Source organism: Mesorhizobium sp. B2-6-1 (assembly GCF_006440475.1).
Classification (GTDB): domain Bacteria; phylum Pseudomonadota; class Alphaproteobacteria; order Rhizobiales; family Rhizobiaceae; genus Mesorhizobium.
The window spans coordinates 114338-172008 of record NZ_VFUH01000010.1 but is presented as its reverse complement, the minus strand read 5'-3'; the positions used below and the strand labels follow the sequence as shown (position 1 = coordinate 172008).

48 protein-coding genes and 1 pseudogene (2 of these 49 running past the window's edge) are annotated in these 57671 nt (G+C 60.7%); 29 read left to right on the top strand and 20 right to left on the bottom strand.

Features of this window, described 5'->3' with window-relative positions:
* The 17 genes from tssA to FJ443_RS20800 form a co-directional block, all read left to right on the top strand.
* Positions 1-1097, top strand: the 3' portion of a protein-coding gene (gene tssA / locus FJ443_RS20880) for a type VI secretion system protein TssA (protein ID WP_140557377.1). Its footprint begins 76 nt before the window's first position; 1097 of the gene's 1173 nt are visible here — the last part of the coding sequence; its start codon lies off the left edge, out of view; the stop codon is at positions 1095-1097.
* 5 nt (positions 1098-1102) lie between these two features.
* Positions 1103-1642, top strand: a complete 540-nt coding sequence (gene tssB, locus FJ443_RS20875) for a type VI secretion system contractile sheath small subunit (protein ID WP_140498287.1) — start codon at positions 1103-1105, stop codon at positions 1640-1642.
* A 3-nt stretch (positions 1643-1645) separates the two neighbouring features.
* Complete coding sequence (gene tssC, locus FJ443_RS20870) at positions 1646-3151, top strand: type VI secretion system contractile sheath large subunit (RefSeq protein ID WP_140498288.1); 1506 nt, start codon at positions 1646-1648, stop codon at positions 3149-3151.
* 45 nt (positions 3152-3196) lie between these two features.
* A complete protein-coding gene (locus FJ443_RS20865; RefSeq protein ID WP_115143971.1) occupies positions 3197-3652 on the top strand; it encodes an Hcp family type VI secretion system effector in 456 nt (151 codons plus the stop codon).
* Positions 3639-4394 (top strand): type VI secretion system baseplate subunit TssE, encoded by a 756-nt coding sequence (gene tssE / locus FJ443_RS20860; protein ID WP_140498535.1) that lies wholly within the window; start codon positions 3639-3641, stop codon positions 4392-4394. Before FJ443_RS20865 ends, tssE begins: the two co-directional genes overlap by 14 nt.
* Before the next feature lies 1 nt (position 4395).
* Positions 4396-6270: a type VI secretion system baseplate subunit TssF gene (gene tssF, locus FJ443_RS20855; protein WP_140665666.1), complete on the top strand. Its 1875-nt coding sequence runs from the start codon at positions 4396-4398 to the stop codon at positions 6268-6270.
* Entirely contained in the window at positions 6234-7301 is a 1068-nt protein-coding gene (tssG, locus tag FJ443_RS20850) for a type VI secretion system baseplate subunit TssG (RefSeq protein WP_140665663.1), read from the top strand. The genes tssF and tssG overlap by 37 nt, the downstream gene beginning before the upstream one ends.
* On the top strand, positions 7298-8770 hold the full coding sequence (gene tagH / locus FJ443_RS20845) for a type VI secretion system-associated FHA domain protein TagH (RefSeq protein WP_140665744.1): 1473 nt from the start codon (positions 7298-7300) through the stop codon (positions 8768-8770). Before tssG ends, tagH (FJ443_RS20845) begins: the two co-directional genes overlap by 4 nt.
* 3 nt (positions 8771-8773) lie before the next feature.
* Positions 8774-9226: a type VI secretion system lipoprotein TssJ gene (tssJ, locus tag FJ443_RS20840; RefSeq protein ID WP_140498291.1), complete on the top strand. Its 453-nt coding sequence runs from the start codon at positions 8774-8776 to the stop codon at positions 9224-9226.
* 38 nt (positions 9227-9264) lie between these two features.
* Positions 9265-10599 (top strand): type VI secretion system baseplate subunit TssK, encoded by a 1335-nt coding sequence (gene tssK, locus FJ443_RS20835; RefSeq protein WP_140665660.1) that lies wholly within the window; start codon positions 9265-9267, stop codon positions 10597-10599.
* Between the two features lie 4 nt (positions 10600-10603).
* Complete coding sequence (gene icmH, locus FJ443_RS20830) at positions 10604-11926, top strand: type IVB secretion system protein IcmH/DotU (protein ID WP_140665657.1); 1323 nt, start codon at positions 10604-10606, stop codon at positions 11924-11926.
* Between the two features lies 1 nt (position 11927).
* Positions 11928-15464, top strand: a complete 3537-nt coding sequence (gene tssM / locus FJ443_RS20825) for a type VI secretion system membrane subunit TssM (RefSeq protein WP_140665655.1) — start codon at positions 11928-11930, stop codon at positions 15462-15464.
* Positions 15446-15988 carry a type VI secretion system-associated protein TagF gene (gene tagF, locus FJ443_RS20820; RefSeq protein ID WP_246681232.1) on the top strand — a complete coding sequence of 181 codons (543 nt, stop codon included), beginning with the start codon at positions 15446-15448 and terminating at the stop codon, positions 15986-15988. The genes tssM (FJ443_RS20825) and tagF overlap by 19 nt, the downstream gene beginning before the upstream one ends.
* A 66-nt stretch (positions 15989-16054) precedes the next feature.
* The gene (locus FJ443_RS20815) at positions 16055-17113 is read left to right on the top strand and encodes a DUF2169 domain-containing protein (RefSeq protein WP_140665653.1); all 1059 of its coding nucleotides are present in this window, start codon (positions 16055-16057) and stop codon (positions 17111-17113) included.
* Positions 17110-18168 carry a beta-ketoacyl synthase N-terminal-like domain-containing protein gene (locus FJ443_RS20810; RefSeq protein ID WP_246681231.1) on the top strand — a complete coding sequence of 353 codons (1059 nt, stop codon included), beginning with the start codon at positions 17110-17112 and terminating at the stop codon, positions 18166-18168. Before FJ443_RS20815 ends, FJ443_RS20810 begins: the two co-directional genes overlap by 4 nt.
* Positions 18168-19094, top strand: a complete 927-nt coding sequence (locus tag FJ443_RS31700; RefSeq protein ID WP_224684531.1) for a DUF4150 domain-containing protein — start codon at positions 18168-18170, stop codon at positions 19092-19094. Before FJ443_RS20810 ends, FJ443_RS31700 begins: the two co-directional genes overlap by 1 nt.
* Positions 19091-19990: a type VI immunity family protein gene (locus FJ443_RS20800; protein ID WP_181175120.1), complete on the top strand. Its 900-nt coding sequence runs from the start codon at positions 19091-19093 to the stop codon at positions 19988-19990. Before FJ443_RS31700 ends, FJ443_RS20800 begins: the two co-directional genes overlap by 4 nt.
* Here FJ443_RS20800 and FJ443_RS20795 read toward each other — a convergent pair whose 3' ends face one another.
* Genes FJ443_RS20795 through tssI form a run of 3 tightly spaced genes read right to left on the bottom strand, consistent with a single transcriptional unit; the run spans position 19991 to position 23851 of the window.
* Complete coding sequence (locus FJ443_RS20795; RefSeq protein WP_224684541.1) at positions 19991-21085, bottom strand: HEAT repeat domain-containing protein; 1095 nt, start codon at positions 21083-21085, stop codon at positions 19991-19993.
* The gene (locus tag FJ443_RS20790; protein ID WP_140581114.1) at positions 21085-21513 is read right to left on the bottom strand and encodes a DUF6484 domain-containing protein; all 429 of its coding nucleotides are present in this window, start codon (positions 21511-21513) and stop codon (positions 21085-21087) included. The genes FJ443_RS20795 and FJ443_RS20790 overlap by 1 nt, the downstream gene beginning before the upstream one ends.
* Before the next feature lie 10 nt (positions 21514-21523).
* Positions 21524-23851, bottom strand: a complete 2328-nt coding sequence (tssI, locus tag FJ443_RS20785) for a type VI secretion system tip protein TssI/VgrG (protein WP_140665649.1) — start codon at positions 23849-23851, stop codon at positions 21524-21526.
* Between the two features lie 275 nt (positions 23852-24126).
* Here tssI and tagH (FJ443_RS20780) point away from each other — a divergent pair, with 275 nt between their 5' ends.
* From tagH (FJ443_RS20780) to FJ443_RS20750, 7 genes are all read left to right on the top strand, one after another.
* A complete protein-coding gene (tagH, locus tag FJ443_RS20780; protein WP_140498302.1) occupies positions 24127-25176 on the top strand; it encodes a type VI secretion system-associated FHA domain protein TagH in 1050 nt (349 codons plus the stop codon).
* Between the two features lie 317 nt (positions 25177-25493).
* On the top strand, positions 25494-26999 hold the full coding sequence (gene tssL, locus FJ443_RS20775) for a type VI secretion system protein TssL, long form (RefSeq protein ID WP_140665646.1): 1506 nt from the start codon (positions 25494-25496) through the stop codon (positions 26997-26999).
* A gap of 22 nt (positions 27000-27021) precedes the next feature.
* On the top strand, positions 27022-30576 hold the full coding sequence (gene tssM / locus FJ443_RS20770) for a type VI secretion system membrane subunit TssM (protein ID WP_140665643.1): 3555 nt from the start codon (positions 27022-27024) through the stop codon (positions 30574-30576).
* A gap of 158 nt (positions 30577-30734) precedes the next feature.
* Complete coding sequence (locus FJ443_RS20765; RefSeq protein ID WP_140498305.1) at positions 30735-31514, top strand: protein phosphatase 2C domain-containing protein; 780 nt, start codon at positions 30735-30737, stop codon at positions 31512-31514.
* Positions 31514-33940 carry a serine/threonine-protein kinase gene (locus FJ443_RS20760; protein ID WP_140665640.1) on the top strand — a complete coding sequence of 809 codons (2427 nt, stop codon included), beginning with the start codon at positions 31514-31516 and terminating at the stop codon, positions 33938-33940. The genes FJ443_RS20765 and FJ443_RS20760 overlap by 1 nt, the downstream gene beginning before the upstream one ends.
* A gap of 104 nt (positions 33941-34044) precedes the next feature.
* Positions 34045-34452 carry a DUF1036 domain-containing protein gene (locus tag FJ443_RS20755; protein ID WP_181165311.1) on the top strand — a complete coding sequence of 136 codons (408 nt, stop codon included), beginning with the start codon at positions 34045-34047 and terminating at the stop codon, positions 34450-34452.
* Positions 34449-36779, top strand: a complete 2331-nt coding sequence (locus FJ443_RS20750) for a M23 family metallopeptidase (RefSeq protein ID WP_140557343.1) — start codon at positions 34449-34451, stop codon at positions 36777-36779. The genes FJ443_RS20755 and FJ443_RS20750 overlap by 4 nt, the downstream gene beginning before the upstream one ends.
* A 68-nt stretch (positions 36780-36847) precedes the next feature.
* Here FJ443_RS20750 and FJ443_RS20745 read toward each other — a convergent pair whose 3' ends face one another.
* Positions 36848-37381, bottom strand: a complete 534-nt coding sequence (locus tag FJ443_RS20745; protein ID WP_140498307.1) for an OmpA family protein — start codon at positions 37379-37381, stop codon at positions 36848-36850.
* Between the two features lie 259 nt (positions 37382-37640).
* Here FJ443_RS20745 and FJ443_RS20740 point away from each other — a divergent pair, with 259 nt between their 5' ends.
* Positions 37641-38150, top strand: coding sequence for a hypothetical protein (locus FJ443_RS20740; protein WP_224519101.1), 510 nt, complete (start codon positions 37641-37643; stop codon positions 38148-38150).
* Between the two features lie 56 nt (positions 38151-38206).
* On the opposite strand, the gene FJ443_RS20735 is transcribed toward FJ443_RS20740, so the two are convergent.
* The 4 genes from FJ443_RS20735 to FJ443_RS20720 all read right to left on the bottom strand — a co-directional run bounded on the left by FJ443_RS20735 (position 38207) and on the right by FJ443_RS20720 (position 44460).
* Positions 38207-39451, bottom strand: a complete 1245-nt coding sequence (locus FJ443_RS20735; RefSeq protein WP_140515089.1) for a caspase domain-containing protein — start codon at positions 39449-39451, stop codon at positions 38207-38209.
* A gap of 19 nt (positions 39452-39470) precedes the next feature.
* On the bottom strand, positions 39471-40577 hold the full coding sequence (locus FJ443_RS20730) for an OmpA family protein (RefSeq protein WP_140665637.1): 1107 nt from the start codon (positions 40575-40577) through the stop codon (positions 39471-39473).
* 246 nt (positions 40578-40823) lie between these two features.
* Entirely contained in the window at positions 40824-43499 is a 2676-nt protein-coding gene (locus FJ443_RS20725; RefSeq protein WP_140524761.1) for an autotransporter, read from the bottom strand.
* A 235-nt stretch (positions 43500-43734) separates the two neighbouring features.
* Positions 43735-44460, bottom strand: coding sequence for a hypothetical protein (locus FJ443_RS20720; RefSeq protein ID WP_140581131.1), 726 nt, complete (start codon positions 44458-44460; stop codon positions 43735-43737).
* A 190-nt stretch (positions 44461-44650) separates the two neighbouring features.
* Here FJ443_RS20720 and FJ443_RS20715 point away from each other — a divergent pair, with 190 nt between their 5' ends.
* The gene (locus FJ443_RS20715; protein WP_140581134.1) at positions 44651-46105 is read left to right on the top strand and encodes a caspase family protein; all 1455 of its coding nucleotides are present in this window, start codon (positions 44651-44653) and stop codon (positions 46103-46105) included.
* Positions 46106-46305: 200 nt separating this feature from the next.
* Here FJ443_RS20715 and FJ443_RS31430 read toward each other — a convergent pair whose 3' ends face one another.
* On the bottom strand, positions 46306-46533 hold the full coding sequence (locus FJ443_RS31430; protein ID WP_140581137.1) for a hypothetical protein: 228 nt from the start codon (positions 46531-46533) through the stop codon (positions 46306-46308).
* Between the two features lie 414 nt (positions 46534-46947).
* On the opposite strand from FJ443_RS31430, the gene FJ443_RS20705 reads away from it, so the two are divergent.
* Positions 46948-47247 (top strand): DUF1236 domain-containing protein, encoded by a 300-nt coding sequence (locus FJ443_RS20705; RefSeq protein ID WP_140498315.1) that lies wholly within the window; start codon positions 46948-46950, stop codon positions 47245-47247.
* Positions 47248-47414: 167 nt separating this feature from the next.
* Here FJ443_RS20705 and FJ443_RS20700 read toward each other — a convergent pair whose 3' ends face one another.
* The 8 genes from FJ443_RS20700 to FJ443_RS20665 all read right to left on the bottom strand — a co-directional run bounded on the left by FJ443_RS20700 (position 47415) and on the right by FJ443_RS20665 (position 53902).
* A complete protein-coding gene (locus tag FJ443_RS20700) occupies positions 47415-47780 on the bottom strand; it encodes a hypothetical protein (protein WP_140665634.1) in 366 nt (121 codons plus the stop codon).
* 416 nt (positions 47781-48196) lie between these two features.
* The gene (locus FJ443_RS20695; RefSeq protein ID WP_224681797.1) at positions 48197-48640 is read right to left on the bottom strand and encodes a transposase; all 444 of its coding nucleotides are present in this window, start codon (positions 48638-48640) and stop codon (positions 48197-48199) included.
* A gap of 88 nt (positions 48641-48728) precedes the next feature.
* Positions 48729-49673, bottom strand: coding sequence for an agmatinase (speB, locus tag FJ443_RS20690; protein ID WP_140524765.1), 945 nt, complete (start codon positions 49671-49673; stop codon positions 48729-48731).
* A 61-nt stretch (positions 49674-49734) separates the two neighbouring features.
* Entirely contained in the window at positions 49735-50745 is a 1011-nt protein-coding gene (locus FJ443_RS20685; protein WP_140498318.1) for an agmatinase family protein, read from the bottom strand.
* Positions 50746-50786: 41 nt separating this feature from the next.
* The gene (locus tag FJ443_RS20680) at positions 50787-51605 is read right to left on the bottom strand and encodes an amino acid ABC transporter ATP-binding protein (protein WP_140498319.1); all 819 of its coding nucleotides are present in this window, start codon (positions 51603-51605) and stop codon (positions 50787-50789) included.
* A 30-nt stretch (positions 51606-51635) separates the two neighbouring features.
* Complete coding sequence (locus FJ443_RS20675; protein WP_140498320.1) at positions 51636-52286, bottom strand: amino acid ABC transporter permease; 651 nt, start codon at positions 52284-52286, stop codon at positions 51636-51638.
* Positions 52287-52289: 3 nt separating this feature from the next.
* Positions 52290-52937, bottom strand: a complete 648-nt coding sequence (locus tag FJ443_RS20670; protein WP_140498321.1) for an amino acid ABC transporter permease — start codon at positions 52935-52937, stop codon at positions 52290-52292.
* Between the two features lie 110 nt (positions 52938-53047).
* Complete coding sequence (locus FJ443_RS20665) at positions 53048-53902, bottom strand: transporter substrate-binding domain-containing protein (protein ID WP_140665632.1); 855 nt, start codon at positions 53900-53902, stop codon at positions 53048-53050.
* A gap of 298 nt (positions 53903-54200) precedes the next feature.
* On the opposite strand from FJ443_RS20665, the gene FJ443_RS20660 reads away from it, so the two are divergent.
* Positions 54201-55160 carry a LysR family transcriptional regulator gene (locus FJ443_RS20660; RefSeq protein WP_140498323.1) on the top strand — a complete coding sequence of 320 codons (960 nt, stop codon included), beginning with the start codon at positions 54201-54203 and terminating at the stop codon, positions 55158-55160.
* 75 nt (positions 55161-55235) lie between these two features.
* Here the strand turns inward: FJ443_RS20660 and FJ443_RS20655 are convergent, their stop codons facing one another.
* The 3 genes and pseudogenes from FJ443_RS20655 to FJ443_RS20645 form a co-directional block, all read right to left on the bottom strand.
* Positions 55236-55868 (bottom strand): urea carboxylase-associated family protein, encoded by a 633-nt coding sequence (locus FJ443_RS20655; RefSeq protein ID WP_140515081.1) that lies wholly within the window; start codon positions 55866-55868, stop codon positions 55236-55238.
* A 17-nt stretch (positions 55869-55885) separates the two neighbouring features.
* Entirely contained in the window at positions 55886-56854 is a 969-nt protein-coding gene (speB, locus tag FJ443_RS20650) for an agmatinase (RefSeq protein ID WP_140515080.1), read from the bottom strand.
* Positions 56855-57113: 259 nt separating this feature from the next.
* Positions 57114-57215, bottom strand: a pseudogene (locus tag FJ443_RS20645) (tyrosine-type recombinase/integrase); the annotation flags it as partial.
* Between the two features lie 136 nt (positions 57216-57351).
* Between FJ443_RS20645 and FJ443_RS20640 the strand changes: the two are divergent.
* Positions 57352-57671 carry the 5' end (the start) of an FCD domain-containing protein gene (locus FJ443_RS20640; RefSeq protein WP_140498326.1) on the top strand. 427 nt of this gene lie beyond the right edge of the window, so the window shows 320 of its 747 coding nt (coding positions 1-320); its start codon is at positions 57352-57354; the stop codon falls past the right edge of the window.

Below are 57671 nucleotides of genomic sequence, written 5' to 3'. Positions count from 1 at the left end.
CCTTTCATGAGCTGGAGCGACTGACGGAACAGCAGAAGAAAGTCGAGTTCCAAGGCAGCAAAAACACTGAAGTCGACGTTCCGATAGACTGGCCTACCGTGCTTACCAGGGCTGAAGAGCTGCGGTCTCACGGCCGTGACCTGCGCCTTCTCGTCATTGTTACGCGTGGACTGGCCAACGAGCATCGGTTGGCCGGCCTGGCTGCCGGCCTGACCCTCATCGCGCAAACTGTCGATCAGCATTGGACGACCATGCATCCGGCCCTGCGGTCCGGTGCCACGCCGCGCGAAGCAGCCTTGCGCCGCATCAATGCGCTTACCGACCTTCAGAACGGCCAGGACGGTCTACTCAAAGATTTGCGGAAAATGACATTCTTTGCGCCGCGCGCCATTGGGCCGATCCTGGGCGCGGATCTGGAGAAGGGTTCGCTTGACGAGCGGGTCATGCTGCAGGAGGCTGCTTCGGGACTGAATGCGGCCGAGAAGGCGAAGCTGGCAAGCGAGCACAGCCAACTGGTGAACCGGGTGCGCAGCGCATGCGCGGCGCTGATTGATCAGGCCGGGCCAGAAATGACGTTGCTCATAGCCGACGCCCGCGCCGCGATCGCCGCTCTCGAGAGCGTCGAAGCCGCCTTTAACTCCCGCCTCGAAGGCGCTGGCGCCACGCTTCCCGAGTTAAAGCGGTTTCTGCAGCGTCTGCTGACGACCCTCGAACGAAACGCGACCGGTGCCACTGCCGCGAACGGCCTCGCAAAGCCGGTCGCGACGCCAGCAGAACCGGCAGCACGTGTTCGCAACGGCGATGGAGCCGATACGATGGCAAGCGTGGCAAGCTACGCAGAATCCGGCGACAGCGGCCTGCCCGACCGGATCTCCTCGCGCGACGATGTCGTCAAATGCCTCGATCTCGTCGTCGCCTTCTATGACAGCACCGAACCGTCCAGCCCGATCCCGCACCTGGCGCGGCGCGTGCGCCGAATGGTGCATATGGATTTCGTTGAACTGATGGAAGATCTCGCCCCGTCGGGACTGAAGGAATTTCGGCTTCTTGCCGGCGTTCCCGATGTCAAGAAGACGGCACAGAAAGATGAAAGGTAAGACACATGCCAGCCGAAAGCAAAGCCAAGGTCATCGAACGAAATCGCGCGCCACGGGTGCAGATCGCCTATGACGTGGAAACCTACGGCAGCCCGACGACGATCGAACTGCCGTTTGTCATGGGCGTGATGGCCGACCTTTCCGGTGCTTCGCAAACCAAGGAAGCGTCAAAGTCGGTTCTGGACCGCTCCTTCGTCGAGACCGACGCGAACCGCTTCCCCAAGTTCATGGAGGCGCTCGGACCCCGCGTCAAAGCGCGGGTGAAGAACACGCTGCCGCAGGCCGAAGGCCAAGAGCGCGACGAGGAACTGGCGCTCGATCTCACCTTCACCAAAATGGGCGATTTCGCCCCCGACAAGATCGCCGAGCAGGTTCCGCAACTGGCCGAGATCCTCAAGATGCGTCGTCAGCTCGAGGAATTGCTGGGCTTCATGGATGGCCGCGTAGACGCCGAAAAGCGTATCGCGCAGTTGCTGAACAACGAGCCACTTCTTGGCAAGATCGCCAGCCAGGCGCTGACTGACGACGACAAGGCGGGAGAATAAACCATGGCCGAACAGCAAAAGACCGCCACCCTCGCCGCCGAGGCCGAAGCCATAGACCTTGGAGAATTCAGTGGACTCCTCGAAAAGGATTTCAAGGTCAAGAAAGACGACAGCGAGAAGCTGCAGCAACTCGTGCGCAATCTCGCGCTCGCAGCGCAGTCCCGTTCCGACACCACAACCATCTCGTCCAATGCCATCAAGTCGATCAAGTCGCTGATCGCCGGTATCGACAAGATGCTGACGGCTCAGGTCAACGAGATCCTGCACGCGCCGGAAGTGCGCGAAATGGAAGGCACATGGCGCGGCCTGTGGTACCTCGTCAACAACACCGAGACCGACCAGAAGCTTAAAATCCGGGTGATGAACATCTCCAAGGAGCAGCTGGCCGACACGCTCGAAGACTACGAAGGCCAGATGTGGGATCAGAGTCCGATCTTCAAGAAAGTCTACACAGACGAATATTCGATGCTTGGCGGCGAGCCGATCGGCTGCGTGATCGGCGCCTACGAATTTTCCAACCACCCGCGCGACGTCGGTCTGCTACGCAACATCTCCGGCATCTGCGCTTCTGCGCATACGCCTTTTATCGCGGCCGCCTCGCCTCGACTGTTTCGTATGGATAGCTGGCAGGAATTGCCGAACCCTCAGGATCTACAGCAGATCGTTTCCAACCCGGCCTATGCCTCCTGGCAGTCGCTGCGCGAAAGCGAGGATGCTCGCTACATTGGGCTGACCATGCCTCGCGTCCTGGCCCGGCTGCCATATGGCACGGACACCGTTCCGGTGAAGGGCTTCACCTTCGAGGAAGAGGTGCAGGGCGATCACAACAAGTATGTCTGGATGAACGCCGCCTTCCCGATGGGCGTCAACATCAACCGCAGCCACAAGCTGTTTGGCTGGGGTACCCAGATCCGCGGCGTCGAGAACGGCGGAACGGTGCTTAATTTGCCGGTGCACAGCTTCCCGACCGATGATGGGTCGATAGCGATGAAATGCCCCACGGAAGTCGCCATTGATGACCGGCGTGAGGCGGAACTCGCCAAGCTTGGCCTGATGCCGATCCTGCACCGGAAGAACACGGATCTTGCGGCTTTCATCGGTGCCCATTCGTTACAGGACGACGAAACGCGCGCCGGCCGGCTGGTGGACCCCGATGCGCAGTCTAATGAGCGGCTGAGCGCCAACTTGCCCTACTTGTTCCCGGTTTCGCGCTTTGCGCACTATCTCAAAGCCATAGCGCGAGACAAGGTCGGGTCGTTTAAGGAACGCTCCGACATGCAGATCTGGTTGACCGAGTGGATCAACCGCTACGTGCTGGCCAACCCGGCCTTTGCCGACGACAAGGCGCGCGCCAAGCGCCCGCTCGCCGCCGCCGAGGTCCAAGTGGACAGCGTGGAGGGGCGGCCGGGCTACTACAACGCCCGCTTCTATCTGCGCCCGCATTACCAGTTGGAGGGCATCAATGCCTCGCTTCGACTGGTGTCGGAACTGCCGTCCGTTAAGACTTGATTGCAGCAACAACAATCTTTTTTTTGACAATGGTGGAGAGAGACAATGCCAGTAAAGATTGATGGTTTTCTGAAGGTTCCCGATATCAAGGGCCCCAGCACCCGCGACGGCCACGATGATGAGATCGAAATCCATGGCGTCGACTACAAGATGGTCGCACCCTATGACCCGAATTCGCTCTCACGTCGGGGGCGCGTGTCCATGGGCATGATCAAGTTCATCAAACACTACGACAAATCTTCGCCTTATCTCAAGAAAGCCTTGTTCGAGAACAAGGCCCTCGATGAAGTGGTGTTCTCGGCACGTCGGACGATCGATGGCGAGACTAAGGATTATCTGGTCGTCACCCTCACCGACGCCTCGATCATGGAATACGACATGTCGCAGGCCGAGGATGAGGAAGACCTGATCCAGGAAGAGGTCAGCTTCGCCTACAAGAAGATCAAGTTCGTCTATGACGGCAATGATGAAGCCGAAATGGATGTCTATGTCGGCAAGTGAGGGTCGGCGACCCGACGCTGGCAAGCAGCACAGTACCGGCAGCTTGCGGGCAAAAAGCGAGGCCGTCCAGCCGTCGCTTTGGGATCGCCTCGTCAATGACCTGCCTGGTCTGACCTCGGAGATAGACGGGCTGCGCCATGTCTTGCTCGACGAGCTTGGCGCCGACCGTGTCGACGCCCTCGTTGGCGCCAGCGCGCGGGCCATCGACGCTGATGCCGAACTCACAGCCGAGCAAAAACGGCGTCTGCATCGATTGGCCTTTCAGACCCAGCATCGGGTCGAGATCGAAAGTCGCGGCGTTGTGGTGTCAGCCCGCGTGCTCAGAGAAGCAGTGCGGCGTGACGTCGAGGCGCTCTTCAACACCGAGCGCTTCGAGGCCACGCCGCTCCTGTCCGATCTGGAAAATGAACAGGTATCGGACAACCCACCGTCGCTCGCAGATTTCCCGGAGGTGCGCCGGAGCGTGGTCAATTACGGCGTCCCCTCCTTCTCGGGCAGGTCTTCGCGCGACTTTGATCGCGATGTGCTGGCGCGTGAGATCCGTGCGGTGCTCGCCACCTTCGAGCCCCGCCTCAAGGAAAGCGCAACAAAGGTCACAGTGACGCTTGGCGACAAGACGGCCGGCCTCAAGATCGAGATTGACGGTGTGCTGATCATAACCCCGACACCGGAACGCATGCGCCTGCGCACTACGATCAATCTCGATAACGGCGCGGCGCGGACCGAAATCAGGGACGCCTGAGATGGATCGGGTCTTCGTCGAATATTACGAGGAGGAGTTGACCCACATCCGCGGCCTTGCGGCCGAATTTGCCGATATGCATCCAGCGGTCGCGCGCAACCTTTCCCTCGACACGGTCCCCTGTCCGGACCCCTATGTTGAGCGGCTGCTGGATGGCGTGGCTTTCCTCGCGGCGCGCACCCGGCTAAAGGTCGACGCCGAGCGTTCGCGATTTTCGCGCAGTGTGCTCGACGTTCTTTATCCCGATCTGGTCACCCCGGCGCCGGCAACGGCGATGGTGGTGCTCAAACCAGGCCAGCAGGTCCAGACCATGCTCGACGGCCACGTCGTCAGGCGCAACACCCGGCTGGTTTCCAGCCTGCGGCCCGGCCTTTCGACGCGCTGCACTTTCTCGACCGCGCAAGAGACGACCCTGTGGCCGATAGCAATCACTTCGGTCAGCTATTTTCAGGACCGCAGCGCGTTGGCGGCGGCCGGGATGGCCACGGTCGGCGGTGTGCGCGGCGAGGCGGCGCTCCGCATCACGCTGGCCCCGACCGGAAAAGGCAAGCTCCACGAATTGACGCTCGACCGGCTCGATATTTATTTTGCCGGGCGAACCAAGGCGCCGCTGCTATTCGACGCGATCTTCGGCACTTGCTCAACCGTTGGCGCACGCGCTGAGGGCAGGAGCAACCCGTTGTCGCCCTTGCCAGCGCCCGAAATGGTTGGCATCAGCGACGACGAAGCCTTGATGCCGCGTACCCGCCCGACATTCGAAGGATATCGCCTCCTGCGAGAATACTTCATAATGCCCGAGCGCTTCCACTATGTGCGGGTTTCGGGGCTACAGCCTGTCGTGCGTCGATGCGACGGAGGGCTTGAGATCGTCTTCCAATTCAGGCGTCCGGTGCCAGAGTTGGCCGATCTGACATCGGCCGACTTCGAACTTTTCGCAACGCCGATCATCAATCTTTTCGAACGTGAGTGCAACGTCGTCGAGATCGATGCGCGTAAGACACGCCAGGTTTTGCATGCAGACCGCACGAGGGCGCGCGACTTTGAAATCTATCGGATCATTCGTGTTGAGGACGCCGACACCGAAGGCAACGACGCCGAAATTCCGGAACTGTTCAGCCTGGGGCAGAACAGCGGCAGTGGGTGGGTCTACTCAACCGAGCGGCGCCCTCGGCGCGCGACCGAAGACGAACGGCGCGACGGTCTAACGCGCACGTCATACACCGGCGACGACGTTTTCCTGGCCGTATCGCGACCGCTCGCAAGCCCGGCGTACCGACCTCTGAAGCGTCTCGACGTCGTAGCACTGTGCACCAATCGTGACCTGCCGATCCTCGATGACAATCCCACATTGACGCTTGAGGCCGGCGACCCGGTCGAAATCGTCAGGCTCCTTGGAGCCCTGCGTCCACCGCAGCCGGCGATCCCCGCAGCACTGCCCACAGGGGCCGAGGGTGAATCGCGCGCCGACGATCTCGCCTGGCGGCTGGTGGCACAGCTCATGCTCAACTTCCTCAGCCTTGCCAAGGAGGGCCGCGGCGTCGACCCGTTGCATGCGCTTCTCGATATCTATGCCGACCGAGGCGATCCCAGCCTGGCTCGCAATGTACATTCGATCGCCCGCATCGACTCGCGGCCCGTCGTGGAGCGGCTTCAGATCGAGGGGCCGATGTGCTTCGGACGCGGCACCGAGGTGACGTTGCATGTCGATGAATCCATCCTGGCTGGCCAAAGCACTTTGCTGCTTTCGGCTTTGCTGGCGCGGCTGTTCGCCCGATATGCCGGAATAAACGGTTTCGTGCGGACCCGCACGCGGCTGCTGCAGAAGCAGGAGGATGTGCCATGGCCGATGACGCCCGGCAATCGCTCCCTGATCTAGACAAGCCCAGCCCAAACCCCGCTGAAGGTCTGTCCGAAGGGTTCGACTTTTTCGAATTGCTGCGCCGTCTCGAACAGCAAAATGCCGTGTTCGGCCATTCCGGCCGTCCCGACCGTGAGCCGGCAAGGCTTGGCCAGCATGTGCGCCTCGCCTTCTCGGCCAGGGACCTGGTCCATTTCCGCGAAGCCGACAACGGCAAGCCGGCCCGGGTCACGATTGCAAATCTGGGTCTCTTGGGCCCCGAGGGTCCAATGCCGCTGCATCTGACGCGCTGGGTGCTCGACCGGCTGTCGCAGCGGTGGTTCGCCGGGGCCAACGCACAGCTGACCAGCGACACTACTTTCGTCGACTTCGTCAACATTCTGCAGCACCGCATGATCGCCCTTTACTATCGGGCGTGGGCGGATGCGAATCCGGCCGTTCAGGTTGAACGCGCGGTCGGTGGCCGGGTTCGCGCCATGCTTGCGGCCATGGCCGGTATCGGACTTCCCGGCACCCGAAACATCGATCTCGACATGGTGAAGCTTCGCCAGGCGGCTTCGCTCGCCAGCCAGGTCGAGGGCCCGGAACGACTGACACTGTTCCTGGCGGAAGCCTTCAAGGTGCCGGTAAAGATCAAGGAATTCGTCGCCGCCTGGACAATCATACCAGCAGGCCTCCAGACCCGCCTCGCAAAATCCTTTGCTGTGCTCGGTCGGGGGGCGACGATCGGCCCACGCGTTTTCACCCGCCAAAGCAGGATCGAACTGCGGGTCGGCCCTTTGAAGTATGATGATTTCAAGACATTCCTGCCGGGCAGCCAGCGGCTCAAACTGTTCCAGCACGCGGTTCGCGACATGGTCGGAGAATCTCTCGATGTCGATCTGCGTATCGTGCTTGCGCGTGAAGCAGTGCCGCCGCCCCGTATTGGAGCGGTGCAGCTCGGCCGAACCGCCTGGCTTGCGCGACCCGCTGAAAGGGGGGATGCTGACGATATGCGGCTGCGCACAATCGTCGGATGGCGGCCGGAAATGGCGGGGAGCGCGGCATGAGTCTGCTGCTAACGCTAGAGCAAGGGCCACGCACCCAGGCGGTGCGGCAAACTCGCCTGGACGAAGGTGAGCTGGTGATCGGCCGCAGCGCCGATGCAGGCTGGCAGATCGATGATCCCGACATGTTCGTTTCACGTGCTCACTGCAAAATCTCTGGCGGGCGAGATGGATATTTCGTCACCGACACATCGAGCAGCGGTTTGTTCATAAACGATTCCGATAGCCCGCTTGGTCCAGGCAGGTCCGCACGCCTTCAAAGCGGCATGCGGCTCAGGCTGGGCGATTACGTCGTCTGTGTCGACCTGCAGATCGCGGCCGCTCAAGCGCCCGCAGTCATCCAGCCGGTACCAGAACGTCTGTCAGCGGCATCGCGGGCGCCGGTAAGCATCGGCCGCGATGACTTCTTTTCCGCCAAGGTCGAAGAAGCGCCGCAACGGCCTCGACCTGCTGATCTGCCGAACCCGTTCGAGCAGCCGATCCCAGGGGCGTTCGAGCGCGCGTCTTCCGGCCAGCGCAACTCGCCTGCTTTCGACGACCCGTTCAGCCTCGATCCGGTTTCAACGCCGGTGTCAAAAAGCGCCGCCGCTTATGTCGAGCAGGGCGGGGTGGGCAGCCGGGCGGATCCATTCAGCCTCGACCGGCCCCCCCCTCCCAGCCACGGAGCTGAATCCGCAGCGGGAAAGCTGTCCGACTTCAACGATGATTTTGGTTTCGGACCGGTCTCCTCGCCCAGTTCGACAAATAACTCGGCCTCGACCGGCCAGCGCGAGCGCATTGCCCAACGGCCACCATCCGCCAATCCCTGGGATATTCCCGCGCAACCGGCCGATGTCCTGCCTCCAGCGCGCATGGGTGCTGCTTCCAAACCTGCCCGCCCGCCGGCAAGCGCGCAGCCCGCCGAGATGGCGCTCCGCGCCGCCTTCTTGCGCGGCATGGGCGTCGAGGAAGCCGATTTCCCCGGCCGCGACAGCATCGTGGAAATGGAGAAGTTCGGCCGCGAATACCGGCTGATGATGGAAGGGCTGATGCAGCTTCTGCGCAAGCGGGCCGAGGAGAAAGGAAATGCTCGCGTCGCCCAGACAATGGTCGGTGCCTCCGAAGTCAATCCGCTCAAATTTCTGCCGTCGGTCGACGACGCCATCGTGACGCTGGTCGCCGAGCGCAGCCCCGGATTTCTCGCCGGGGAGGCGGCCATCGCCGATGCAGTTCGCGATCTCGCGCAACATCACGTGCGCGCTTGGCGAGGCATACAGGCCGCTTTGCGACGGATGATCGATCGTTTCGATCCCGCAGCGATCGAGGACGAGCTGAAATCGAATTCGGCGATCGGAACCCTGCTTTCGGGCGGGCGCGGCGCCAAGCTGTGGGAGCTCTATCAAAAACGCCATCGCGAAATCGCCGAAAGCGCGGAAAAAAGCTTCCTTGGCGAAATCGGCACTGATTTTCGAGATGCATATGAGGAGGAGTAAGCCATGATCGACCGACGTGAATTGATGATTGCCCTGGGCGCGACCGGGCTGGTTGCAGCGTGCCAGAGCGGTCCGCCAAAGCCGTCGGTGATCACCGTCAACGTGACCGGCGGGGCCGGCATGAATCCGGGGCCAGGTGGCGGCGACCGGCCGGTGACGGTTCTCGTGATGCGGTTAAAAAGCACCGGCAAATTCAATTCCGCCGACTATTTTGCGCTGCAGGGGGATGCCGGCAGCGCACTCGCAGGAGATCTTATCGGTTCCGACCAGATCGCCGTCGGGCCCGGAAAATCCGCATCCAAGACCATCACTGTCGAGCCGGACGCGACGGCTCTGGGCTTCGTTGCACTGATCCGCGAACCTGGCGGCAGGAACTGGCGGACAACCAAGTCGGTGTCGCCGGGATCAAAGTTCACCATCAATGTCACGTTGGGCAGCGGCGGCATCTCCGCCTAGCAGCCAAGGTAAGGGAGCTCAATGCAGAGAGTAGCGGCATGAGCGATGCAAACAGGGTGCTATGGTCCGAAGGACTTTTCCTGCGAACCCAGCATTTCCAGCAGCAGGATCGTTTCTTCGAGGCGACGGTGCGCGGCGCGTTGCAGGCCGGACAACTGCATACGTTCGGCTTTCGACAGCTGACGCTGGACCAGGCATTGCTGGAATCCGGCCAGGTCGCGATCCTGTCGGCCCGGGGCATCTTCCCGGATGGGACACCTTTTTCCATTCCGGATTGGATGGACGCGCCGCAACCGCTGCCGGTCACCCCCGAGACGGGCGCAGGGCCGGTGCTGGTCGCCTTGCCGCTGGAGCCTCCCGGTGGTGTCGGCTTCGATCCGGCACACGCCGCCGCCTCTGGAGCGCGATATCACGGGCGGATCGTTTCGGTGCGCGACGCTGTCCAGGGCGGTTCGGATCCTGAAGAAATAGAAATCGCCCGTCCGCAGGCGCTGCTGCTTGCACCTGGCAAGTCGGTTGGTGGCTACACCGCCTTGCCGATAGCCGACCTCAACGGAGTTCGAGCCGATGGCGGCGTCTCTCTGGACGAGAGCTTCCTGCCACCGGCACTGGTCACCGGCGCGGTGGCCTGGTATCGGCAATTGCTTCTGGAAGTTGTCACCGGCCTCGACCAGATCGCCGAGGCGCATGGCAAGATGGTCATGGGCGGGCCTGGGCGCAGCGTCGAAGACCTGTTGATGCTCAACCTCGCCAATGCGGCGCGTCCGCGACTGGCTCACATGCTGGCGCAGGATGTCTTCCATCCGGCCGAGCTTTACCTGGAACTCGCCGGGCTCGCTGGTTCGATGGCAACTTACGGATCGAGCGCGCGGCGGCTGGGCGAGTTGCCCGCTTACGATCACATGGCGCCCGGCCCTGCCTATTCGGCTCTGGCGGATGCGCTGCGCTCGCTCATTCTCAGCCTTCGCTACATCGAGCCGAAATCGCGTGCGCTGCCCGTCATGCGGCACTCGACCAATGTCTGGAAAATTCGCATCGACAACCCAAAGCTGTTGGTGGCCAGCCGCATCGTCATCCGGGTCGGCTCGGAGCTGTCGGAGGATGCCTTGCGCAAGATCTTCGTCAATCAGGCGACCGTCGGCTCGGCCGACGAGTTCGAGGGCCTGTGGAAATCGCGCTTGCCGGGCATTCCGCTAAAGCCGCTTCATTCCCAGCCACGCGAAATCCCCTACGACGGCGATCGACTGTGCCTCGAATTGGATCAGAAAAGCGAACACTGGGCCTCGCTGCTCGACGCACCAGGCTTCGTCATCGGTGTTTCGGGCGTGTTGCCAAGCGAGCCGCAGGTGGACTGCTATTCGGTGAACAGGTGAGATCATGAGCCGCGATGATCCTTTCGGACTGTCGGAGGATCGCGAACGCACTCGCATACGATTGAGCGGCGCGCCGATGCCAAGGCCCATGGCGCCACTTTCGCCGGGCGCACTGGTAAAACGCTCTCGCACCCACCCGAACGCGCTTGTCAACGCCTTTGCGCCCTTGCTCGAGTTCGCTCCCGAGCTCGAAAGCGCAATGCCGCCAGACAATCCGGAAGTCTTGCGCACCCGTTTGCTCGAAGAACTAGTTCGGGCACGCGACACGGCTATGTCGACGGGGTCCTCGATGGAGCGAGCCGACCAGGCAGCTTGGGTGGTGGCTGCGTTGCTCGACGATCTGGCCCTGAACACGCCTTGGGGCGGGGCCAGTGCCTGGCCGCGGCAGCCGCTCGTCGTCATGCTGCGCGGCGATGTCGATGCCGGCACGCAATTCTTCACGCGACTCGACGAACTGGAACGACATCCTAACCGGGACCGAGAATTGCTCGAACTGCAGTACCATTGCCTGGCGCTCGGCTTCCGTGGCAAATATCGCGTGCCCGGCCGCTCAGGCGACCGCTCGCTCAATGCGGTTCGCGTGGCGGCGGCCCGCTTCCTGCGCAATGCCGACGCCGAAGGCGCGCCTTTAGCGCCAAACTGGAAAGGTGTCATCGCCTCCGACCAGCCGCAGCGCTTCATCGTGCCGGTCTGGGTCATGGCGCTCGGTGCTGCGGTTGCAGCCGCGGCGATCCATATCGGGCTGTCGATGGGACTGAGCAGCCAGGCGGTCGAGCTTTCCGCACTTGTTCGTGCCCTGCCACCGCCTGCCCGCGGCGACATCACCCGTGCGTCGCCCAAAGTCGACGCCCCGCCACCGGAAAAAGTGGATTTTGCGCTGTTGCCGGAATTCCAGGCGGGGGCGCCGGCCGAGCTCAAATCTGCTCTCAGCGGCACGGAGAGCGTTTCACTGGCCAAGCTGATCATCCAGGCCTCCAACCCCGAACTATTCCAGTCATCGCGGCCACAACTGACCGATGGTTTCGAACCCTTGATCGGTTCGATCGCCAAGGTGATCCTCGCCAATCAGGAGCTGATCGGAAACATCACGGTGGTCGGCCATACTGACAGCGTTCCTTTGCAAAAGACCAACCCCCTGTCGACCAACCAGCGACTATCCGAGGCTCGCGCCCGGACGATTGCCGACATGCTGGTTCAAAACGGAGTGCCGCAGGATCGCGTCCATTCGGAGGGCCGGGCTGCCACCGATCCTGTGGCCAGCGACAGCACGCGCGAGGGGCGAGCCTTGAATCGCCGCGTCGAGGTGCTCGTCGAAAAGAGGCTGTGAGATGTTCATCCTGCGCTTCCTCTGGGCGGTCCTGACATCGCGCTGGCTGTGGACGCTGATCGGCCTGACGCTGCTATCCCTGGTTATCTGGATCTTCGGTCCGATCGTCAGGGTTGGTCCCTACGACCCCTTCGCCTCCGAAAATGTGCGCATCGTCATCATCGCGCTGCTGGTCATCTTCTGGCTGGTCTGGCTGATCGTTGCCCAGCGCCGGGCGATCCGCGCCAACCGCATGTTCGTCGCCGAGATTGCCGCGCCAGCGGTGGAAAAGCCGCTCAGCCCAGGCGAAGAGAACGTCGCCGCCGTGGGCGCCAAGTTCGCCGAGGTGATGACCGAACTGAGGCGCCGCAAGCTGGGCGGGCGCAAGTTCCTGCGCGAGATGCCTTGGTATGTGATCGTCGGGCCGCCGGCCACCGGCAAGACCACCGCCTTGCGGCAGTCCGGACTGAATTTTCCGATCGACCTCACAGACGACTTGCAGGGGGTCGGTGGCACGCGCAACTGCGACTGGTTCTTTTCCGAAAACGCGGTTCTGATCGACACCGCCGGCCGCTATGTCCAGCAGGAGAGCCAGCCGGATGTCGACGCGGCCGAATGGCTCGGTTTCCTCGACCTCTTGAAGAAACATCGCGGCCGCCGTGCGCTGAACGGCGTAATCGTCGCGCTTTCGATCGACGTCCTTTCGGAGGGCGACGAGGCCATCAAGGCGCACGGGCGCAAGATCCGCCGCCGGTTGGCCGAGCTCAACGACCGGCTTGAAATCCGCCTGCCGGTCTATCTGATGCTGACCAAGGCCGACCTGATCAAGGGCTTCGAGCCGTTCTTCGGCGGCCTGTCGACCGCCTCGCGCGAACAGGTGTGGGGGACGACCTTCGCGCTGGATGCGCGCGTCGATGGCAAGACCATCGAACGAGAAATCGCGACGCTGGCGACCGAACTCGAGCGGCGCTTGGTGACGCGCCTGGAGGACGAGGACAAACTCGCCGCCCGTGCCGAAATCTTCAGGTTTCCCGCCCAACTGGCAAGCTTGTCCGAACCGATACAGGTGCTGGTCGAAGCCATGTTCGGCGAAAGCCGGTATGAGGAGGCTGCCTGGCTGCGCGGCCTCTACCTGACATCGGCGACGCAGGAAGGAGCGCCTATCGACCGGCTGACCGCCGCGCTGTCTTCCTCCTTCGGTCTTCCGCCGCGGCGCGCCCTGCCCGCATCTCGGGTCGAGAAACGCAGCTTCTTCCTGAAGAACCTTCTCACTGAAGTCATCTTCAAGGAAGCAGGCCTCGGTACATTCGACCCGCTGGCGCAACGCCGCCGCGCCTGGATCTGGCGCGGCGCCGCTGCCGCATGCTCTGCGGCGGCGTTGCTGGCAGGCGGCCTGTTCACCTGGTCCTATTTTGACAACCGCCATGCGATCTCGGCGCAGGCAGGCCAGTTTGAAGCGCTGCAAACACCACTGACCTCCGCTGCCGCAACCCCGGCATCGGTGGAGCAGCCTGTCATGGACGGCGCGCTCGAGGCGATGGACGCGGTCGCAAATGCCCGGACAGCACCGCCGGGCGCTGCCCACGATCTGCTTGGCCCATCGGCCTCGGCGGAACTGGTCAGGGCACAGGCCGACACTTATGACCACGCCCTCCGCAACGTGCTCGAGCCCCGGATGGTGGCCCTGCTCGAGGCGACGATGTGGCGCCAGATCCGCGATCCCGACTTCATGCTCGGGGCGCTCAAGACCTATCGCATGATGACGGGCCTGTCGCAGATGGATCCCGACTACGCCCAGAACTGGTGGGTGAACAGTCTGCCCGAATTCGCGGCCGCGGCGCCATTTCCGACAGCCGACGCCGAAGAGCATCAGCTTGCCGCGATCCGCCGGATGACGGTCGACGAAAGCTATGTCGCGCCGGACCAGGCCCTGGTTGCCGAAGCTCTGAAAACGGTCTGCACGATTTCGTTGCCGGCGCGTGGCTACAAGCAGTTGTTGGCCGATCCGGCAGTGGCCGGGCTGAAGGAGTGGATACCGGCCAATTTCGCCGGCCCAAACGGCGGCAAAGTGTTTGCACGGCGTTCGGGCAAGACATTACGCGTCGGCATTTCGGGCGCCTTCACCTATTCCGGCTTTCACGACGTCATTCTCGACCGCATCGACGATGTCGCCGCCCAGGCGGCGCTCGATCGTGCGGTTTTCGCCGGCGGTTGCTCGGAAAATTCCGAGACATCCGTCTCGGCGCTGTCCGAGGATATTCTGAAGCTCTACTACGACGACTACATCGCGCAATGGGACAGCTTCCTGCGCGACATGAGGCTTGCATCATTGACCGATCTCAATGTCGCCGGCGAAAATCTGAAAGATCTCTCGAGTGCTGATTCAGCGCTGAAGCGGCTGCTTACGGCGGTCGTCCAGGAGACAGAACTGACCCGTTCCGACGAAGCGCCTGCCGACGACAAGGCGGCAGCCAAGGGCGCTTCGAAACTACTCGGCAAGCTGGGTAAGCTTGGCAAGCTGGCGACATCGGGTGCGAAACTACTTCCCCGCGCCGGATCCGCCAGTGAGGTGGACCTGACCGGCAATCTGGTGGCCGAACATTTCAAACCGCTGAAGAGCACCATCGCAGAGGTCGACGGCCAGCCACCGGCGCTGGATGCTGCCGTTGTCGCACTGACCGCGCTTTCGAACGTCCTGCAAACGGTCACCGCGAACCCCAATCCACAGGATGCCATCAAGAAACAGGGAGGCCTTGCCGAACTGACGGGCGCGGTGGCAAGGCAGGCCCAGATCCTGCCCGATCCCATCAACAGCTGGTTGGGCGGGATAGCCGGCGACACCAGCAATTTGACTCAGAAGGCGGTCACTTCGGAACTCAACGCCATCTGGCGGGCCGACATACTGCCTTTCTGCCAGGCGGCGCTGAACAATCGCTATCCCTTCAGCGAAGCCAGTGCGGTCGACGTCAACGTGCGCGATTTCGCCCGCCTGTTCGGGCCCGCCGGGCTGATCGACGGTTTCATCAACGACCACCTGATCAATTATGTCGACACGACCGGCGAGCCTTGGAAGTGGCGCGCCGATTTCGGCCTCGACCCTTCGGCGCTGGCGGCGTTCGAGCAGGCCAGGCACATCCGCGACGATCTTTTCCCCGGGGGTGCCGGACCGGTGATGAGCTTCACGCTCGAACCGAAGGATCTGTCTCCCAACCTCACGCGCGTCACGCTCAATCTCGATGGCCAGAGCCTCGTCTACTACAACAACGCAACGCGGCCGCAACCGATGACCTGGCCCGGCAAGGACGGCACCGGGGTCATTTCGCTCGCTTTCCAGCCGATCGACGGATCGCCCGAAATCATGCTCAACGAGACCGGCAGCTGGGCGTGGCTGAGGATGTTGCGCAGCGGCCGATTCACCGGAACCTCGCTTTCGGATGTCTACAGTCTGCGCCTGGGCACGAAAGGCATGTACGCCGATTTCGAGCTCAAGGCCGCCAGCGTCGAAAACCCCTACAACCTCGAAATGTTCAAGAAATTCACATGTCCACCGCAGATATGAACGCGCCCGGCTTCTACGGCAAGATCCCGGCGACGGGGGATTTCGTCACCCGGCGGCTGCCGGGCGATTTTGTGCGCGTCTGGGACCGCTGGCTGGCGCAGCATTTCGTGCCGCTGATCGGTTCGGAATTTTGGCCAAGCACAACCGCGCTGCGCTTCCTGGCCGGCCCGGCTTCCTTCGGTGCGTCGGCAGGCATTATCGTGCAGAGTGCCGACAGGGTTGGCAGACAATTCCCTTTGACCATCGTGGCGCGGCTTGCTGAAGCGCCCGTTCAGCTGGCCGATGCGGAGGCGTGGTTTTCCAGCATCGAAGACGCGGCCATCGCCGGCCAACACGGCGAGCTGACACCCGAAGAACTGGATGCCGCGCTGGGCACCCTGCTGGTACCGCCTGTCGAGCCAAGCGAAGAGGTCATAAGCGGCATGGTGGTGTGGACCGCCCGTTCGGATATTTTCGACATCGATCCGCAATCGCCGCAAGCGACGCTGGAAAAGATCTTTGCGGCCAGTTGGGAGACCATCTGATGCAGATGTTGCCAAGACAGTTGAAGCCCCGTGGTTTCACCATCGCATAAGGATGCGTGGTTTCAAATGTGGATACTATCCAACCAGACGCCATTCGCTGCCCAGGAAAGCTGGACGCGTGACGAGCGCGGACATGAGGTCTGGCTGATCGCGATCAAGGCGTCGTTCGAGATCGATCCCGACGGCAAACAGCGGCTCCTGAAGGATCAGACGCCGGTGAATCTGGCGCCCATTCACGGCGCGGATCCGAACGAGCTTCTCGACGAGACGGACCTCAATCTTGAAAAAAGGCATACCGACGTATTGGTCAAGGGCCATGTCTATTCACCCGGCGGCAGTCCCAACATTGAGAGTGCAGCGCGCATAAAAGTCGGAGACGTCGACAAGACCATCAAGGTGGTCGGCGACCGCGTGTTTGTGCCTGGCCCGGTGTCGGTCCGGATGAGCCGGGCGGAACCATTCAAGAAAATTCCGATCAGCTGGCGCCGCACCTACGGCGGTACGGATGTGGAAGCATCGACGCCGAACTGGGACCAGCGAAACCCAGTCGGCACGGGCTTTGCAGTCGACCCACAGCGGCTGATTGGCAAAACCGCGCCCAACTTTGAGTATCCCGATGCGCCCTATCGCGACCACAGAAGCGGCAAGCCGGCCAGCTTCGGGCCGGTGGCGCGGCACTGGCAGCCGCGCATGAAGTATGCCGGCACTTATGGCGCCGAATGGGAGAAAACGCGCGACCCGCTTTTGCCCCGCGATTTTAGCCGCAAGTATTACCAATGCGCTCCGGAGGATCAACAAACCAGGACGCCGCTGATCGGCTACGAGGACGTCAGGCTGGGCAACTTCACTGAAGACGGCTTCTGGCAATTCCTTCTTCCGCGCATCACCTTCGACATGACCACCGAGTTCTACAACCGTCCGGATCGCCAAAACGGTGAAACCAGTATCCACACCCTTCGCATCAAGCCTGATCTCAGACAGTTCTCGATTACGTGGATGTCGGTGCTGCCGGTGCCTTTCGACGAGGAACGCCTGAAACGCACGAACCTTGGCATCCGCGGGCGTACCGGCATTTCGCCAACGATCGCGGCGACGGGCGTATGGCTGGCGGAAGAAGAATCATGATGGCCAAAAGAGAGACGATCGTCGTTGTCGGGACAGGCGCGCGCACGCCGCTGGGCTTCGATGCCGCCTCAAGTGCGGCGGCGATCCGTGCTGGCATCTCCGCCATTCAGGACCACCCTTATATGATCGACCGTTTCGGCGAGCGGATGAAGGTCGCCCGCGATACAGGCATCGATATGAGCCTTGCCGGCCCGGAGCGTGCGGTGGAAATCGCATTGTCGCCGGCATTGGACGCGTTGCAGTCCTTAGCTGTCGCGCGGCAGGCAGCCAAGGTTTCGCTCATCCTCTCGACCGGTGAGTCCCGACCGGGACAGAAGGAGGGGTTCGCCGCACAGGTCAGCGCCAAGTTGCGCAGCCGACTGGCTGAGCATATCGTCCTCGAAGGTGGTGGGTCGACCGCGGGCGGTCACGCCGGGGGACTGCTTGCGATTTACCATGCCTGCAAAACATTGCGAGACGGAAAAGCCGAATTCTGCCTGGCAGGAGGGGTCGATACCTATCTTGAGCCGGAAACCCTGGAATGGCTGGATGAAAACGAGCAACTCCATTCGGAGGGCAATATCTATGGTTTCTGCCCCGGAGAGGCGGCGGGATTCTGTCTGCTGACGACGTTGACCATAGCGCGGACGTTTGGGCTGCAACCTCTCCTTGAGGTCGTGGGTGCCTCCGTAGCCAGCGAAGAAAACAGGATAAAGACCGAGACGGTTGTGCTCGGTGAAGGCTTGGGGGCGGCCTTCCGCTTCCTGTTTGAGGATGCGCCGATCGATCCGGTGGGTCGAATCATTTGCGACATGAACGGCGAACGCTATCGCGGCAACGAATACGGATTTGCCGTCATCCGCAACCCGGGCCGCTTCAAGGATGCCGCGGATTTCGAGACGCCAGCCGACTGTTGGGGCGATGTCGGTGCAGCGTCGGGCCCGCTGTTCGTGAGCTTAATCACCGAGGCCGAAGCGCGAAACTACCAGCGCACGCCGCTGTCGCTGATCTGGGCAGGGTCCGAAAACGGCACCCGTGCGGCTGTACTGCTGGGCGGCCCCAGGAGCGCCGCCTGATGCCCAGCCACATCACGGTCAACGGCCTCGGGCTGACCTATAAAGGCACTATCGGTCTCTCGATCGCGACGATCCCGGATGTCTGCAAGACGCCCAGCCCAGGGGGACCGATCCCCCTGCCCTATCCGAACATCGCCACGCAGAGCACACTGAAGGATGGCACGACGACCGTGCTTGCCAAAGGCGGCAAGATGATCGCCATCAAAGGCTCGCAATACGGAATGAGTTCCGGTGATGAGCCAGGCACCGTCGGCGGCGTAAAGTCCAATGTCTTCAAGAAGGCGACGGACTGGATCACGTATTCGTTCGACGTGAAGATGGACGGCAAGAATGCCTGCCGACATACTGACAAGAAATTCCACAACGACAAGAACACGGTGAATCTGGCAGGCGATGTCGATCCAGTCGTCGCAGCGCTTCCTAATTTCGAGAAGGCGCTTTGTAAGATGGTGAAAGACTGCACCGCACAAGTTGACAAGGGAAATCCGGATCCCCTGACCAAAAACTGGTGCAATACCAAAGGTTCTGGAAGGTTTCCGTCCAAAGCCGCCGAACGTGGAGACGCAGTTGACAAATGCGTCGAGAAAAAAATTGATAAAGGGAAAGCAACGTCGACTACTGAACTATCAAAACAGGTGAAAACGCAGCAGAAATTGCCTGTCCCAGGGCTTGGTGGAGAATGCATACCTGATGTTATCGTAGGAACGGCTCCCAACTGCGTTGCGGCTTATGACATCAAGACCAGCTGTCCGAACCTACCTCCCGACGCGCCCGCACCGAGATGGCCGGTCTATGGCGATGGCTCAAACTATACACGATACGCAGCAAATCGATCCTGGCATGGTCGCACCCAGCAAGAAGTCGCTGGCCGCGCCTGCGGCGCTCACCCGAAGATGATCCATCCCAACAGCGAAACTTGCAAATGATCGATCAAAATCCTTCGTCCCGCCTTGACTATGTCATCAGCCGAACTTCCATTCGGATGATTTTCTACGTGAGTGCGAGCCACCAGGAAATCAAGTTTGCCATAGAGGCCGCAATAAGATCGTACGTTCAACTCGTTTCTTTGTCCTCGTTTGGCTATTACTTCAATGTAGAGGGAGATCCAGAGCCAGTAAACAGGACCTCGTTCGAAGCTTTTTCGGACTTGTGGTTCCACGGCAGTCTGGGAGACTACCCGAACGCTACCATGATCCTTCAGGGGCACGACCCAGACTATCCGGGGTATGGAATAGAGTATTGGGGAAGAGAATTGATGCAGGATTCGGGCGAGGTCAGTTTCCTTTGTTTCTGGCTGCCCTTCTCTACCTTCGGACAGAAGCCGGAAGCTTTTGTCTCTTTCTTCAAGGACGTCGTCAATCGTTTACCGGTTTCGTCCGCCTATATGTCGCCCGCCTTCGTGAGTGGGACGCAGAGGGAAAAGCAGGCAGTCGCAAACCGATTTCGTGGGATCGACATTGCCAACCCCGAGGTTGTCGCGATCGAATTGGCCCATGACTCTCCGGGCGTATATTGGCTTAATTACCTAAGCTTTGAGAGCCATTCGGGCGAACTGAATTTTGACGCGGTTCCCTCCGATGGCACCGCGCCTTTGTCCGTGTCGGAAGGACCTCGATATGGCATCTATTTTCAAATTGGTGACGCTCCATCCCTAATTGACCAAAACGCGCGTGATCCGTATTCCATCTACTCTTTCGTAGCGTCGAAGCTTGATAGCTTGGGCATCCTACATTCTCCCGAAAAGGTGGTGTACTTCATGGATGGCCAGGGCGCTGGAGACCCCGAACTCCAGCGAGCGTGGCATCGAAGATTCCTCACGTGATCAAGGGGAGGAACCGGATACCAATTTCAAGGCAACTCCCCATGCCTTCACCTTGTCCGCGAATGGCACCTTTGCGACCTCCTCCCCGAAATGATCCTCGAATGCCGGGCTGACCTGGCTTGGCTCGGTGGTAAACAGGTCTGCCTCCCTCGCTTCCGGAAACAGTTCCAGCAGCGCGCTGCCGGCAGCAACCGCAAGCGCCGGATTGCGCATCTGATGGATCAGCCAGTGCAGGATCGTGCGGTCGCCCAACATCCCCGCCCCGCGCACCGCCAATTGCGCGGTTTCAGGCGACTTGAGCAATCCGCCCATCCAGGCGCGGACATCCTTGTCGGGCTCAGCTTTGACCACCGCGCGCAAGGCTACCATTGCGTCAGGGCCGTTGCTGGCCGCAACCTTTCGCAATTCGGAACTGGCTAGGTCGCCCGAGCCGAGTTCAGCCAGCGACCAGGCAGCCCAGAACCGCGAGCGCACTTCGGCATCGTTCAAGCCTGCAGCCAATTCATTGGCAAGGTCTGCACGCTTCAGTTTCCCGGCGAGGCGCAAACCGGTGGCGCGAACGCGCGCATCCGGATCGCGCACGAGCCGCGCCAGCATCTGCTTGGGGTCGACGCAGTGCCCAAGGCAGGCCGATACGCCGAGAAATCGCTTGAACGCATCCGGCGCCCCGATCCAATCCCGTACCAGCGGTGCGATGGTTACAGGCTTGTGCCATGCCAGAGCGCCGACCAATCCGCGAGCGCCGTCCTGGCTTTGACGGCCGAACTCGACCGCGTCGGCCACGCGGCGGCCGTCGTTCTGCTCGATCGCCATCCATCCATAGAGGAACAATTCGCCCTTTTCTGGGAAGTCCTCATACGCCGCCACTACAAACGGCCAAGCGGCCGGTCCAGCGATACGCAGACCATCCAGGTTGGCTTCCAAGCGCCGGTCGACGCCGGCGACCACATGAAGATCCGGCGGATCATCCTCCATAAGCGTGTCGCGCTGCGCCCAGAAGAACGCGGCCTGCTCGGCGTGCTGTCTGACGACATCCGGTACTATTTGCCGCTCCGGCGCGCCTTCCAATTTCGGCTTTCCCGTTGCCGCCAACATCAGTTGAGATCGATCGATCCGCCGCGAATGCGGTTGGCGGCGCTCGCCTGGCTGGTGACGTAGGTGCCGCGAATGGTGATGCGACCATCTTTTTCCATGAGGATCGTCGCCTTGCCGCAACGCAATTCGATGCGCTCCTCGCCGATGATGCGAATGCGCTCGCCGTCGCGCACGACCTGCGGTGCGGCGGTTTTGCGCGCCGGCTCGACGATGCGGCCGACGATCAGCGGTTTGATGGGATCGCCCTCCTGAAAGAGCAAAGCCACCTCTGAGCCGACCATATCGGATGTCAGTTCGGTCAGGCTGCGCGCAGGCAAAGCCGTCTCTTCGGGGTTGCCGGGGAATACCACCAGCGGCGACGCGGCATCATCGAAACCGAGAAAGATGCCGATCACCACACCGTCAATGCGTTCGCGAACGTCGCTCATCGCTGCACCCTCAATTCTCGCTGATCTTCGAGCCCTTCATGGTGATATCGCTCGATGCTTTGATGCTGATCTTGCCCGACGCCTTGACCGAAATGTCCTTGCCCTCAATGCCGATCGTGCCGTCTTTCTTCATCATGATCTTTGCCGATCCAGTCTGGATCAGGATCTCGTCGCCTGCGTCTATCACCAGCTTCTTGCCGATTTTGATCGTGCCATTGCCGGTGACCGAAATGGCACTGTCTTTGCCGACGGAAAGCGAATGCGCGCCGGCCACGGATGTGGAATCGTCCTTGCCCACCGAAGCGGTGCGTCCGCCGCCGACCGTCGAGCCTTGATCCTTCGCGATACTCTCGGTATGGCCGCCGCCTATGGACACGCTCTGGTCGGAGGCGATCTGCCAGCTGTCGCTCGCTCCTATGCTGTGGTCCTGCGCTGCCCCAACTGTCACAGACCGTGTCGCGCCAATCGTGTTTGTCTGCGGGCCGCCGACGCTTCGCGTCTCGGATGCTCCGACCGAATCGACACGCGCCGCGCCAACGCTCACCGTCTGTACAATCCCCACTGTCTGAGAATGATTGGCGTCGATGTTTTCCGTCGAGTTCGACACGACATGAATGGTCTCGTTGGCCATGACTGTCAGCGAGCGGTTGGCGCCCACTGTCTCGGTGTCGTTCGAGCCGATGTTGGTGGTCTGGTCGACGCCGATCTTGACCGTCTTGTTGTTGCCGACGTCCTCGTCGAGGTTGTGGCCGACGGAGTGTTTGGCGTCGTGGTCAATGCGGTCGGACTGATCGTGCTGGACCAGCTTTGTGCGGTCATGCTTGATCAGAAGGTTGTGATCCTTCTGCGCCTGGAAATTGACCAGTTCGGAGCCGGCCTTATCCTCGAACATCAGTTCGTTGTAGCCGCCACCGCCTTTGGAAGAATCCGACTTCCAGCCCGATTGTGTGGCGTTGCCAGGCAGGCCGTAGGGCGGCATCTGCGAGGCATTGTAGACCCGGCCGGTGATGATCGGCAGGTCCGGGTCGCCTTCGATGAAGTCGACGATGACCTCCTGGCCGATGCGCGGTATCTGGATGAACCCCCAGCCACTGCCGGCCCAGCTCTGCGACACCCGTACGAAACAGGAACTGTTCTGGTCCTTCTTGCCGACGCGGTCCCAATGAAACTGGACCTTCACCCGCGCATATTTGTCGGTGAATATCTCCTCGCCGAATGGACCGACCACCGTCGCCGTCTGCGGGCCGCGCATGATCGGTCGTGGCGTGGTCCGCGGCGGGCGATAGGGCAAGGCTGTCGGCGCCACACCGAGGACCACTTTGAAACTCTCGCTTTCGACGTCGGCCTGGGCTCTATAGCCGGGGTCAAACAGCCTGTATTCGGCGCTGACCACCAGATATTCCTGGTTCTGGTCTTCGCGCGGAAAACCGTCCAGCTTGAACGTGCAGCCGGAATACAAGCCGCGCACGGTGCCGGCCGCGGCGATGCGCTGGTGCAAGGCCTGGATCTCCTCGCGCCGGATCGAAGCCAGGCTGTCGCCCCGGCTTACTTCGAGATGCGCGCCCGGCTGGCGGTAGTTCTCACCCGCGGACAGTTTGTGACTGAACGGCTGGGCCGACTTGGCCATGAGGTCGGCGCCCGGCTTCTTGAAATCATAATCGGTGTGGGCATAGGCGCCTGGGCGCACCGAGCTGCCCGCTATCCATTCGGTGATGTATTCGACGTCGCGCCGGGAGCCCTGACCTTCAAAGTTATAGAGCACTTTCTCGTAGCCCGGCGCAGGCTTCAGCTTGCTCATCGCGTCAGCCAGGACAAGCGTATGCTTGCCGTCATCGTGCTCGAAGAAATAGAAGATGCCTTCGTGCTCCAGCAGCCGCTGCACAAAGTCCAGATCGGTCTCGTCGTATTGCACGCAATATTCACGCGCCGGATAGGACCCTTGCAGGCGTAGATCGAATTCTGAGATACCGTATTTCTTGAAGACATCCTTGACGATGTCAACGACGCTCTTGTTCTGGAAAATATAGCAATCTGTGGTGTTGCCGAGAAACCAGAGCCACGGCCTGATGACGGCCTCGTAGTAGGCCAGCCGGTCCTCCATGCGGGTGAGCCGAAACTCCGATACGATTCCACTGAGCCAGCGCTTTGGATCGGATTCACCTTCGATCGAGACAGGCCCGCCCAGCATCTTCAACGGGTCGATATCGGAGTCTGTGCTCACGAACCCGACCGTGTAGGCAAAGCAACGGCTGATCTCATCGCGTCCGACAAGATGCGTGAAGGTCAGCAAATCGGAGCCAACCGGTGTGCGGACAACGGTGGCACGTTCATTCGGCATGGGTCGAGCCCCCTCCTGGACGCGGCCGCCAATGTGATGGATTTGAAGTTCCCGCTATATCAACGGTGTCATTAGCGGTGTTACGTTCAGGAACTTTCCAAATCCGCCACGCCAGGCCATGTTTAGCCTACCACATGTTTTCCCGCTGACCAAAGAGGACAGGCGGGCGACAGAATCTTATCCGTCGACTCGTCGGCTTGAAACGCCGCTGTCCTGTTTTGCCTGCAAGCTGCTAGAATGTTGGAGTATCGATCAACGATCGACGGCGATCTTGGATGTACATCAGTCTGCGGATCAACAATGTCGACGCCCTGCTCGCTGGCACCTCGACCAGCTACGTGGCGCGTGATAGCGGCTTCGAAATCGGGCGCGATGCTTGTGACTGGACCTTGCCCGACCCCGACAAGTTCATCTCGGGTCGGCACTGCGAGGTTCGATACGAGGCGGGCGCGTTCTGGCTGTACGACATCTCGCGCAACGGGACCTTCATCAATGGATCGAGCCAGCGCATGAGCGGCCCGCATCGGCTGGTCGATGGCGACCGGATGCTGATCGGCCGCTATGTCGTCTTAGTATCGGTCGAAGAAGAGCGCGCCACGGCAGACCACCCCAGCCGCGATTCGACACAGCGGGAAACGCCGGTCGCGACAGGCCGGCCGCTGGAATTCGGAGATGGGCCTTTCTTCGAGCCCGCGCAGCAACGGTCCGCACAGCGCAGTTCCGCGCCGACATTCTCGTCGCCTGCCCTGCCCTCAACCAGGGACGAGGTGCTGCGGGAGATCGCGATCGCAGCCGGCATTTCGCCGGAATTGCTTCAATCGCGCGACCCCCATGAAGTTGCCGCCGAAATCGGCGCGGTCTTGCGGGACGTGGTCGAGGAGCTGACCCTGCTGCTGAAAGCACGCGCGGCCGCGAAAATGTTGGCCAAAAGCACACAGCGAACGATGATCAGCGCCGCCGACAACAATCCGATGAAGTTCGTTCCAGGAACCGACGACATCCTGGAAATCATGTTCGCCCGGCGCAGGACCGGCTATCTTGATGCCAGGCGCAGCATCGAAGATGCATTCCGCGATCTCAAGACTCACGAGTTTGCCACTTATACCGCGATGCAAACCGCGCTCTCCCGGCTGCTTGACGACCTGTCGCCCGAGGCGATCGGCAGGAAACTCCCGCCTACCTCGTTTACGAAGAAGAAGAGCCAAGCCTGGGACGTCTATGTCGCGACATGGCGGACCATGGAGGAGGCACATGAAAACGGCATGCTTGATATATTCCTGGCCTATTTCAGCGAGGCCTACGCCAAGGCCGGCAAGCAGAAATAGGAGGTCCCAGGAAGGCACGGCCCCGGGAAACGTATGGCCAAAAATGCATGGCACGGCAGTCGGCGAAGAAAAGTCTCGCTGACGCCGGCGGCCGGTTCCAATCGACGATTTCTGAGATTACGATCGCATAAGACAGTTCGCCAAGCGGGTAAGACTCATTAAGCTGGGGGTCTGCGGCAAATGTCATGCCACGGCGGGATAGCATCTTCTAGCCACTGCCACGGCCGGCAGCGGCTGTTTTTCCTTTACCCGACTGGAAACCGTTCTGCGCCCATCTCACCCCATCGCCGGCGCCCCGCCTGCACGGACGATCTGCGATGAGTTCGAAGGACGACCCCTTCGGCCCGGCGGGCAAGACGGTCATTCGCGCAAATCCGCGGAGCAAGCAAAAATCGACGCTAATTCCCGAGCTGCCCTTCGCGGACAGAGGCCAGTCCTCTCCAGTCAAGGATTCGACGGTGTTCGATCCAGGCGGCGGGTGGTCGCCAGGCTGGGCATCCGGAACCGTGATTTATCAAGGTGGCCCCGGCGATGTTGGTGCGCCGACAGGCTCTGCTGGGACTGCGCCGAGGACAGGCATCGAGCAGGAAAGCCTATTCAACGCCGGGAGCGGCATCAAATACGCCGCGGCAAACCCCATTCTCGCCGCGGCGGCACCTTTGCTGATGCTGCTCGGACAGCTCAGGCTCTTGCCCGTTGAAAGACAGGCGGCGCCATTGGCGCGACATGTCATGGAGGCGATTGAGAAATTCGACCGGATAGTTGAGAAGTCAGGCGTTGCCGAAGAGGATGCCCGGATTGCGAAATTCGCCCTCTGCGAAACCGCCGACGATCTCATCGGTAACCTGCCGTGGCCCAGGACTGACGCCTGGGCGCCACACGGGATGCTGCGGCAATTCTTTCACCTCGAGCCCACCGGCACCGGCTTCTACGAAGCGCTGAACAAGATCCTGGCCAGTCCCGAAAAACACTACGATCTGCTCGAACTGATGCATGCCTGCCTGTCGCTGGGTTTCGAAGGCCAGTATCGAGGCGTGACGCGACAAGACAACAATCTCGAACGCGTTCGTCGCGACGTCTACGAGACGCTTCGCTATTTCAGGCCGCGTTCCGGTGGAGACATCTCGCCGCATTGGCAGGGCCTAGCGGCGACGATGGCGCAGTCCTCCGCCCGCCTGCCGCTTTGGGTCGTCGCGGCAGCGGCGACCGCGTTGCTGACAGCGGCGTTCTTCGCATTGCGGGTCTTCATCACCAATGAAGGTGAGGCGGTCGCGGGTGAATTGCTGGCGCTCGACCCATTAACACCAGTCGTCATAGAACGCGCCGGCGTGGCGCCGTTGGCTGAGCCGGCGAAAGTCACCCCACCAGCGGCCACCGCGCAGATTGATCGTATTCGTGCGGCATTGGCCAAGGATCTCGAAGGCGGCGGGCTGACCATCGGCACCAAGGGCGACTTCATCGTCGTGGAGATCAACAATCTCCTGCTGTTCCAGTCCGGCAGGGCCGAGGCGAGGCCGGAATTCCAGCCCATTGCCACCGACATCGCCGCGGCTCTGGAACACGAGCCTGGACCAATCCGGATCGTCGGCCACACGGACAATGTGAAACCACGAAAGTCGAGCGCGTTCAAATCCAACTTCGACCTTTCCGTCGCCCGGGCGAAGGCAGTCGAAGTGTTGATGGCAGTGAAATTCAGCGATCCCTCGCGACTGACGGTCGAGGGCAAGGGCGAGGACGAGCCAATCGCCGACAATGCGACACCGGATGGCCGCGCCAAGAACCGCCGTGTCGATGTGATGATCCCCAGGGAGGAAACACTGTGAGCACGGCCCGCTGGAACCACCCATGACGCGTTGGCTGTTGCGGATATTCAGCGTGATCGCGCTGGCCGGCTTCGCCGCGGCAGTGTGGTTTGGCGGGCCATTGATCCGCTTCGCCGACATCCGGCCGCTCGGACCTGGGTGGCTGCGCGCGACGATCATTGGTGTGATCCTCGCGCTGCTGGCGCTTTTTTACGCGCTGCGTTTCTGGAAAGCGAGGAAGGCGCAAAAAGCGCTCGAAGCCGTCGTTGCTCACAATGACGACTGCGATGACGATTCTCGGGTGCTCGAAGCGCGGATGAATGAGGCCGTGGCGGCGCTCAAACGGTCGAGCGGCAAGCGCAACTTTCTCTATGAGATCCCCTGGTACGTTGTCATCGGCCCGCCGGGTGCCGGCAAGACAACGGCTCTGGTCAATTCAGGCCTGAATTTTCCGCTTGCCGGTTCGGGGGACGCCCAACCGGTGGCCGGTGTTGGCGGAACACGTGCCTGCGACTGGTGGTTTACCGATCAGGCCGTGCTGATCGACACCGCAGGTCGTTATACGACGCAGGACTCCAATCCCGAGATTGACAAGAAGAGCTGGCTCGCATTCCTGTCACTGCTCAAGAGGTACCGCACCAGACAACCGATAAACGGCGTCATCCTGGCCATCAGCCTTGCCGATGTGATGAGCTTCGATGATCAGCAGCTTGATGCCCACATCGTCGAGATACGCAGCCGCCTGAGAGAAATTCACGAGACGCTGAAGATCCAGTTTCCCGTCTATCTGCTTTTCACCAAGGCCGATCTGGTTTCAGGGTTCACGGATTATTTCGGCGGTTTCGACGAGGCGCGCAGACGCAAGGTATGGGGCACGACATTCCAGACGGCGGAGCGCGATAGGAACATGGCCGCCGCGGCTCCTGCCGAACTCGATGGGCTGGCGGAACGACTCGCGGACGAGATGGCCGACCGCCTCCAGGAAGAGGCTGATCCGGTCACGCGCATCTCCATCTTCGGCTTTCCGGCTCAGTTCGGCGCGCTGAGGGGGCGCATAACCAGTTTTGTCGCCGGTCTATTCGACCCGTCCCGCAGCCAGGTGAACGCCAGCCTGCGTGGACTCTATTTTTCGTCAGGCACGCAAGAGGGAACGCCCATCGATCAGGTGCTGGGCGCAATCGGCCGCAATTTCGGGGGCAATTCCCGCCCGCATCTTTCCGGAACCGGCAAAAGCTTCTTTTTGCATGATCTGCTGACGGACGTCATTTTTGCCGAATCGGGATGGGTTTCGTATGACAAATCAGCTGCGAGGCGGGCGGCGGTGGCCAGATTTGGCGGCCTCGGTACGATAGCGCTGATCGCTGCTGCCGCACTCGGTACGCTCGCTCTGAGCTTCGCGGCCAACCGCTCGCTGATCGCGTCCGCAACGGTTGCCATGGGCCAGTATCGCGCGACGGCGGAAACGCTGCTCAAGGCGGCCACGGTTACCGATGTGGACCTTGAAAACGTCATCGGCCCGCTCGACCAGTTGCGCGACCTGCCGGCCGGGTTCGAAGCCGCTGAGCTAGCGACACCGATCGGGGAGACGTTCGGCCTCAGTCAGCGGGAAAGGCTTCTTTCCGCGTCCCGGACCGCTTATCGGAAAGGCCTGGAACGCATGTTGCGCTCGCGCCTGCTGATCCAGGCCGAGCGAACGATCCAAGCCAAGATGGGCGATCCCGCCGCACTCTACGAGCCGTTGAAAATCTACCTCATGCTTGGTGGCAAGGCGCCGAAGGTCGATGACGCGCTGATCGTTTCCTGGATGAAGCAGGATTGGGAACAGAACCGATACCCGGGCGAAAACAACCGCGAGGGACGAGCGCACCTCGAAAAGCACCTGCGCGCCATGCTCGCCTTGGACGACGCCTATGACCCCGTTTTCGAACTGAACCAGCCACTTGTTGAAGCCGCACAACGCTCTCTCGAACGCATGAGCCTTGCCGATCGAGCGACCGCTTTGATCAAGTCGGCGATCTACGCGGCGGCGCTGGAGGACTTTTCCATTTCCCAGCAAGGTGGTCCCGAAGCGCAACTGCTGTTCGAACGTATCGATGGCAGCGATCTGGCGGACCTTCGTGTTCCCGGTCTCTACACTAATGCCGGCTTCAACAGGTTCTACCTTGCCCAACTCTCGCGCATTGCGCAGATGCTCGTCGACGAGCAGTGGGTTCTCGGTGGTGGCGGAGAGCAAGGCGACATCGATCAGCAATTGCTCAGGCTCGGCCCCGAACTTCTCGATCGCTACGGCAAGGCGTTCGCCGCGGCGTGGAACAGCGTTCTCGACCAGTTGAAATTCAAGGCGATGCTGACAGACAAGCCGCACTATACCGCGCTTTCAGCCGCTGCCTCCCCCAGTTCGCCGATAAAGCGGCTGTTTTCGGCGATCGCCAACGAGACGGCGCTGACACGGGACCTAGGTGACGGTCCTGGCGCCGAGACAGAATCCGCGGCTCAAAACCAGCAACGCAGCGCCGCAGAATTAGCCAAGGGCTTAGCCCGTATCGGCATACACATAGCCAACGGCAAATCGCAAATCCGCGCCGGCGCACAGCCCGCTGACGTACAGAACTTGAATCCGGGCGCGAACATTGAAGCGCGATTCAAATCATTCCAGGTCCTGGTGAACGGGCCCGCCGGACATCGCCCGATCGACGCACTAACCCAGAACTTCAGCGACATCTATCAAAGCCTGCGACTGGCCACCGAAGTTCCTTCGCAGGTGGAGCGGCTCAACGGTAATCTGCAGCTACAGATTGCCACCCTTCGCGCCAATGTCTCGCGTCTGCCCAAGCAACTCGGCCGGATGGTCAACACGACGGCAGATGAGTTCGAAGGTAACGTCGCCGAAACCTCGGTGACAAACTTGAACCAGATACTCGACCAGACGGTCACAGCCCCCTGCGAGGCAGCGATCAACGGCCGTTACCCCTTCGACGGGAGCAGCACCGAGGACGTCGCCATGGCCGATTTCGCGAAGCTGTTCGCCCCAGGCGGACTGATGGACCGGTTCTTTGCACAAAATCTGGCCTCGCTGACCGACATGACCGGCCAGGACTGGCGTTGGAAACAGGATACGCGCTTTGGACGCAACTTGTCGAAATCGACCTTGAAGGACTTCCAGTTGGCTGCGGAAATCCGCATTGCCTTTTTTCCATCGGGCGCTTCAGTACCCTCCGTCAGCGTCACCTTCACACCCTTCTCGCTGCATGGCGATGCCGACATGGCCGTACTTGATGTCGATGGCCAGACCGTTCAGAGCAACCAGACCGGAAATGGGCCGAGCACGGTGACTTGGCCGACCGGTACGGCTACCCCATCCGCGAGCCTCAGCCTGACACCAGAAATGCCAGGGCGCCAGTCCGCCATCACGTTCGAAGGGCCGTGGGCCTTGACGCGGCTTCTGAACAAGGCGGCTATCACGGGCAACGAGGGCAGCATGCAGGCCCACTTCGTGATCGGCGGGCGCGACGTCACCTACACGATCCAGACAGGGTCCGGCACCAACCCCTTCCTGCTCCCTGCCCTTTCCGAGTTCACCTGTCCCAAGGCGTTCTGAGATTGAGATGATCCTGGGCAGTAAGCCGCAGAAGCGCAAAACCAGGCACACACATATTTTAGTTTTCGATACTTTAATGTTTGAGCCTGTGGCAAAGTGGCACGAACGCGCCCGAAGGCGCGTCGCGGAGGACGCTGGGTGAAGCGTTTGGTGGCAAATTGAACAATGTCGCCCTTCCCATTGAAAGCTTCGGCGTGAGCCACAGAGGCTGTGTGCGGGAGCTCAATGAAGACAACTACCTGGTCGAGCCCCAGGCTGGCCTGTGGTTGGTCGCCGACGGGATGGGTGGTCACGACGCCGGAGAAGTCGCTTCAGCCAGTATCGTCAATCATCTGGCAACGATCGGGATTGCCAGCTCCGCACCGGATCTTCGGGCGCGCTTCGAAGACAGGCTGAGCAGGGCTAATGCCGAGATCCGCCGCATATCCCAGTCTCGCGGGATAACAATCGGCTCAACTTTTGCCGCCCTGCTTGCCATAGACGGGCGGTTCGCCTGCCTCTGGGCTGGTGACAGCCGCGTGTATCTGATCCGCGAGGCCTCGATCTCGCAAATATCGAAGGACCATACTGAGGTTCAGGAACTCATCGATAAAGGCATGCTCACCGAAGCCGAAGCGCTCACCTGGCCGCGCCGCAATGTCATTACGCAGGCAGTCGGCGTCAGCGACGAGATTGTCATCGATTTCCAGCAAGGTGAAATCCTGCCGGGGGACATCTTTGTGCTGAGCACCGATGGCCTGACGGCGCATGTCACTGATGCTGAGATCAAGGCTGCGACAGTGTCCGCGACACCTCAGTCGGCGTGTGAAAACCTGCTGGAAACGGTTCTGGCGCGTGGCGGAACAGACAATGTGACCATCGTGCTTGTCAGGGTCGCGGGCGGATACGATAGCCAGTCGCCCCGTCCAGCTGCGTACAAAGCGCGGGGGCGGGGCTGATGAGCGCCGACGACAAGACGCGGATATCGCCAGGCGCGGCCAACACTGCCGTGGGCACGCAACTGAGCGGTATCTACGAACTTGACGAGCGGATCGCATTCGGGGGCATGGGCGAAGTCTACCGGGGCCACAACATCCAGACCGGCGACCACGTTGCGATCAAGATCGTTTTGCCGGAATTCGCGCGCGACCAAACGATCTTGTCCCTGTTTCGCAAAGAGGCAACTATCCTGAACCACCTGTCGCATGACGCGGTGGTGCGTTATCACGTCTTCACGATCGATCCGGGGATCGGTCGTCCCTACCTCGCCATGGAATTCGTCGATGGAGCGTCGTTGTTCGACATCATGCGACGTGGGGCGATGCCGACGGGAGAGGTACGAAAGCTGTGCCATCGCCTCGCTTCCGGTCTAAGCGCCGTGCACCAGGCCGGAGCAATACACCGCGACCTCTCGCCGGATAACATTATTCTGCCGGGGGACCGGGTTGACCGTGCGAAGATCATCGATTTCGGCATCGCACGCTCGGCGACGGTGGGCGGAGAGACCCTGATAGGCGGAAGGTTCGCGGGAAAGTACAACTATGTTTCGCCCGAACAACTCGGGCTCTACAGCGGCGACGTCAGAGAGCAGTCCGACATCTACAGCCTTGGGCTGGTATTGGTTGCCGCCTTGCGCGGCAAGCCGGTCGATATGAGCGGCTCGCAGTTCGAAGTCATCGAAAAGCGCCGGACCGTGCCTAATCTCTCCGATATCGATGACGATTTTCGCGGCATTGTCGAAGCCATGCTTCAACCGGATCCGCGAGACCGGCCCGTCAGCATGGCCGAAATCGCCAGGATGACACGTGACGACAACGAGGAGACAATCCCGCCGACTTCCCTCACACCCCGCGTTAGGCCGGGTTTGCCGCCGATAGGGCAAGCCGCTGCTCCAGCCAGCAAGAATGAGGTCGAGCGGCACGACGACGCAGACGCGACGGGTTCAGGTAGGCCGCGCTTCGTCCAGCATGTGCGGCCCGCGCATTTGTCTGGACCGCCGCGCCCGCCCCCCCTCGGCGCTGCACGTACGGCCATGGCCGAGGTGCCTGGCAAATCCACAAGGACCCGAACGATCGCGCTCTGTGCCTTGGCGGCGCTAGCCGTGGCCTCTGGAGGCGGCCTTTATCTGGGCGGCGTCATGACGCCCGCGACGCCGACTGTCGGCAAGACGTCGCTTTCCGCGGCAGAGCCAGCAAAGCCCACGCCCCAAACGTCACAGCCCGCCGCTACGCAGGATGTAGCGAACGCGCCCGAGCCGCCAAAGGTTGTTCCGCCGGCGCAGCCGGAAACGCAGGCCGGCACACCGCCCGCCGAGGATAAGCCACATGCTGTGGCAGCTCAAAGACTGCCGTCGGCCAAGCCCGTCGACATACCTCTACGAACCGAGGCGCCGCCGAAGCCAATCGCGACGAACGCGCCGCCGCCCGAAAGGGCATCGCCGGCAATCCAGCCCGACACGACGGCCAGCGATAGGCAAAAGCCGACTTCGCCCGCTACGACCGCTCCAACCCCGCCAGAAGCCGAAACGGTCCAAACTCCGCCGCCGGCTGAGACGGAGGTTGTCGAGACCAAAAAGCCCGAACCACGGGCCAGCCCGCCGGCCGCCCCAATCCCGGAACTGAAATCGAATGCAGGTTCAGCGGTGGATGCCAACGGCAACAGCCAGATTTCTGCATTGCCGACAGGCAAGCAGCCGAACCAACGCGTTGTAGCGTTGAACGTGCCCAAACCAGCGATCCCCCCGGCGGTCGACGATATCGCTCAACGCGTCGCCTGGGTTCGCGCCTTCGGCGGCGGCGACTGTTTCTATGCCGCCGTCACATCTGCTACCGACAAGGCCGCCGCAATCGAAGGATTTGGCACGGCCGTCCAGCCATTCGAACGCATGCTCGGCGATTTCCAGGCAAAATTCCATGTCGAGCCAGACATCAGCGTCCGCCTCATTGAGCCAAGCCAATGCGAGGTAACCAATTTTCTGCGCTTTCTGGGACAGACCGCGGCCGACCAGCCGCAGCTTGTTCTCGACCGAACATCCGTGCCGAACGGTACGCCGATTAGCGGTACATTGGTAACGCGCAGAGGACTCATCTCCAGCGTTCTGCTGATCGACCACAAAGGAATGGTGTTCAATCTCGACGACCGCATCGTCACCGGGTCGGACAAGGCGACCTTCAGGATCCCGATTGGTCTCGGCGCGGCCGATAAGGCTGCTGGAAAGTCCGTGCCGCAGATAATACTGGTGATCACGGGCCCTCGCGACATTCAGTCGGCTGCCTTCTCCGATCCCACGCCGGCTTCGGCGCTGTTGCCCAAAATCATCGAGGAAGTCGAGACCGACGGATCTCGGTTCTCAGCCACTGCCAAGTATTTCCGGCTCGGCGGATAGCGTGGGCCTAGCATGGAACGCCGCCGCTGGTGTTTGACCGCTTGGTCTGCCCTGCCCGAAAAGCAGCAGGTCCGGTTCCAGCCCTATCTGCCCCGAGGGCGCGCATGAAACTCGCGATTATTTTGGGCGCTCCCCTCGCCCTGCTGTTGTCCAGCCAAGCGCGAGCCGAGTTCACGGTCTGCAATCAGACACTCGATGTCGTCAATCTCGCCGTCGGCCAGAAGGTCGACAATGCGGACCAGACCGATGGATGGTGGACCATCGGCGCAAACCAATGCGTGAACGTTATCCGGGAGGAACTGACCAACCGCTACGTCTACATCTATGCAACTGACGTGTTTGGTCATGCCATCCTCGCCGGATTGACCGAAATGTGCATCGAACGGCGACGTTTCTCGATCCGCGGCAGTGACGAATGCTGGCAGCGCGGCCACATCACCGCCCGGTTTCTGGAAGTCGACACCCTCGAACAGGTGCGGTGGACCTTCTTCCTGACCGCAAGCAATCCGTGACACACCATATCGACACGAGCTTCAGACAGAAGAAGCAGGCGCGCGCCGCCCTTCGCAGGCGCACGCTATGGCGTAGGTTGATGGTGGGTTTGACCTCGGCTGTGCTGCTTTGCGTGGCCGCCGGTTTTTACCTGACCGCGGACTATTGGTCATTCGGCGACGAAGACGAGGAGTTGCATGCGGTCGAGGGGGCGGACGATGTGCCGGCCGACGCATCCGTCTACGTGCCAGCGCTGATCGATCTGGCGGGGGACCCGATGTGGATCACCCTTGCGCCAGATGCCGGCGCCGCAACCAAAGGCCGAGTGGTCCCGCGTCCGGCAGAACTCGATCAGGCCGACGTTTCTCCCCAGCTCGAAGTCCTGTCAGACGTCATGCTGAGCGCCAGCGAAAAATTCATGACGACGATACCGTCGACGCAGGAGGATTTCGCATTCTTCCAAGCGCAACGAAAAACCGCTGCCGCGCCATCGGGTGATCTGGAGAACGATCTTCAACCCTCGCCTCCCGCCAGGGAACTTGAAGCGGCTTCCGGTCAGAAAGCCGACAGCGACGATCCCGAAGCCGGATGGGGTGAGACGATCGATGCAGGCGATGCAGCCCTGCCGGCATTCCAGAAGACCGAGATCGAGAACAACACGAGCGTCGTAGCCGTCACCAATGAGTACCAGCGATTCGCGGCGACCGAAGACACGTTCGTAAAGGTTCTCAATGATCGCAGTCTGGACAGCGTAGCGTTGGATGCGCACTTCTCCGCGCAGGATGCCAAGCTGGCAGGCGAGGCCCTGAGCGTGCTTTTCCACCGGGACGGCCTGGCAGCGGGTTACGTCGTTGCGATGCGAGGGTTCAGGCCGACGCGCGACACGAGCGCAATGTCCCTGATGCAGGTTTCGATCTACGCCAAGAACCTGTTCGTCGGCACGCTGACGCGCAACGGCGCGGGCGCCTTCGTGTCGGGTGTTGATCCCTGGGTTCGCGAAGATCTGTTCAACTATTCGGGCGCACAGGAAGAAGGTACGCATAAACGACAGTATCGTCTGCTCGACGCCATCTATTCGACGGCAGCCCGCAACAATGTTCCAACCGGCGTGATCGGCGAGGCGATCATGTATCTTTCGAGAGGACAGGATCTGGACGCCTTTGCAAGCGAGGACCAGCGTCTGGTGATGATCTATTCACAGACGCCCAGGGGCAAGGACGAGGGCGCGGGACGGGTTCTGTATGTGGGCGTGCAGGGGAGCGAGAAAAGCCTCGACTGTTTTGTCTTCCAGCAAAGCGACGGCCAGTTTGCGTGTGTTACAGGTGACGATCAGGTACGCTCGCTGACAGTCACCAACGGCATGGTCACGCCGGTGAATGGCGTCATGACCTCCACCTTCGGACCACGAAAGCACCCCATTCTGGGGACCGTGCGCATCCATAAGGGCGTCGATTGGGCGGCACCCGTCGGCACGCCGATCGCAGCCGCCTTCGATGGCGAGATCACCTTCCAGGGCGATGGGGGAAGCTACGGCAATCTGGTCAAGATCTTGCACAAAAACGGCCGCGAGACGCGTTATGCGCACATGCAGAAATTTGCAATCGAAGCCGGCGTCGGCACCAAGGTCAAGGCAGGCGACGTCATCGGCTATATCGGCACCACCGGATTATCGACCGGCCCTCACCTGCATTTCGAGCTTTACCAAAACGGCGAGGCGATCGACCCCTTGGGCACGGTTACCGCGGTCGCATCGAACGATTCCGCGGTCGAAACGCTCACCGAGCGCATCGTTCACGTCGAAAGTGGCGGTAGTGCTCGCGCCAAGAATCCTAATTCTTCCGCGACGGGCGCCGGCCAGTTCATAACCAAGACCTGGATCAGGATGATGAATACCTACCGCCCGGAGCTTGCACGCACGCTGTCGACCGACGACCTACTCGCCCTGCGCTACGACGCCACGATCTCGCGAGAGATGGTGCGCAACCTGGCGCGCGAAGGCGAGGCCTACCTGCGCCAGCGCGGCCACCAAATCACGGCCGGCCGGCTCTATCTCTGTCATTTCCTTGGAATGGAAGGCGCGCATCAGGTTCTGTCGGCATCAGGTTCGGCGCAGCTGAGCGCTGTCCTGGGGTCGGCCGTCATCCAGGCCAACCCGTTCCTCACCGGCAAGACAGCCAGCTACGTGGTGGACTGGGCCGAAAGAAAAATGGGCCAGAAGCTGACTCATCTGGCAACCGACGCCGGGTCACAGACAACGACCACCGAAATCCGTCAGACGTCGCCGGAGTTCGAAAAATACAAACAGGCCATCACTGCTCTCATGGGCTCGATCCCAAATACGCTCTGAGCGTCAGGTCTGGCATGAGTTTCTTGCGCAGAAGGGTTCCCCCTCGGTTTGCCGCGCAGTTTCGACGGTTATTGCGTTTTTATCCGCATTTCCACGCGGCGGTTGGCAGGATCGTACGGGTTGGCGTTGCGAGGGTTCTTCTCGCCCATGCCGACGGCGTTGATGCGCGCGGCCTCGACACCGCTGGCCGTCAGGAAAGCTGCCACCGATTTCGCTCTTCGTTGTGACAGACCTTCGTTGTAGCGCAGCGTGCCCGTCGCATCGGTGTAGCCTTCGACGACGAAGTTGAACGTGCTCAGCCGGTTGTCTTTCAAAGCCTTGGCGAACTCTTCGAGCTCAGCGCGCGCGGTTGCGTCGAGTTGGGCCGAATCCAGCCCGAAATTGATCAGCATGTCGAGGTTGGATCTGCCTTCCTGCTGCCCATTGGTGTTGCTCTTGTTGCACTCCTCTTCGGAACCGACACAAATTCCTCGAGATTTGCCAAGATCGGCTGCGCCGGCAAAAAACTTCACGATGTCTTCTGATTTCCGAGCCGGATCGGCGGAAGCATGGTTCGAGAAAAACACGACCGCCAACACAAAGGCTGAACGACTCCACTGCATAGCGCTCCTCCTGTTTGAGTATCCGATTTTGATCGACCGCGAACATATCAAATTCCAGCGCAATTGTCTGTGGCCAAACGTTGGAGGTGCGATCATCGCGACTGTTTTGGCCGTGGCACGGCTTGAGACTTGACCCGCGCCGTGCCTGAGGCTTGAGTGGCCAAAGTTCCTCGATGAAAGCGCGGCGTTCATGGCCCATGGGCTCCGATTCAAAACGGCACGGGATCTTTTCGCAGCTTGTCCCGCTATCACCAGGGACATGCGCACTCCTCCGACCGAACAGCACTCGATCGCGTTTTGCCGCGACCTCCTCGCCGGGCGCATTCCTGAGGAAGCGATTACATTTTGCGCCTACCTGCTTCCCGAGCGGGCCGCAGTCTGGTGGGCCCACGAATGCCTAAGCCATCTGAGCGACCTCTTCGATGAGACCGATCACCGGTTGCTCGGTCTTGTCCGCGACTGGGTGAGCGAACCCGACAGCCCCCGCCATCGAACAGACGTCAGAGCCGCCGCGGCAAAATCGCCAACGACCCCGGTCGGCTGGATTATCCTAGCTGCGGGATCGCGTGAAGATCGGTCAGCTGTGGCCGCGATGCCGGCACTGGATTTGCAGCATTCTCCTGCTGCCTATGCAATCAATGCCGGAATTCTGGCCGGTCTGGCACGCGTGGCGCTCGTGGACCGTTTCTCGGTGCTGTCGGCGTTCGTCGAAATCGGTATCCAGATGGCCGAGATCGAGGCCCTCCACCAGTCAACGGATGCATCTTAGGGGCACTCGCCCACACGACCGGCACCCACAGAACTGGAGGACGCCCTCCGTCCCGCCTACTTGCAACCCCCTTGAGCCCATTTGGCGAGCGCCACCTTGAAGCGTGTCCCAAGCGGATGCTGCAAGCGCAGAACGGAGACATCGTTGGCGGCGAAATTCTTCGCCTGATCACACAGTCGGGTCTCGTTCCACTCATGGCAGCCGTCGCAGTGCTTGCCCTGCCATACCGAATTGTCGAGGCCCTCCACCGGACTGAAGCGTGGCTCGCCTTTTATGAGCTCCGCAATACTCTTCCCATCGATTTCGGGGTCGCCGAAATCGATCGGAACGTCGAAAAAGATCGGGTCGTCAGAGGCGAGTTTTGGGATTTTCTGACGGAGCACATTGAGTGCGAGTTGGGCGTCATTGGCGGAGCTCGACGGATTAGCAGTGGCATTGCGCGTATCCGAGTCGCCTTGCGGTCCGGGAACGCCCGCCTCACCGACGATCAGCGGTGCGTTGAGATCAACCTTGTGCAGGACGACCTCGGTGGTCAGCGAGACGTTGCTCCAGGGGCGCTGCTTGCTAGCGGTTGCCTTGAACACATCGGCGGTAACACGGTTCATCGCCTCAGTGATGGACACATTTGTCTCGCCAATGTGCGCAAGCAACGCCGAGGTGAACGGCGAATGTTTGCCGGATCCGTCGTAGGCGACCTGATTTGGACTGGTGGCGAACGCGACAAGCGTACCGGCACCGCCATTCTCGATCGAGATTTCCGCAAGGCCGCTTTTTGCTCCCCTGACGCCGGCGGTCTTTGCCAGCACCTCGGCTAGAGGATTGTCGCGACAGGCGTCGAGGAAAATAAGCCTTATGCTGGTCTCGCGAGACATCTGTCGCAGAACGAAATCGACAGGCACCGCCTCGAAGTCGAGCGAAGTCTCGTCCTCCAGGGCGGCATCGATCGGAAGAAGATAGTTGCTGCCTGAAACCTGCAAGCCATGGCCCGCATAGAAGAAAAGCGCGATGTCCGCCCCGCGCACCTGCTTTGCGAACTGCGCTATTGTCGTCTGGGTCTGCAACTTGGTCAGATCGAAGCCGGAAACGACTTCAAAACCAAGATCTTTCAGGCTTTCGGCGATGGCTTTGGCGTCGCGCACCGGATTGGCGAGTGCCGGGGCGTGCAGATATTGGGAGTTGCCAAGTACCAGCGCTGTACGGCGCTCGGCATCGGCTGCCGTCAAAGTGAAAAGCAGCGCAACTGCCGCGAGCCCGATTGCGCGCAGAAGGCTACTGCGACGGGCGATCAGATCGAAACCCACCGGGACAACAGATCCTTCCTCAGTTGACGAGCTTGGTGGCGGAAAACTCGATCCGCCGATTGAGCGCCTTGTTCTTCGGCGTGTCGTTGCCGGCGACTGGGCGTTCCTCGCCGTAGCCGGTCGCCGTAATCTGCGTGCGCGGAATGCCCGCTCCAACAATGGCGTCGGCCACTGCCTGGGCCCTGCGCTCCGATAAGCGCTTGTTCTCTGCAACCGGTCCATCGGCATCGGTGTGTCCGGAAACTTCGACCTTTAGGCCTGGGCATTTGCTGACGACACCGACGACCTCAGCGAGGAGCGGGCGGCTTTGGGCATCGAGCCGCGCGCTCGCGGGGCGAAAATAGATCGCCCCGGTACGGGACAGCACCGCAAACCTGTTGAGGCATTCCTCATCGTTGAAGTTGGTCTTCGTCGCATCGGTGGCGACGGGCCCGACCTCGGTGCTTGCCGCAACGGTCTGGGCGGGGGGCGGCTTGCTTCCGTCGGCCGTGAACACGAAATCGAACGACACCGATGCGGTAGGAACAATGTTGGTCACACTGGCCGCCTGTTGGAGTTTGTCGACATTGGGCAATAGACCGAAGTCTTCCACATGCACCGCGACAGGGGCCTCCGAGGCGACCGACACCATGGTGTCGCTGACCATGGTCACCACGACATTGGCCTCAAGATCCTTGTCGACCCCATGCAGGTTGAGACGGAATGGAAGAACCGCCTTCATACGTCGCTTGGTGGCGAGGTCGGCAAATGCCGCCGGATCCACTTTCGCTGTCAGTTCGGCGGTTGGAAACTTGTAGGTCTCAAAGAAGAGGAACCGCATCCGGACATTGCGCAGGTCGACCCCGGTATCGACTGAGTTGAGGTCAAAGGAGACCTTGGCGTCGCCGGTCGAAGTGAGGCTGCCGGAAATATTCCTGATCTTGTTGGTTTCGACGATCGTGTTCTTCTTGACCGACTGATAGGTGAGGACCGAAGCGGTCGGATCGAGCGTCCAGTTTGTCTGCGCGTTCGCCGTTCCCAGTCCGGGCAAAAACAACACGAACACCGAAACGATCAAGCCAAGCGTCTTCGCGGCGACTCTGCTTCTTGACCGTGCTTTGCGCCAGACTCCGAGAACTTCGAACATGGCTCCCCCTGCCTACGACAACAGAACCCCGTATCGACATCACGACCATGCGGTGTCTCCAGAGAGCATAGAGCACTTGCTGCCAATTGGCGAGCATCCCGGTTGGTGTGTTTGGCCAGCCCGCGATCCCGGCATCACGATACCGCACCTTGCCTGAGTGCGGGGGATTCGAAGGTCCTGCTATTCCCATCCCAAAGACGTCAGGAACTCAGCGCGGGCGCGGATGATCCGCGGATCGAGGAACCGCTAGAAAGCTATCTTAAGTCCGAGCTTGGCGCCAATAGTGGAGCTATCCGAGGAGGCCTTACCACGGACTTCGCCGTTGACGGTCGTCAACTCCGAAACTTTCAGGTTGAACCCCGTCGATAGCGCCACGGAAAAATCCGCATCGTCGAAGGCGATCGTCCTGGTACCGATCTCGGTCGTGTTCTTGTAACCGAAACGCTGCTGCAATTCGCCACGCGCATAGGGGCTGAACACCATACCGTTGCTCAGCGTGTAATCGCCATAAATGCCAGGCTCGAACTTGATGGCGCCAAATGAAAGCCGGCTCTTGCCGAACTGATTGCCACCGCTGTCAGTGTAGGGATCGCCGCGGAATGAAACACCAAGCAGGCCGCCACGCAGATCGAAACGGGTGCGTTCGCCCAGCGCGAAGATGTGGCCGACAGATCCCGTGACCGCGTAGCCCTCGGTGTCATAGCTGCCGGTGGTGTCAAGCACCCCGTTCATCACGTCGCTTCGGCCGAAGAAACCGGAGGCCGAGACCAGCGCGTAATTGTAGTCCTTGCGCAACAGCGCGTAGCCGCCGAACAGTCCGGCCTTGTTGTTACCTTCCCCTATGGCATCAAATCCCTGGAAGGCTCCGAGATTGACGTCAGTCGAGGCGTAGCCGGCGAATACACCGATGTTCAGGCCATACTCATTGTCGAACTGGAAATGCTTGGCGGCATTGAAGTCCAGGCTGATGGCGGCCGAAAAATCATTGGCATCGAAGCTCGGGCCCGGGCCATTCAGGCCGCCGCCACTGATGTTATAGCCGTCATGCTCGGTATGAGCGAACTGGCCGGAAGCAAAGACCCCGAAGCTCGAAGAAACCGGTACCATTCCAGATCCGGATGCAGGCGAAAGGTGGAGGTCAGCATCGATCGCGTCGCGGTTTATGCCGTAGAGAGCGTCGAGTGCCACCTCGACCGCGCCCGCGTTGGTCGCGCTGGTCGGCGCCGCCGCAATGCCGAAACTGGCCGGCGTGGCACGCAGGAACAAGCCGCCATTCGGGCCGTTCACGATCTCATAGCTGAAAAGCGAACCCGGCGTGCCGGAAATACTTCCGAGACGGAAGGTGCCGGCAACCGGTCCGCTGGCCGAGACGATGATCGGGATATTGGTCACTTGGGCGAATTGGGGGGTGCCCAGCAGATTGACAATAATGGTGCTGGTGCCGGCAGCCGAAAACGCATTGGCAACGAGTTGATCCGACCGTAGCGTCTGTTGGTTGATGTCGAGGCTGATGGTGGCGCTGTTGAGGGCGAGGCCGCCGAGCATCAACACGTCGTCGGCGACACCGTCCATCATGTTGATCAGGGAATTTGTCGCGATGATCGAACCCGGCATAGTGACGTTGCCGTTGATGAACAGCGTTGAACCGTTACCGAGGTTGAGTTGGTTTATGCCCTGCGTGCCACCGCTGAAGCGAAGGGTCGAATGGTCGGCCGAAAAATTGTCGAAGCCGGCAAAGTTCTGGCTCTTGCCGCCGGCGGCAAGGTCGGTGTCGACGACTGTGCCGTTGGCGCCTGTACCGCTGAATAGCACCCCGTCGCTAAGGATGAGCGGCTCGACGGCGCCGATATGATCGATGGTTAGCGTGTTGGGTCCAAGGCCGGTAATGTCACCCTCGATCGTGCCACCCGACAAATGGACATGTTCGGCGTCGATGCCGCCCTTTATGTCGCCGCCGACGACCGAGACGCTGTCGAAGCCTAGGCCGCCGGTGATGTTGCCACCTGTCGTGGCGCCTATGGTTCCGCCGTTTATGTTGACGGTGTCGTCGCCGTCATTGCCGAATATGCTGCCGCCAATGGTGGCGTTGCCAGCGACCATTATCGTGTCGTTTCCGGCCGCTCCGTCGAGGTCGAGGTCGACCGCGGCACTGCCGCTGACGCTGACCCGGTCATTGCCAGCCCCGGCATCCAGGGCATCAACTGTGCCCCCCGCAATGATGATGGTGTCATTGCCATCGCCCCCGGAGAGAACGCCGACGGTCGGCGCGCTGAAAAAAATTCCCTCCTCGGTAGTGAGGATGCCGATCGATAACAGGTCGTCACCTCTGCCGCCGGTCACATTGCCAACCTGTGTACCGTCGCCGAATATCACGGCGCTGTCGGCACCATCTCCAAGGTCAATGTCCTGAATACTGCCGGCCTGAATGACGACCAGGTCATCCCCGGCCCCGGTATTGAGATTGGCCGCGACGGTTGGGGCGTACGGAACCCCCAAGAAATCCCCATAGAACATCTCAAACCGGTCGTTGCCGCCGAGGAGTTCGATTGTACCGTCCGCCGGCTGTAAGGAGGTCGACCCTCCCGCAGGCAGGCCGCCTACACCGGGTGTTGTCGCCGCTTTATCGGTCAGGAGGCCGCCAAAAATTCTCACGACGTCGTCGCCATTGCCGTCGTAGTCGTTGACGATGACTTCCGACGAGTTCTCGAACCCGCTAAATCGGGTGGTGAATACGCCATCGACGTCCTGAAAATCCCCGGTCGTCGTGCAGTTCACGGTAACCGATGTCGCCTGGAAGGGAGTGCCGCCGCCGTTTGCAGTAGCGGAGCAGGCCGCCGCGCCAGAGACTTGGAACGTGGACGCCGCCGCTAAGGCGAGCAACGAGACTCCCGTCAATTGATAGGCCTCGCGCGACACTCTCATTCGACCCCACCTTACGAGAAATCGATACCGTCACAAATCAAGGCAATTAAATAGATCAACGATCCATCTCATGGGATCGTTGACTGCTTAACCGGCACTGTACGCGTCGCGTTGCTGGGCGGCAATGGTTTGGCGTTCGTTCTCAGGAGACTATAAGGCTATCTGTGGCGACAAGGACACTATCGTAAACTTAAATGAGCCTGTCAAAAGCAGTGGCCAAACTTCAAAGGCATCTTTAAAGATCAGAATAGGCCGCCGAAACAGTCAGATCTCCCGCATGTGCAATCTTGCGATGGTAGCTTGCCCATATTTCGCCACCACACTGCTCAACCCAGCGGTAGCAGAACGAGAAGTCGGTAGGGAGGTCCAGTTCCGGCGTCACAATCTTCGCAAACGGCGTCAGGAAATTCTCGAACTGAGCGGTGTACTTGCTCTTTCTGTAACGAGACCGGTCCACCGTCTCGGGTAACTTCTCGATTATGGCCGTCACGCAGTCGCGGGAGACCAGAAAGATGCCCGTGCCGCATGACGTTACCCGGACAAAGCCTTCTTGCTCTTGCCGAGGTTCGACGACGGTTCCGATGAACTCCAGGCTTTGCGCAAAGGCTTTGTCGAAGGGCAGTGTCGAGAGGGAGTGGAGTTTGCGCAGATCGATCCGGCGCCGCGGATACAGGGTGCCGACGACTTGCTTGTCCAGCGCCAGCATCGCCGCGATAAGATCAGGTGAAAAGCCCATGTCACTGTCGATCATCAGAATGTGGCTGCAATCCGGTTTATTGTAGTAGAAATTCGTGAGCAGATAGTTCCGCGAAAATGGAATATCCGTGTACTCGATTTCCGACAACGTGAAGGCGTAGTTGGACAGGCTCTTATGAGTTAAGACCGCGAACAAGCTGCGAACGAACACGCTTTTGTAGGCTGCTCCATAAACCGGCAGCGCAAGATTGATCTTGGTCGGCATCTTGTCCTCCACAGTCCAATGACTGATCGCATACAAATCCCTTTTCCCTATCTTTGACAGGATTCTTGGTATAAATTTTGGTGACCTTCGCCGGTATGAGGGCAGGCGCTCAGGCTGATTGTGGTTGCGTCGTGGTGCGTTGGGAAGTTGCTGGACCAAGATTGAGGCAGGCCGGAGCGAGCATGCTGATATGACCCACTGCAACAGACTTCTGTTTCGTGTCCCACTGTTTCTCATTTTTCTGCTTCTTGGCTCAGCTGGTGCTCGCGCCGCGGTCGAGCCGAGCGCGGCGCCGCAGCCACGCAACCGGCTAGCGATCGTCATCGGGAATTCGAACTATCAAAGCAGCCGACTTGAGCATCTCCCCAATGCCGCAAATGATGCCGCAAAGCTCTCAGAGAGCTTGAAGCGGCTAAATTTTGAGGTCCTGACGGGCACCGATCTTTCGACCCAAGATTTTTCCAGAATCTTTCGAGAAGCTGATGCAAGGCTGCCTACCGTCAGCGCAGTTTTGATTATCTACGCCGGTCATGGCGTGCAGTTGAACGGCGAAAACTACCTGCTCCCGGTCGATACGCCCGATCCTGAAAGCCTGGAAAAACTCACCGCCACGGCCATCAAGCTGAATGATGTGATCGCGCGGTTCGCGCGCCGCGACCGCCAGACGTTCATATTCCTGGACGCGTGCCGCAACAATCCGCTCGGTGCCGGTGCCGGCAATGGTCTGGCGCAAGTTGAAGTCGGTGAAAACACGTTCGTTGCCTTTGCCACCCAGCCAGGCAATGTCACGGCCGATGGCGGCGGCGAAAACAGCCCGTTCACCATTGCGCTGCTGAAGAATCTCGAGATCCCCGGGCTCAGCATTTCGGATATGATGATCCGCGTCCGCAACGAAACCGAAGCGTTGACGGTTGGCCGTCAAGTGCCGTGGGATCAATCGAACCTGCGTGAGCAGTTCTATTTCACGGAGCAACAGGTACTCGATCCGGGACAGTTGAGCGCAAGCCTTTCACGCATCCTTGCGGACCCCGCGGCAAAGAAGAGATTGCAAGTCGAGCTTGCCTCCAATGACCTGCAGACCGCCGTGCTAATCGTCGGACAGACGTTGCGGTCGGTCGAGATTCCGGCACCGTCCGCCAGTTCACCGGAGCCGGTTGGCACACAGGTCGCCAATCTGTCTCCGACCGAAAGGGTTGAGGACGCTCGCCAAAGCGTCGTCTCCGGTCTCGAAACGCTCATTGTCGGCGCATCCATGGGCGAGGCGGACAAAGACAAGACAGCCGATCTTGCGCGCAACGTTCAGACCGAACTTCGTCGCTTGGGTTGCTACCGGATGCAGATTGATGGAGATTGGGGCACGGGTTCAATCCGTGCTCTCACCGACTACTACAAGAATACCAAGCAAGTCGCGGCGACGACGGAGCCGAGCGTCGGACTGCTGGGCGATCTCTTTTTGCGCTCAGGCAGAATCTGCAAGCAGCCGGTCATCGTGAAGGCCAAGCCGGCTAAGATAGCGTCGGACGCCGCCCCTTCACGAAACGGCTCCGTACGGACGACTGCGAAACGCTCGCAGGCCGCCCCGAGACGTCCCGCGCCTCCCCCACCGGACATCAGTGGCGGCATAGGCATTGGTGGTGTGTTTTAGGTTGGACCACGTCGCGTCAGTCCATCGCGGCGCAGCTTGCGTTGACGGCGGCAGAGGTGCGCTGAAGTTTCCGGCGCTACGTCTGCTGCGCGTATGGACGATAGCGAGCCGGTCAACAATGGGCCGCGCTCGAGTTCCAGATCAGGTGCTGCAGCCCAATAAGATGCGCGATCCTAGGATATGCTGGCGTAATTGTTCATTCATATTCGGTGGCTCAGTACAAGGTAGATAGCGGGGACTAACATCAACCAGCCCCCCATTCCCAACACCACCAAAATCGCCACGCGCTCGGTTCGCCTGACAAGGTCGGCAATGTTTTCCTCGTTCGTCAAAGAAGCAGCGTCCAGTAGCGCAGGCGCATGATCATCGTTGTCATTTGCCGGTTGGTTTGCGTTGCCACTCTCATTGGTTCTCTGGATCGATGTCATTGTCTTTTGCTCACCAAACATACTGGAAATAGAGGGCCCGCCAGCCACCGAAGCGGCTTGCGGGCCCTATCAGCACAGGAAGGGACGTAGCTGTGCCGATCCACGACATGTCAGCCAAGGAATATGCCGATCACCAAAAATGTGACGGCTGCGGCGAAAGTTGGCGCGAGCAACCAACGCGCTTGGCCAATGCTTTTATCCATCTGCTTTCTCCGAGTCTGGAGAAGCAACTAGCCTAGCCCTAAGCCGTTCCGCCTAGTCTCAAGAGATAAGACCATTGCGTTTTGTGATCGGCCTTTGGTCTGGTCAGGATTCCGACTGAAGCCTGATCGAGGAACGTTCGGCCTGCCGACGTGTTCAGTTGCCTGGCGCACAGAAGACTTGTGCTGTCGCCGGAACAACAGGAGAAAAACCATGAGGATCCACCTTACCAGCACCGCTGCCGCGCTATTGCTTTTGGCCGGCGTCGGCGCAGTTGCGGCACAGGATGTTGTCATCACACCGGAACAGGACACCGTCGTGCGCAAATACGTGAAGAAGCAACCGCTGGCTTCCGTGAACCTTCTCGGACTTGAGCTGAATGTCGGCACGGCTCTGCCGGACACGGTCGAGCTCCATGAGGTCCCCAATGTCAAATACCGGTATGTGGTGATCGACAACCGCACGGTTTTGGTGGACCCGGGCACCCGCAAGATCGTCAAAGTCTACGACTGAGACCTAGAACGAACCCGACCTCCGCCATAGCTGGCGGCGGGTTGGGTATGTCAAATCGCCATTCGGACAGTTGAGATAAACTCCTGAAGTCGAGACGTCGCAACCCCCTCGTGGCGCGCCTGGTGGATCTCTAGAACACGCGCTCAACTCGACTTGGCACAAGGTACTTACTTCCTGGTGATCCAATCCAGCAAGCCAACTTCGACCTGATCGCACCCGGCGTATTCGAGTACCAGGGTCTTAGCCAGATCGCGCCATCGACATTTGGGCGCGTATGTTCCCAACACCAAATCTTTGAACACTGCCCGGAGAACATCGGCATCGAACACTGAGATAGCGAAGGGAACCGGGTCTGCATCCTCCCAAGCTCGGGAGGTGTCATCGCCATGGCTTTGGCGCAGGCGTTTCAGAAGCTCGCGTGATGTCGCGAGCACGCGTCGGGAGTGATCAATATCGCGCGGAAATGCGGCGCGACGTGGCAGGAAGGTGGCTTCAATAGCCGCCCGCGCAATGTCTGTATGGGTATCGAGCATCGCTGCCTCCCTTAAGCAGTTATCGGGGCTGCACCTTCTTAGGTGCTGAGCTGCGAATCTCAGTCATCAGCCCTTGCTCTCGGAGCCGAGCTGTCTTCGCATCCCGTGCCGCCCGCTCGACCTCGATCGACTCGCGCGCAACATCCGAGGTGCGCTCTTTTCTCTCGTGCCTTTTTTGTCGGTGAACCGTTGCCTTCTCCGCATCGTCGCCCCGATCTGACGGTCCCGCGGTGTTGTCGCACAGAACGATTGTGGCCAGATGCGGGCGACCTGGGAGGTGTTTCACCTGCCGAGCCAGCAGCCGCTGCCGCTCGGGCTGCGACTGTTTTGCGAACCGTCTAAAAGGTTGGACATCATGGCCAAGCCAATCATCCACTTTGAAATAATAGGGCGTGATCCTGCGAACCTGCGCCGCTTTACGCGGAACTCTTCGGATGGGAATTCGAGATCGGCGGATCGGTCTCGCCGCTTGTTCCCGACGCAACTATGGCTTCCTTGCCCCGCCTCCGGGGCTCAATCGGTAGCAGGGGCGTTGGAGGCGGGAGAAATTTTGATCCGGATGTAGTCCCGCTTCTCGGACGTGGTGCGCTTTTCAGAGCCCCCTTTAGAAACTCAATTTCCAAGGCTTGCCGGCCTACCAGCCGCTCCAGCGCTGCGATCCGCGCCTCATAGGTCTGCATCGTGTCGGCCGCCGCCACGTCTTCGTCGAAGGAGCCGGCCTCGTATTTCTGAACCCAGATGCGGATCAGGTTACGCGGCAGTTCGTGCCGCTTGGCGAGACCATGCAGCGTCTCGCCGGACAGGAACTCCTGCACTACCTGACGTTTGAACTCGATGCTGTGCGTGCGATAAGCCACCATGGGCTTCCATCCTTCGAAAGCCCGGCTTCCAAGTCAATTCTGCTTGTTCATCCTGTCCGGTCCGAGGGGCGCACTCCACACATGGGTCTCATTTAGCCGGTATTTGCATCGTCATGACGCAGAGAAGCTCGAACAGGAGGGTGGCACCGGTTAGCGCGGTGACGCCCGAAGGATCGAGCGGCGGCGAGACTTCGACCAGATCGGCGCCGATGATGTCGACGCCGGCCAGCGCTCGGATCATCTTCTGGGCCTCGCGCGTCGTTATGCCGCCGATCTCCGGGGTGCCGGTGCCGGGGGCAAAAGACGGATCGAGCGCGTCGATGTCGAACGAGACGTAGGTCGGCGCGTCGCCGACGATCGAGCGCGCCTCGGCCATCACCGTGCCCACGCCGCGCTCCATGAATTCCTCGATGAAGATGATCCGGATGCCGGCCTCGCGGGCGAAATCGTAGTTTTCCACATCGGAGATCGCTCCTCGGATGCCGATCTGGACCATGCGCTTGGGATCGAGCAGGCCTTCCTCGACGGCACGGCGGAACGGGGTGCCGTGATTATAGCGGTTGCCGAAGAACTCGTCATAGGTATCGGAATGGGCATCGAAGTGAATGAGGCCGGCCGGTTCCTTGGCGATGCCGCGCAGGATGGGCAGCGTGATCAGATGATCGCCGCCGACGACTAGAGACCGGGCGCCGGAGTGGTGGACGTTTTCGAAGAAGGCGCTGATCGTGTCCAGCGAGCCGGGCAGGTCGAGCGGGTTTACAATCACGTCGCCGCAGTCGCCGGCACGCACCTGTTCGAAAGGCGAGACGCCCGTCACATGGTGGACGCGCCGCACCAGGCTGGATTGGTTGCGGATTTCGCGCGGTCCATGGCGCGCGCCCGGCCGGTTGGTGGTGCCGCCGTCGAAGGGGACGCCGATCAGCGCGATGTCGACCTGCTCGGGGGTAGCCATGGGCAGGCGCATGAAGGTTGAAGGGCCGGCAAAACGCGGAACGCTGCCGGAATCGAGTGGCTGGAAATTTGTAATGCTCATGGTCTTGTGTCCTGTTGGCGCATCGGGTCGCTTGACCGCGAGGCGCACTCCGAAGGTGGTGCTATTTCTGTTGGAAGTCGGACCTGTGGGCGTCGCGCCAGGCGTTCTGCTTGCCGGCGCGCTTGGCCGCGAGGCAGAACAGGGCCTCGGCCAGCAGCCGGCCGGCCAGGATGCTGGTGGTGCCGCTGGAAGCATCGAAATCCGGCGATACCTCCACGAGGTCGAACCCAGCAAAGCCGTCGCGGGCCACTATCCTTACGCCGCGAATGATCTCGCGCGAGGTAAGGCCGCCTGGTTCGGGGCTGTTGGTTGCCGGGGCAAAGGCTGGATCGACGCCGTCGATGTCGAGGCTGATATAGAGGCGCGCGCCGTCGGCACTGGCGATGGCGCGTGCGCGTTCGGCAACCGTTTCGATGCCGAGGCGCTCGACTTCCTCCATGGAAAACACGGTGATGCCGAGCTTGCGGTAGAGCGGGGTCCATTCGAGCAGGTTGCGGGGGCCGCGCGCGCCGATGACAACGATGCGGCGAGGGGCCACCTTGTCGAGTTCGGCAATGCGCAGCAGGGGCGAGGCGCGGGTGAGGCGGTCGCCGCCGAAGGATTCGCTGAGATCGAGATGGGTGTCGAAGACGATGAGCCCGACCGGGGTGTCGCCGGCATCGGAGACCGCGCGTACCGCCGGATAGCTGATGCCGTGATCGCCGCCGATGGTCAGCGGCACCGCCCCGTTGACCAGCACCGCGGCAAGCCGCGCTTCGAGGCGGGCGTAGCTGGCGGCATTGTCCCCCGGCACTACATCGATGTCGCCGGCATCGGCGACGGTGATATGGGCCAGCATGTCGAGGTCCCAGTCGAAGCTGTAGCTGCCGTAAAGAAGCGAGTATTTGCGGATTTCCTGCGGGGCGCGGCGGGTCGCGCCGCCGCGAAAGGTGGCGATGCCGTCATAGGGCATGCCCACCACCACAGCGTCGGCGGAAAGACCTGCCAGATCGCGCACATAGGGAAATGCCATGAAGGGTGGCACGTCGCCATACATGCGGGGAACACCTGCCGGGCTCAAACCTTCGCTCATGGTACGGTCCTCCGTCTTGTCGTGTCGATTGTGCCGCTGCCCTACTGGCCGGCGGTGGGCTCGCTCTGGAACAGCATGTTGCGCTGTCTCCAAGTGTCGAGGAATTCACGCAAGCGCGGGCTTTGCGGATCGTTGAAGAGTTTGGCGGGCGGGCCCTGTTCGATCACCTTGCCGCGGTCCATGAAGACGACACGGTCGGCGACCTGGGCGGCAAAGCCCATCTCGTGCGTCACCACCACCATGGTAATGCCCTCGACGGCCAGTTGCTTCATGGTGTCGAGAACCTCGCCAACGAGCTGGGGATCGAGCGCCGAGGTCGGTTCGTCGAACAGGATCACATGCGGCTCCATCGCGACCGCCCGGGCGATGCCGACGCGCTGCTGCTGGCCGCCGGAAAGCTGCGAGGGGTAGCGCTCGGCGAAATCCGCGAGGCCGACCTTGGCCAGCGCACGGCGCCCGCTTTCCTTCGCCTTGGCGGCGGGAGCGCGCTTGGAAAGACGCAATCCCAGCGTCACGTTATCCAGCACTGTCATATGCGGCCATAGGTTGAAGTGCTGGAACACCATGCCGACGTTGCGGCGCACGGAATCGATGTTCTGGTCGCTTTCTCGTACCAGTCCTTCGGCACCGCGCTTGTAGCCGAGCAACCGGCCCTCGATCTCGATCTCGCCGCTCGTATATTCCTCGAGGAAGCTCGCGCAGCGCAGCAACGTGCTCTTGCCCGACCCCGAGGGTCCGATGATGCAGACGACTTCGGAGAGGTTGATGTCGAGCGAGATCCCGGACAGGGCCGCGAATGTGCCGAAATCCTTGGTCAGATTCCGGATCTTGATGACGGGCTCGGTGGTTTCAGTGGCCATCGTTTATTCCCAAATTGGTGGTTGAGCGGCCTAGAACCGCACCCGGCGCTCAACATATTTGCCGAGCTGCGCGACTGCCTCGACCAGCAGCCAGTACAGTAGGGCGGCGGCGAGATAAGGTTCGATGACCGCGTAGGTCTCGTTGACGAATTGCGTCGTGTTCTTGGTCAGCTCGGCAACGGTGATGATGGACAGCACCGCGGATTCCTTGATGAGGATGATGATCTGGTTGACCATCGGTGGCGTGATCATGACCAGCATCTGCGGCAGCTTGATATGGCGGATGATCTGCGTGCCTGAGAGCCCGGCCATGCGCGCCGCCTCGATCTGGCCTTTGGAGATCGACTGGAAACCGGAGCGGAAGATTTCGGCGAAATAGGCGGCACCATAGAAGCCGAGGCCGAAAACACCCACCGCTTCGGCACTCAGCCGGAGGCCTATGCTCGGGCCGCCATAATAGAGCACGAACAGCAGGATCAGGATCGGCAGGCCGCGCATGATCTCGATATAGGCACGAACAGCCCAGCGCAGCGGCGTGAACGGCGTGCTCTCGAGGCAGGCGAGCAACAGGCCGATCGCCAGCCCGAGGGCTGTGGCAAGTGCGCAGATCCAGGCCGTCGTCGCCAGGCCGGCCAGCATCAGCGGTCCATATTGCACCCACAGGTCGAAGAATTGCGCCATGGCTCAGGCCCTCCGCGCCAGCCGTTGCTCGGCCATGCGGCCGATCAGCGACAGAAGGAAATTGATGACGATATAGATGACGGCGGCGGTGATGTAGATTTCGAACGGGCGATAAGTGGTCGCGACGATCTGCTGGCTTACCCGCATCAGTTCCGTCACCGCGATGACGGAGACCAGCGATGAGTTTTTCAGGATGCTGATGGTCTCATTGACCAGCGACGGGATGACGAGGCGCAATATCTGGGGCACGAGTATATGCTGGCGCCCCGCCCATTTGCGTATGCCTACCATGCGCGCCGCCTCCAGTTGCCCTGGTGGAATGGCCAAAAGTCCGCCGCGAAATATCTCGGCCTGGAAGGCGATCGTGTTCAGGGTCAGCGCGAGGATGGCCGCGAGGATGGGCGCTACATTGATGCCGATGAGCGGCAGCAGGTAATAGATAATCAGCAACTGCACGAGGATGGGCGTGCCGCGCCACACGCTTTGATAGATGCGCGAAAAGCAGCGCAGCCACGCCTTCTTCGAGGTGACGCCGAAGCACAGGACGAGGCCGAGCGGCATGCCGAGGATGATGGCGACGCCCGACACCAGGATGGTCATGCCCGCGCCCCAGAGTATGATGGGCAGGTTGTTCTGGATGAGGGCGAACATTGCCAAGTCGTCAGACCTTATGGACTTGAGGTCAGGCTTGCAGCCTGTGCGTTTTTAGGCAGGCGAGGCTGGAAAGCCTCACCTTTATCCGGGCGTTGGATGCCGACTCGTCAGCTCTTGGGTTCGGGCAGAGCGTCCGTCGGCAGTTTCATGGTGAAGCCGAACCACTTTTCCTGAAGTTTGGCCATGGTTCCATCGGCGGCGAGCTTGCGGAACTGGTCATCGATGAAGTCGGCAAGCGCCTTGCTGTCGTCGTCCTTGCGGAAGGCCCAGCTGAAATAGGTCGGGTCCCCGAACGTTGTGCGGATGGTTTCGAAGACGTCGCCGCGCTGCGTCTGCAGGTAGAGCAGATTGGGCAGGGAATTCACGACGGCATCCGTGCGCCCGGCAGCGAGATCGGCATAGGCTTCATTGAAGTCGACATAGGTCTGGATGGTGGCGATTGGCGCCAGGCCTTTTGCCTTTAAATTCTCGGAAAAAGCCTCGGTGCCCTTGAGCTGTGCCGAGCCGGCCTGCGTGCCGACATTTTTGCCGCTCAGGTCTTCGGGCGTGTTCAAGGCGGCGTCGCCTTTGCGCTTGACGTAGGAGAACGACGCGTCGGCGATTGGCAGAGACAGCCTGTAGGTATCGTAGCGCTGTTTGTTAACGGTGACGGAGGTTATGATGGCATCGAACTTCTCCGTCTGCAAACCGGGCAGCAAGCCCTGGAACGGCAGGTCGAGCCGGTTCACCTTCACGTCCGGCAGCGCCTTCATGACTTCTTCGAAGAGGTCAACTCCGTAGCCTACGATCTTGCCGTTTTCGACATATTCGAACGGCGGGTAGCGGGCCTCGGACGCGATGGTGATTTCCCCCTTTGCCTTGATCCGATCCAGAAGATCGGAGGCGGTGGCAATGCTCGCCACGGCGAGCGAGAGCGACGCGGCCAACAGCGTCGAAGTGCACAGTTTCAAAGCGGATCGCATAACTTCCTCCAGTTTCGTATGTTCCCGTTTATTATGGATTATTTGGAGTCCGAGGCTTCTGTACGCGCTCAGGAATCTCGCATGCGTGACGAGCCTTAAACCTCCAGGTCGTTAGCCGGCTGCAATGCCGGCCCGATTGTTTGCTTCCCCAGTGGCATGACGGCACGGCACCATCTGGTAGGGCAGCATGGCAGGATTGAATCTTTGATAAACATGGAAGGAATAGACTATACATCGAAGTTGACGATGTAAGGCTGATATCCAACACCGTCTGAGAGGCTCAAGGAGGAGTGTCAGAATGCGTCTGTCGGTTGCCGACATTCGTGCGCTCAGGGTTTTCCGCTCGGTGGTCGAGCATGGCGGATTTACCGGAGCACAGCTTGCTTTGGCGATGAGCCAATCGACGATCAGTTTCCAAATCAACGCGTTGGAGGAACGGCTGGGGTTTTCGCTATGCCAACGCGGCAGGCGCGGCTTCGAACTGACCGATAGAGGCACCGCGGTCTATGAATATTCCCATTCGCTGACTTCAGCGCTGTCGGCGTTCGAGATGCAACTGGGCGAACTGCGCTCCAAGGCGACGGGTGTGCTGCGCGTCGGGATCGTCGATGCCACCGTTACCGATTCAGCCCTGGGCCTCGATGACGTCATTCATCAGTTTATCAAGAAAGCCAGCGAAGTCGATCTGCGCATCACCATCGGCTCGCCTGAACAGCTTATCGCGGAAACCGCCAAGGGCGGGATCGACTTCGCGATCTCCCCCCGCATCAAATTGCTGCCCGGCTATTCGCAGACCGAGTTCCATTATGAAATCAACTCGCTCTACTGCAGCGAGCGCCACCCGCTGTTTTCCCGCAAGCTGGTGACAAAGGCTGATGTGGAAGCATCGCAGATGGTGGTGCGCCCTTATGCCAACAAGTCGGAATTGCAGCATTTCCCCAACGCGCATGTCGGCGCCTATGCTTCGAATATCGAGGCGCAGGCAATGTATATCCTGAGCGGCCACTTCGTCGGCTATCTGCCGGATCACATGACCGTCACGTTTAGACAGAACAACCGGCTTAAGGCGCTGCTTATTCCCGAGGCGCAGATCCGCTCGCCCTTCGTCATCATCGCGCCAAAGCACAAGAAAGCGTCGCTGTCGCAGAGGATTTTTTTTCAGGAACTGCGCAAAAGGGTGGGGAGTGCCGAAAAATCGGCCGGAAAAGGGCAAGCCGCCGACGCAAAAAACAAGATGCCCAAGGTACGCGGCATGTAAAAACTCCTTTATGCATTGATCCCGAAAAGCGGGAGCCGCTTTTCGGGATCAATGGTCTGGATGCTGGGCTGCGCTTTAAAGGCGCGGCGCCTTGGCGTCGATCCGATAATGCGCTTCGGTTGGAACGCAGCCTTGACCGTTTACCGGAATGAGGTCCTGGGGGCAGGCTGAGAACGCGACGATCAAATCCATTTCCGCGCACATCGACACATAGGAGCCCGGTCCCGCCACCGGTGCCTCGAAGGTGACCGAACCGTCTTCGCCGACGGGAATGTTCATGAACAGGTTGAGCGGCGAAGGGGTTTCGGGTGGCGTCAGCCCGACCGCGCCGAGGGCCGTCGCCAGATTGTCGGTGCAGTTGTCATGGTGCCCGACATGGCCCAACTGCTGGTAGCGATAGCGGTCGCAGGCGGCGATCAGCGTATCGTGCACGCCACCCGACGTGTCCTGTATCAGGGTCAGCATCGGACGCCGCCTGTTGCTGCACAGCGTGTCGCCGTTCTTCGGGTTCACCTTGAGCATGGCTCCACGACTGTGCTCCATCGACATGAATTCCGCGATATCGTCGGCGCAGAAGGCCCAGGTGTCCACCACCTGGGTGCCGTGGGTGTTGATGACGGTGATCACCTGGCCTTGGGCAACGCGCGTCGCCACGCCCTGGCGGGCAGGAATGACGTGAACCTGACCGTTACTTGCGTTTGTTGGCATCGTTGAATTCCTTTCGTTCAGCGTCCGCGCGCTTCGTGTTCGACGAAGATATAGCCGAGAAAGTTCAGGAGTACCTGTGCTGCGAGAAAGCCGGTGATGCCCGAAGGGTCGTAGGCCGGGGCCACCTCGACGAGGTCGATGCCGACGACGTCGCCGCGCTTCACAAGGCCCCGGAGCATTTCCATTACTTCATAATACAGGAAGCCGCCATGGCTAGGCGTGCCAGTGCCCGGCGCAATCGACGGATCGAAACCGTCGATGTCGATCGTCACATAGTAGCGTACGCCTTCCGGAATGGTCGCCAGAACACCTTCGACCCCGAGCTTGCGCGCCTGGCGGACGGAAAGGATCGTCGAGCCGCGTTGGCGCGCATCCTCGTAACCGTCGCGGGCGGTCGAGGAGACGTTGCGGATGCCGATCTGGCTGAGGCCGCTAACATGCGACTGTTCGGCCGCGCGGCGCATCGGATTGCCGTGTCCTTCGCGCACGCCATGACGCACGTCGACAAAGTCGAGATGCGCATCGATCTGCACGATGTGAATGGGGCCATGTTCGCTGAACGCCCTGACGCAGGGAATGTTGATGGCATGGTCGCCGCCCAGAACGACGGGCAGCGCTCCGCGTTCAAGAATCTTGCGGACCGCCATTTCCGTATTCGCGTGGCTGGCCACGGTATCGGTATGCACGATATCTGCGTCGCCTATATCGACGATCCGCACCTTGTCGAGCGGCAGATAGATCTGGTCGTCCTCATGGTCGTAAGCGCCGGCATGACCGAAGGAAAACAGCGTCGAGGCCTCGCGGATGGCGCGGGGGCCGAAACGTGCACCGGAGCGGTACTGGGTCCCCATGTCGAAGGGCACACCCAGCACGGCGACATCCGCGTCGATCTTGTCCCAATCAAGGCAGATCGGCCGTTTACCGAAGGTGCTAAGCCCAACGAAGGGGAGATCGAGCCGCCCACCCTCATACCCGTGTCCAGACATCGAGACTCTCCCTTTCGGATAACCCTCACGCCATCCGGCAGCGACCTTCGATATGAGCCGAAGCGCTTAAGCTGGAGTGAAGCACGACAGGCCTGCGGTCTGTCTGCCTCGTGGCTAGCATGGTCCCGCCACTCCTATCCATCACGAGTATCGGGCGTTCATATCGATTTATCCGGAAATTGGCCGTATTAGGGTTAGAACAAGAGCAGCCCGAAATCGATGGAAAGGAAGACTCCCGCTCCGCCGGTGAGCGCTGTCGTTCGAGCTTGCTGTGCCCGAGCAGCACCTGGATGACGCTGATGTCGACATCCTGCTCAAGCAGGTGAGTGGCGAAGCTGTGCCGGAGAGCATGCGGGCTGAGAACGTTCTCACCGCTCCCAAAGCAATATCTCTTGTCAGCCGAGATTTGACGGCCGCGTCTCGCTATTGACGCACAGCTGAAGCAGGCCTACTGGTACATATACCGGACCACTAGACCTCTTCGGATGTAAGGACGGATGGACCTACGAGCGATTCTGACCGACGACGGGAGTGCGCTTGGCGGCGTGCCGAAGCATTCGATGAAGGACTTCGTCGTCCAGAAGATCGCGACATTCATTGCGACCGGCATTCTTGACGTGGGGGACCCGTTGCCAAGCGAGCGTGAACTTGCGGGCGCTTTGTCGGTAAGCCGCGAGACGGTGCGCGGCGCGATCCTGATCCTTTCCACAAAGGGCATCCTTTCCGTCGCCCAGGGCACGCGGACAGTGGTGGCCTCGACGGAAGTCGGGGAACTCGCGGTCCAATCGGCCCGCTATCGCGACATTTCCAGATACAG

Bases quoted from the DNA above. Each gene is read 5' to 3' on its own strand.
- tssB (WP_140498287.1), top strand. From the start codon at position 1,103: ATGCCAGCCGAAAGCAAAGCCAAGGTCATCGAACGAAATCGCGCGCCA.
- tssC (WP_140498288.1), top strand. From the start codon at position 1,646: ATGGCCGAACAGCAAAAGACCGCCACCCTCGCCGCCGAGGCCGAAGCC.
- FJ443_RS20865 (WP_115143971.1), top strand. From the start codon at position 3,197: ATGCCAGTAAAGATTGATGGTTTTCTGAAGGTTCCCGATATCAAGGGC.
- tssE (WP_140498535.1), top strand. From the start codon at position 3,639: ATGTCGGCAAGTGAGGGTCGGCGACCCGACGCTGGCAAGCAGCACAGT.
- tssF (WP_140665666.1), top strand. From the start codon at position 4,396: ATGGATCGGGTCTTCGTCGAATATTACGAGGAGGAGTTGACCCACATC.
- tssG (WP_140665663.1), top strand. From the start codon at position 6,234: ATGGCCGATGACGCCCGGCAATCGCTCCCTGATCTAGACAAGCCCAGC.
- tagH (WP_140665744.1), top strand. From the start codon at position 7,298: ATGAGTCTGCTGCTAACGCTAGAGCAAGGGCCACGCACCCAGGCGGTG.
- tssJ (WP_140498291.1), top strand. From the start codon at position 8,774: ATGATCGACCGACGTGAATTGATGATTGCCCTGGGCGCGACCGGGCTG.
- tssK (WP_140665660.1), top strand. From the start codon at position 9,265: ATGAGCGATGCAAACAGGGTGCTATGGTCCGAAGGACTTTTCCTGCGA.
- icmH (WP_140665657.1), top strand. From the start codon at position 10,604: ATGAGCCGCGATGATCCTTTCGGACTGTCGGAGGATCGCGAACGCACT.
- tssM (WP_140665655.1), top strand. From the start codon at position 11,928: ATGTTCATCCTGCGCTTCCTCTGGGCGGTCCTGACATCGCGCTGGCTG.
- tagF (WP_246681232.1), top strand. From the start codon at position 15,446: ATGTCCACCGCAGATATGAACGCGCCCGGCTTCTACGGCAAGATCCCG.
- FJ443_RS20815 (WP_140665653.1), top strand. From the start codon at position 16,055: ATGTGGATACTATCCAACCAGACGCCATTCGCTGCCCAGGAAAGCTGG.
- FJ443_RS20810 (WP_246681231.1), top strand. From the start codon at position 17,110: ATGATGGCCAAAAGAGAGACGATCGTCGTTGTCGGGACAGGCGCGCGC.
- FJ443_RS31700 (WP_224684531.1), top strand. From the start codon at position 18,168: ATGCCCAGCCACATCACGGTCAACGGCCTCGGGCTGACCTATAAAGGC.
- FJ443_RS20800 (WP_181175120.1), top strand. From the start codon at position 19,091: ATGATCGATCAAAATCCTTCGTCCCGCCTTGACTATGTCATCAGCCGA.
- FJ443_RS20795 (WP_224684541.1), bottom strand. From the start codon at position 21,085: ATGTTGGCGGCAACGGGAAAGCCGAAATTGGAAGGCGCGCCGGAGCGG.
- FJ443_RS20790 (WP_140581114.1), bottom strand. From the start codon at position 21,513: ATGAGCGACGTTCGCGAACGCATTGACGGTGTGGTGATCGGCATCTTT.
- tssI (WP_140665649.1), bottom strand. From the start codon at position 23,851: ATGCCGAATGAACGTGCCACCGTTGTCCGCACACCGGTTGGCTCCGAT.
- tagH (WP_140498302.1), top strand. From the start codon at position 24,127: ATGTACATCAGTCTGCGGATCAACAATGTCGACGCCCTGCTCGCTGGC.
- tssL (WP_140665646.1), top strand. From the start codon at position 25,494: ATGAGTTCGAAGGACGACCCCTTCGGCCCGGCGGGCAAGACGGTCATT.
- tssM (WP_140665643.1), top strand. From the start codon at position 27,022: ATGACGCGTTGGCTGTTGCGGATATTCAGCGTGATCGCGCTGGCCGGC.
- FJ443_RS20760 (WP_140665640.1), top strand. From the start codon at position 31,514: ATGAGCGCCGACGACAAGACGCGGATATCGCCAGGCGCGGCCAACACT.
- FJ443_RS20755 (WP_181165311.1), top strand. From the start codon at position 34,045: ATGAAACTCGCGATTATTTTGGGCGCTCCCCTCGCCCTGCTGTTGTCC.
- FJ443_RS20745 (WP_140498307.1), bottom strand. From the start codon at position 37,381: ATGCAGTGGAGTCGTTCAGCCTTTGTGTTGGCGGTCGTGTTTTTCTCG.
- FJ443_RS20740 (WP_224519101.1), top strand. From the start codon at position 37,641: ATGCGCACTCCTCCGACCGAACAGCACTCGATCGCGTTTTGCCGCGAC.
- FJ443_RS20730 (WP_140665637.1), bottom strand. From the start codon at position 40,577: ATGTTCGAAGTTCTCGGAGTCTGGCGCAAAGCACGGTCAAGAAGCAGA.
- FJ443_RS20725 (WP_140524761.1), bottom strand. From the start codon at position 43,499: ATGAGAGTGTCGCGCGAGGCCTATCAATTGACGGGAGTCTCGTTGCTC.
- FJ443_RS20720 (WP_140581131.1), bottom strand. From the start codon at position 44,460: ATGCCGACCAAGATCAATCTTGCGCTGCCGGTTTATGGAGCAGCCTAC.
- FJ443_RS20715 (WP_140581134.1), top strand. From the start codon at position 44,651: ATGACCCACTGCAACAGACTTCTGTTTCGTGTCCCACTGTTTCTCATT.
- FJ443_RS31430 (WP_140581137.1), bottom strand. From the start codon at position 46,533: ATGACATCGATCCAGAGAACCAATGAGAGTGGCAACGCAAACCAACCG.
- FJ443_RS20705 (WP_140498315.1), top strand. From the start codon at position 46,948: ATGAGGATCCACCTTACCAGCACCGCTGCCGCGCTATTGCTTTTGGCC.
- FJ443_RS20700 (WP_140665634.1), bottom strand. From the start codon at position 47,780: ATGCTCGATACCCATACAGACATTGCGCGGGCGGCTATTGAAGCCACC.
- FJ443_RS20695 (WP_224681797.1), bottom strand. From the start codon at position 48,640: ATGGTGGCTTATCGCACGCACAGCATCGAGTTCAAACGTCAGGTAGTG.
- speB (WP_140524765.1), bottom strand. From the start codon at position 49,673: ATGAGCATTACAAATTTCCAGCCACTCGATTCCGGCAGCGTTCCGCGT.
- FJ443_RS20685 (WP_140498318.1), bottom strand. From the start codon at position 50,745: ATGAGCGAAGGTTTGAGCCCGGCAGGTGTTCCCCGCATGTATGGCGAC.
- FJ443_RS20680 (WP_140498319.1), bottom strand. From the start codon at position 51,605: ATGGCCACTGAAACCACCGAGCCCGTCATCAAGATCCGGAATCTGACC.
- FJ443_RS20675 (WP_140498320.1), bottom strand. From the start codon at position 52,286: ATGGCGCAATTCTTCGACCTGTGGGTGCAATATGGACCGCTGATGCTG.
- FJ443_RS20670 (WP_140498321.1), bottom strand. From the start codon at position 52,937: ATGTTCGCCCTCATCCAGAACAACCTGCCCATCATACTCTGGGGCGCG.
- FJ443_RS20665 (WP_140665632.1), bottom strand. From the start codon at position 53,902: ATGCGATCCGCTTTGAAACTGTGCACTTCGACGCTGTTGGCCGCGTCG.
- FJ443_RS20660 (WP_140498323.1), top strand. From the start codon at position 54,201: ATGCGTCTGTCGGTTGCCGACATTCGTGCGCTCAGGGTTTTCCGCTCG.
- FJ443_RS20655 (WP_140515081.1), bottom strand. From the start codon at position 55,868: ATGCCAACAAACGCAAGTAACGGTCAGGTTCACGTCATTCCTGCCCGC.
- speB (WP_140515080.1), bottom strand. From the start codon at position 56,854: ATGTCTGGACACGGGTATGAGGGTGGGCGGCTCGATCTCCCCTTCGTT.